Source organism: Stenotrophomonas sp. YJH_SMC_48-3 (genome assembly GCF_059369375.1).
Genome location: NZ_JCAFSQ010000003.1, coordinates 115,344 through 172,378, shown reverse-complemented (window position 1 = coordinate 172,378; position 57,035 = coordinate 115,344). Strand labels below are relative to the sequence as shown.

At 67.0% G+C, this 57,035-nt stretch carries 49 protein-coding genes and 1 pseudogene; 22 read left to right on the top strand and 28 right to left on the bottom strand.

Annotated features, from left to right (window positions below):
• Positions 1-185: 185 nt before the first annotated feature.
• Together AC5P65_RS05845 and AC5P65_RS05840 are read right to left on the bottom strand one after the other, a co-directional pair.
• The gene (locus AC5P65_RS05845; protein WP_010482865.1) at positions 186-452 is read right to left on the bottom strand and encodes a DksA/TraR family C4-type zinc finger protein; all 267 of its coding nucleotides are present in this window, start codon (positions 450-452) and stop codon (positions 186-188) included.
• A gap of 169 nt (positions 453-621) precedes the next feature.
• Positions 622-1,179, bottom strand: coding sequence for a DUF2058 domain-containing protein (locus AC5P65_RS05840; RefSeq protein WP_111098033.1), 558 nt, complete (start codon positions 1,177-1,179; stop codon positions 622-624).
• Between the two features lie 63 nt (positions 1,180-1,242).
• Between AC5P65_RS05840 and AC5P65_RS05835 the strand changes: the two are divergent.
• The 3 genes and pseudogenes from AC5P65_RS05835 to AC5P65_RS05825 all read left to right on the top strand — a co-directional run bounded on the left by AC5P65_RS05835 (position 1,243) and on the right by AC5P65_RS05825 (position 4,151).
• Positions 1,243-1,743 (top strand): annotated as a pseudogene (locus tag AC5P65_RS05835) (M48 metallopeptidase family protein).
• Between the two features lie 47 nt (positions 1,744-1,790).
• Positions 1,791-2,489 (top strand): RNA pseudouridine synthase, encoded by a 699-nt coding sequence (locus AC5P65_RS05830; RefSeq protein ID WP_019662144.1) that lies wholly within the window; start codon positions 1,791-1,793, stop codon positions 2,487-2,489.
• Between the two features lie 93 nt (positions 2,490-2,582).
• Positions 2,583-4,151 (top strand): phospholipase D family protein, encoded by a 1,569-nt coding sequence (locus AC5P65_RS05825; RefSeq protein ID WP_180832171.1) that lies wholly within the window; start codon positions 2,583-2,585, stop codon positions 4,149-4,151.
• Between the two features lie 3 nt (positions 4,152-4,154).
• Here AC5P65_RS05825 and AC5P65_RS05820 read toward each other — a convergent pair whose 3' ends face one another.
• Positions 4,155-5,231: an HDOD domain-containing protein gene (locus tag AC5P65_RS05820; RefSeq protein ID WP_111098035.1), complete on the bottom strand. Its 1,077-nt coding sequence runs from the start codon at positions 5,229-5,231 to the stop codon at positions 4,155-4,157.
• A gap of 277 nt (positions 5,232-5,508) precedes the next feature.
• On the opposite strand from AC5P65_RS05820, the gene AC5P65_RS05815 reads away from it, so the two are divergent.
• Positions 5,509-6,606, top strand: a complete 1,098-nt coding sequence (locus AC5P65_RS05815; RefSeq protein ID WP_019662147.1) for a Glu/Leu/Phe/Val dehydrogenase dimerization domain-containing protein — start codon at positions 5,509-5,511, stop codon at positions 6,604-6,606.
• A gap of 46 nt (positions 6,607-6,652) precedes the next feature.
• Here the strand turns inward: AC5P65_RS05815 and AC5P65_RS05810 are convergent, their stop codons facing one another.
• Positions 6,653-9,493: an autotransporter serine protease gene (locus tag AC5P65_RS05810; RefSeq protein ID WP_111098036.1), complete on the bottom strand. Its 2,841-nt coding sequence runs from the start codon at positions 9,491-9,493 to the stop codon at positions 6,653-6,655.
• 183 nt (positions 9,494-9,676) lie between these two features.
• Here AC5P65_RS05810 and AC5P65_RS05805 point away from each other — a divergent pair, with 183 nt between their 5' ends.
• The 3 genes from AC5P65_RS05805 to AC5P65_RS05795 all read left to right on the top strand — a co-directional run bounded on the left by AC5P65_RS05805 (position 9,677) and on the right by AC5P65_RS05795 (position 11,885).
• Complete coding sequence (locus tag AC5P65_RS05805; protein ID WP_019662149.1) at positions 9,677-10,852, top strand: thiolase family protein; 1,176 nt, start codon at positions 9,677-9,679, stop codon at positions 10,850-10,852.
• Between the two features lie 124 nt (positions 10,853-10,976).
• Complete coding sequence (locus AC5P65_RS05800; protein ID WP_019662150.1) at positions 10,977-11,318, top strand: hypothetical protein; 342 nt, start codon at positions 10,977-10,979, stop codon at positions 11,316-11,318.
• 156 nt (positions 11,319-11,474) lie between these two features.
• Positions 11,475-11,885, top strand: a complete 411-nt coding sequence (locus tag AC5P65_RS05795) for a hypothetical protein (RefSeq protein ID WP_019662151.1) — start codon at positions 11,475-11,477, stop codon at positions 11,883-11,885.
• Positions 11,886-12,166: 281 nt separating this feature from the next.
• On the opposite strand, the gene AC5P65_RS05790 is transcribed toward AC5P65_RS05795, so the two are convergent.
• The gene (locus AC5P65_RS05790; RefSeq protein ID WP_180832170.1) at positions 12,167-13,804 is read right to left on the bottom strand and encodes an acyl-CoA dehydrogenase family protein; all 1,638 of its coding nucleotides are present in this window, start codon (positions 13,802-13,804) and stop codon (positions 12,167-12,169) included.
• Between the two features lie 113 nt (positions 13,805-13,917).
• On the opposite strand from AC5P65_RS05790, the gene AC5P65_RS05785 reads away from it, so the two are divergent.
• From AC5P65_RS05785 to pdeM, 4 genes are read left to right on the top strand one after another with little or no spacing between them, the layout of a single operon-like run.
• Positions 13,918-14,916: a ligase-associated DNA damage response exonuclease gene (locus AC5P65_RS05785; protein ID WP_111098037.1), complete on the top strand. Its 999-nt coding sequence runs from the start codon at positions 13,918-13,920 to the stop codon at positions 14,914-14,916.
• On the top strand, positions 14,913-16,520 hold the full coding sequence (locus AC5P65_RS05780; protein ID WP_111103081.1) for an ATP-dependent DNA ligase: 1,608 nt from the start codon (positions 14,913-14,915) through the stop codon (positions 16,518-16,520). The genes AC5P65_RS05785 and AC5P65_RS05780 overlap by 4 nt, the downstream gene beginning before the upstream one ends.
• On the top strand, positions 16,517-18,976 hold the full coding sequence (locus AC5P65_RS05775; protein WP_111098038.1) for a ligase-associated DNA damage response DEXH box helicase: 2,460 nt from the start codon (positions 16,517-16,519) through the stop codon (positions 18,974-18,976). The genes AC5P65_RS05780 and AC5P65_RS05775 overlap by 4 nt, the downstream gene beginning before the upstream one ends.
• The gene (pdeM, locus tag AC5P65_RS05770) at positions 18,966-19,607 is read left to right on the top strand and encodes a ligase-associated DNA damage response endonuclease PdeM (RefSeq protein ID WP_111098039.1); all 642 of its coding nucleotides are present in this window, start codon (positions 18,966-18,968) and stop codon (positions 19,605-19,607) included. Before AC5P65_RS05775 ends, pdeM begins: the two co-directional genes overlap by 11 nt.
• A 1-nt stretch (position 19,608) precedes the next feature.
• Here pdeM and AC5P65_RS05765 read toward each other — a convergent pair whose 3' ends face one another.
• The 9 genes from AC5P65_RS05765 to rlmD all read right to left on the bottom strand — a co-directional run bounded on the left by AC5P65_RS05765 (position 19,609) and on the right by rlmD (position 26,894).
• Positions 19,609-19,878 (bottom strand): hypothetical protein, encoded by a 270-nt coding sequence (locus AC5P65_RS05765; protein ID WP_019662157.1) that lies wholly within the window; start codon positions 19,876-19,878, stop codon positions 19,609-19,611.
• Between the two features lie 180 nt (positions 19,879-20,058).
• Positions 20,059-21,327, bottom strand: coding sequence for an FAD-dependent oxidoreductase (locus tag AC5P65_RS05760; protein ID WP_111098040.1), 1,269 nt, complete (start codon positions 21,325-21,327; stop codon positions 20,059-20,061).
• 102 nt (positions 21,328-21,429) lie between these two features.
• Positions 21,430-21,636, bottom strand: coding sequence for a cold-shock protein (locus tag AC5P65_RS05755; RefSeq protein ID WP_005410590.1), 207 nt, complete (start codon positions 21,634-21,636; stop codon positions 21,430-21,432).
• An 88-nt stretch (positions 21,637-21,724) separates the two neighbouring features.
• Entirely contained in the window at positions 21,725-22,471 is a 747-nt protein-coding gene (locus AC5P65_RS05750) for an S-methyl-5'-thioinosine phosphorylase (protein WP_111098041.1), read from the bottom strand.
• 82 nt (positions 22,472-22,553) lie between these two features.
• Complete coding sequence (locus tag AC5P65_RS05745; protein WP_005410592.1) at positions 22,554-23,108, bottom strand: hypoxanthine-guanine phosphoribosyltransferase; 555 nt, start codon at positions 23,106-23,108, stop codon at positions 22,554-22,556.
• On the bottom strand, positions 23,108-24,115 hold the full coding sequence (gene nagZ, locus AC5P65_RS05740; RefSeq protein WP_019662160.1) for a beta-N-acetylhexosaminidase: 1,008 nt from the start codon (positions 24,113-24,115) through the stop codon (positions 23,108-23,110). The genes AC5P65_RS05745 and nagZ overlap by 1 nt, the downstream gene beginning before the upstream one ends.
• 115 nt (positions 24,116-24,230) lie before the next feature.
• Complete coding sequence (locus AC5P65_RS05735) at positions 24,231-24,926, bottom strand: DsbA family oxidoreductase (protein WP_111098042.1); 696 nt, start codon at positions 24,924-24,926, stop codon at positions 24,231-24,233.
• Positions 24,927-25,039: 113 nt separating this feature from the next.
• Positions 25,040-25,525, bottom strand: a complete 486-nt coding sequence (locus AC5P65_RS05730) for a CYTH domain-containing protein (RefSeq protein ID WP_031270571.1) — start codon at positions 25,523-25,525, stop codon at positions 25,040-25,042.
• 34 nt (positions 25,526-25,559) lie between these two features.
• Positions 25,560-26,894, bottom strand: a complete 1,335-nt coding sequence (gene rlmD, locus AC5P65_RS05725) for a 23S rRNA (uracil(1939)-C(5))-methyltransferase RlmD (protein ID WP_031270572.1) — start codon at positions 26,892-26,894, stop codon at positions 25,560-25,562.
• A 127-nt stretch (positions 26,895-27,021) separates the two neighbouring features.
• Between rlmD and AC5P65_RS05720 the strand changes: the two genes are divergently transcribed.
• A complete protein-coding gene (locus tag AC5P65_RS05720; RefSeq protein ID WP_031270573.1) occupies positions 27,022-27,750 on the top strand; it encodes a response regulator in 729 nt (242 codons plus the stop codon).
• A gap of 516 nt (positions 27,751-28,266) precedes the next feature.
• Here the strand turns inward: AC5P65_RS05720 and recO are convergent.
• From recO to rpoE, 9 genes are all read right to left on the bottom strand, one after another.
• Entirely contained in the window at positions 28,267-28,986 is a 720-nt protein-coding gene (gene recO / locus AC5P65_RS05715) for a DNA repair protein RecO (RefSeq protein WP_111098935.1), read from the bottom strand.
• A gap of 18 nt (positions 28,987-29,004) precedes the next feature.
• Positions 29,005-29,901, bottom strand: a complete 897-nt coding sequence (gene era / locus AC5P65_RS05710) for a GTPase Era (RefSeq protein ID WP_019662166.1) — start codon at positions 29,899-29,901, stop codon at positions 29,005-29,007.
• Complete coding sequence (rnc, locus tag AC5P65_RS05705; RefSeq protein ID WP_019662167.1) at positions 29,898-30,578, bottom strand: ribonuclease III; 681 nt, start codon at positions 30,576-30,578, stop codon at positions 29,898-29,900. The genes era and rnc overlap by 4 nt, the downstream gene beginning before the upstream one ends.
• Positions 30,568-30,951 (bottom strand): DUF4845 domain-containing protein, encoded by a 384-nt coding sequence (locus AC5P65_RS05700; RefSeq protein WP_010482821.1) that lies wholly within the window; start codon positions 30,949-30,951, stop codon positions 30,568-30,570. The genes rnc and AC5P65_RS05700 overlap by 11 nt, the downstream gene beginning before the upstream one ends.
• 37 nt (positions 30,952-30,988) lie before the next feature.
• Positions 30,989-31,783 carry a signal peptidase I gene (gene lepB / locus AC5P65_RS05695; protein ID WP_019662168.1) on the bottom strand — a complete coding sequence of 265 codons (795 nt, stop codon included), beginning with the start codon at positions 31,781-31,783 and terminating at the stop codon, positions 30,989-30,991.
• A 54-nt stretch (positions 31,784-31,837) separates the two neighbouring features.
• Positions 31,838-33,631, bottom strand: a complete 1,794-nt coding sequence (gene lepA / locus AC5P65_RS05690) for a translation elongation factor 4 (protein WP_019662169.1) — start codon at positions 33,629-33,631, stop codon at positions 31,838-31,840.
• A 180-nt stretch (positions 33,632-33,811) separates the two neighbouring features.
• Complete coding sequence (locus AC5P65_RS05685; RefSeq protein WP_019662170.1) at positions 33,812-35,344, bottom strand: DegQ family serine endoprotease; 1,533 nt, start codon at positions 35,342-35,344, stop codon at positions 33,812-33,814.
• Between the two features lie 74 nt (positions 35,345-35,418).
• Positions 35,419-36,300, bottom strand: coding sequence for a sigma-E factor negative regulatory protein (locus tag AC5P65_RS05680; RefSeq protein ID WP_111098937.1), 882 nt, complete (start codon positions 36,298-36,300; stop codon positions 35,419-35,421).
• Complete coding sequence (gene rpoE, locus AC5P65_RS05675) at positions 36,297-36,917, bottom strand: RNA polymerase sigma factor RpoE (protein WP_019662172.1); 621 nt, start codon at positions 36,915-36,917, stop codon at positions 36,297-36,299. Before rpoE ends, AC5P65_RS05680 begins: the two co-directional genes overlap by 4 nt.
• 235 nt (positions 36,918-37,152) lie before the next feature.
• On the opposite strand from rpoE, the gene AC5P65_RS05670 reads away from it, so the two are divergent.
• The 4 genes from AC5P65_RS05670 (at position 37,153) to AC5P65_RS05655 (ending at position 42,244) form a co-directional block, all read left to right on the top strand.
• Entirely contained in the window at positions 37,153-39,216 is a 2,064-nt protein-coding gene (locus AC5P65_RS05670; protein WP_019662173.1) for a 3-hydroxyacyl-CoA dehydrogenase NAD-binding domain-containing protein, read from the top strand.
• Positions 39,217-39,882: 666 nt separating this feature from the next.
• Positions 39,883-40,746 carry a pirin family protein gene (locus AC5P65_RS05665; RefSeq protein WP_005418267.1) on the top strand — a complete coding sequence of 288 codons (864 nt, stop codon included), beginning with the start codon at positions 39,883-39,885 and terminating at the stop codon, positions 40,744-40,746.
• A 121-nt stretch (positions 40,747-40,867) separates the two neighbouring features.
• Positions 40,868-41,587 carry an aquaporin Z gene (gene aqpZ / locus AC5P65_RS05660; protein ID WP_032954396.1) on the top strand — a complete coding sequence of 240 codons (720 nt, stop codon included), beginning with the start codon at positions 40,868-40,870 and terminating at the stop codon, positions 41,585-41,587.
• Between the two features lie 198 nt (positions 41,588-41,785).
• Positions 41,786-42,244, top strand: coding sequence for a hypothetical protein (locus tag AC5P65_RS05655; protein WP_032954397.1), 459 nt, complete (start codon positions 41,786-41,788; stop codon positions 42,242-42,244).
• A 128-nt stretch (positions 42,245-42,372) separates the two neighbouring features.
• Here AC5P65_RS05655 and AC5P65_RS05650 read toward each other — a convergent pair whose 3' ends face one another.
• Positions 42,373-43,224, bottom strand: coding sequence for a pirin family protein (locus AC5P65_RS05650; protein WP_111098938.1), 852 nt, complete (start codon positions 43,222-43,224; stop codon positions 42,373-42,375).
• Positions 43,225-43,439: 215 nt separating this feature from the next.
• Here AC5P65_RS05650 and AC5P65_RS05645 point away from each other — a divergent pair, with 215 nt between their 5' ends.
• Together AC5P65_RS05645 and AC5P65_RS05640 are read left to right on the top strand one after the other, a co-directional pair.
• Positions 43,440-45,521: a carbon starvation CstA family protein gene (locus tag AC5P65_RS05645; protein ID WP_019662178.1), complete on the top strand. Its 2,082-nt coding sequence runs from the start codon at positions 43,440-43,442 to the stop codon at positions 45,519-45,521.
• The gene (locus tag AC5P65_RS05640; RefSeq protein ID WP_005410613.1) at positions 45,521-45,745 is read left to right on the top strand and encodes a YbdD/YjiX family protein; all 225 of its coding nucleotides are present in this window, start codon (positions 45,521-45,523) and stop codon (positions 45,743-45,745) included. The genes AC5P65_RS05645 and AC5P65_RS05640 overlap by 1 nt, the downstream gene beginning before the upstream one ends.
• A 419-nt stretch (positions 45,746-46,164) precedes the next feature.
• Here the strand turns inward: AC5P65_RS05640 and AC5P65_RS05635 are convergent, their stop codons facing one another.
• From AC5P65_RS05635 to AC5P65_RS05625, 3 genes are all read right to left on the bottom strand, one after another.
• On the bottom strand, positions 46,165-47,415 hold the full coding sequence (locus AC5P65_RS05635; protein WP_019662179.1) for a DUF819 family protein: 1,251 nt from the start codon (positions 47,413-47,415) through the stop codon (positions 46,165-46,167).
• 119 nt (positions 47,416-47,534) lie between these two features.
• The gene (locus AC5P65_RS05630; protein WP_021203178.1) at positions 47,535-48,821 is read right to left on the bottom strand and encodes a sensor histidine kinase; all 1,287 of its coding nucleotides are present in this window, start codon (positions 48,819-48,821) and stop codon (positions 47,535-47,537) included.
• Positions 48,808-49,521, bottom strand: coding sequence for a response regulator transcription factor (locus tag AC5P65_RS05625; RefSeq protein WP_019662181.1), 714 nt, complete (start codon positions 49,519-49,521; stop codon positions 48,808-48,810). The genes AC5P65_RS05630 and AC5P65_RS05625 overlap by 14 nt, the downstream gene beginning before the upstream one ends.
• 104 nt (positions 49,522-49,625) lie before the next feature.
• Between AC5P65_RS05625 and AC5P65_RS05620 the strand changes: the two genes are divergently transcribed.
• The 4 genes from AC5P65_RS05620 (at position 49,626) to AC5P65_RS05605 (ending at position 56,426) form a co-directional block, all read left to right on the top strand.
• Positions 49,626-51,356 (top strand): ArnT family glycosyltransferase, encoded by a 1,731-nt coding sequence (locus AC5P65_RS05620; protein WP_194445345.1) that lies wholly within the window; start codon positions 49,626-49,628, stop codon positions 51,354-51,356.
• Between the two features lie 111 nt (positions 51,357-51,467).
• Complete coding sequence (locus tag AC5P65_RS05615) at positions 51,468-52,235, top strand: phosphatase PAP2 family protein (RefSeq protein ID WP_021203176.1); 768 nt, start codon at positions 51,468-51,470, stop codon at positions 52,233-52,235.
• Positions 52,232-53,881, top strand: coding sequence for a phosphoethanolamine transferase (locus AC5P65_RS05610; RefSeq protein WP_021203175.1), 1,650 nt, complete (start codon positions 52,232-52,234; stop codon positions 53,879-53,881). The genes AC5P65_RS05615 and AC5P65_RS05610 overlap by 4 nt, the downstream gene beginning before the upstream one ends.
• Positions 53,882-54,461: 580 nt before the next feature.
• Complete coding sequence (locus tag AC5P65_RS05605; RefSeq protein ID WP_180832168.1) at positions 54,462-56,426, top strand: M2 family metallopeptidase; 1,965 nt, start codon at positions 54,462-54,464, stop codon at positions 56,424-56,426.
• 197 nt (positions 56,427-56,623) lie between these two features.
• Here the strand turns inward: AC5P65_RS05605 and AC5P65_RS05600 are convergent, their stop codons facing one another.
• Entirely contained in the window at positions 56,624-57,016 is a 393-nt protein-coding gene (locus AC5P65_RS05600) for a hypothetical protein (RefSeq protein WP_008265644.1), read from the bottom strand.
• Positions 57,017-57,035: the final 19 nt, after the last annotated feature.

Sequence of the window (57,035 nt, the reverse complement as noted above, 5' to 3'; positions counted from 1 at the left end):
GGGCGGTGTCGGAGTGCGGGGTGTCAGCCGCATGGATGCGGCTGCCAAGCCTACAAGGACGTACTTGCGGCGTCCCCGCACTCCGACACCGCCCCGCCACCTCACGGAATGCCAGCTTTTGCTGTTGCTGCTGCCTTGGCTTGAAGGCTTCGGCGGGTGCAGGGTGCAGCCCTGCCCAACAACCTTTACCTCAACTGGCTGTCCTTGCTGCCACGCCGGTTGTAGCCGGCATGCGCCTGTTCTTCGTCGTCATGCGCCTGCTGGCACGCCACGCACAGCCGGACACCGGGCACGGCCTGGCGCCGCGCCAACGGGATCGGCGCGTCGCATTCCTCACAGTGTTCCAGACCGGGTCCCTCGCGCAGCTGGCGCCGCGCGCGGGCGATCGCATCGTCGACGGTGGCGTCGATCTGGTCCTGGACCGCGCCGTCTCCCGCCCAACCGGTGGCCATGGCCGTCCTCCGCAGGTGTGTCGCCTGATATGGGGACGATACACCCCGGTAAAAGGAATGCCTTCCTGTAGCGACGAGCCATGCTCGGCGGGGCTTCAGCAAGCTGAGTGGAACGCGCACGGGTTCGATCAATCCGATTGCGACTTAATCCCCTCCGTCCCCTTTTTGTTTACCAGATCAGGTCGTCCGGTACCTGGAACTGCGCATAGTAGGCGTCGTCCTCGGCGTTGCCGGTCGAGATCTCGGCGGTCGAGCCCGGCTGGCCGTGGTCGACGATGATCGCTTCGGGCGCGCGTTCACGCACCTTTTCGGCGGCAGCACGCGGCAACACGGCGTAACCGTCACCATGGGCAACGATGACCAGAACGCCCACCGACAGCGCCTTGCGCAGCTTGGGGTCGATCAGCAGAGTGCGGATCGCCGTGCCATCGCTGAAGCGGTACTCGTCGTCGCCCTTGTGGGGCACGGCATGGGCCGTGATGATCTGCTTCGCCTGCGCCTTCTGTTCAGCTTGACGGGCCTGGGCATTGCGCTCGGCGGCCAGTGCGCGGTCGCGCTCGACCTTCTCGGCGCGGGCACGCTCAGCCTCGCGCTGGACCTCGGCCGACGTCGATTCGGCCTTGCCCTGCCGGGCCTTGGCCTGCGCGCTCGCGGCAGCGCTGGCCTGCGACTTCTTGGCCAGGCCGGCCTTGAGCAATTGTTCCTGCAGCGCGTTGGGCTTTGCCATGGTCGATGTGTACCGCGTGTAATCTTGGATGTCCCCATTCTACCGACGCCCCGCCACCCCTGCATGGCAGTCCTGAAGTACCTCACCGGCTATCCCGAACCCCTGGTCGCCCAGGTCAGCGACCTGCTGGCACAGGGCAAGCTCGGCCCATGGCTGCAGCAGCGCTACCCCGACCCGCACACCGTGCGCAGCGACCGCCAGCTGTACGACTACACGCAGGAGCTGAAGGACCGCTACCTGCGCAAGTCGGTGCCGCTCAACAAGGTCTGCTACGACAACACGCTGGAAGTGATCAAGCACGCGCTGGGTACCCATACCGCCATCTCGCGCGTTCACGGCGGCCGCCTCAAGGCCAGCCGCGAGATCCGCATCGCCACCGTGTTCCGCTAGGCACCGGCAGCGTTCCTGCGCATGATCGTGGTGCATGAGCTGGCCCACCTGAAGGAAGCCGACCACAACAAGGCCTTCTATCAGCTGTGCCAGCACATGGAGCCGGATTACCTGCAGCTGGAATTCGATACCCGCCTGTACCTGACCGAGCTGGCCAACCGCGGCCAGCGCTGACCGGCCGCAGCAGCTACACTGCGCGCCCACTGCCCGACCTGCCTGCCATGGAACCGATCCGTCTCGACAAACGCCTGTCCGCCCTGCTCGGCATCCCGCGCGGCGAAGCGCGGCGCTACATCGAAGGCGGCTGGGTCACGGTCAATGGCGAGGTGGTGGAACAGCCGCAGCGTCCGGTCGATGACAGCGCGGTGATCGTGGTGGCCGAGCAGGCCAGCGATGAAAAGGCCGAGCGGGTCAGCATGCTGCTGCACAAACCGGCTGGCGTTGCCGCCGAAACCCTGTGCGCGCTGGTCAGCAGTGACAGCCGCAGCGAGCTGGACGCCAGCGACATCCGTCCGCTGCAGCGCCACTTCCACGGACTGCAGCTGGCGGCCGCCCTTCCGGCCAGCGACAGCGGCCTGGTGGTGGTCAGCCAGGACCCGGCCACGCTGGCCCATCTTCAGCGCAACCTGGGACGCACCGAGCAGGAATACCTGATCGAGGTCGCCGAAGGCGGCCCCGAGCGTGGCCCATGGCTGCTGGCGCGCCTGCAGCAGGAATCCGGCGGTGCCAAGGTCAGCTGGCAGAGCGAGCAGCGCCTGCGCTTCGCGGGCAAGGGCCTGACCGCCAAGGGCCTGCGCGTGGCGGTCACCGCGGCCGGCCTGCAGGTGACGGCCGTGCGTCGGCTGCGTATTGGCCGCGTGGCACTGGGACCGCTGCCTGCAGGGCAGTGGCGTTACCTGGGCAGCGACGAGCGGTTCTGACAGGGAAGTCCCTGTGATCCACGCATGGCGTGGATCTTCTGCGATGCACCGTCTGCCTTTGATCCACGCGTAGCGTGGATCTACCATCGGCGCATGAGCCTGCCCAAGCCCCTGTGGCGACGTCTACTTCGCGTTGCTGCAATCATCCTCGCCACACTGGTGCTGCTGGTCCTGTCCGGGCTGCTGCTGGCCGACCATCTCACCCCGCAGGCACGGGGCACGCCCTCGCACGTGCTGCCGCTGCAGCCGGCACAGACGCGGATCGACCGGCAGATCGTTCCGTTGCAGGAGGCCCATCCCGGCCAGTCCGGCGTGGCCTTCCTCAGCGATGGCATGGATGCCTTCGCCGCGCGCGCGATGATCACCACCCACGCCGGGCGCAGCCTGGACCTGCAGTACTACATCTGGCACGACGACCTGATCGGCCACCTGATGGCCAAGGCGTTGTACGACGCCGCCGAACGCGGCGTGCGCGTGCGCATCCTGCTCGACGACATGAACGCCAAGGACAAGGACGCCCTGATGATGGCGCTGGACCGGCACCCCAACATTGAAATCCGCCTCTACAACCCGTTCCGCAACCGGACCGGCCTGCTGCGCATGGTGGAGATGGTGCAACGGTTCTTCAGCGTGAACCACCGCATGCACAACAAGAGCTGGATTGCCGACGGCCGCGTCGCGATCGTCGGCGGCCGCAACATCGGCGAGGAATACTTCAGCGCGCGCACCGATGTGAACTTCCAGGACCTGGACCTGCTGGTCGCCGGCCCTGCCGTGGAGCAGGCCAGCCGGATCTTCGACGACTACTGGAACAGCGAGGCCGCCATTCCGGTATCGGCGCTTGCCTTCCATACCGATGCCCAGCTGCGCCTGCTGATACGCGAATCGGACCATGAGGCCCAGCGTGACGTGGCCCAGCCCTACCTTGCGCGCGTGGCCGAATCGCGCAGGCGGCAGCGCCCGAGTCCCGAGCCATTGCGCTGGAGCCGTGCAGTGCGCATCGTCTCGGACCCGCCGATGAAGCACCGCGACGATGATCGCGGCGCGTGGCTGGTTTCGACGCTGACCAGCGAGCTGCAGGCCGCCCGGCACAAGGCCCTGTTGATCTCGCCCTACTTCGTGCCCGGCAACGAGGGCCTGGATGGCTTTTCGGCCATGGCCCGGCGGGGCGTGCAGGTCGGCGTGGTCACCAACTCACTGGCTGCCAATGACGTCGCCGCGGTGCACGGCGGCTACATGGGCTACCGCGTGCCGTTGCTCGAAGCCGGCGTCCACCTGTATGAGCTGAAGGCACACGGGCAGTCCGGCGATGCGGGCGTGTTCGGCAGCAGCGGCGCCAGCCTGCACACCAAGGCATTCCTGGTCGATGACCGCCGCGGCTTCGTCGGCTCATTCAACCTCGATCCGCGCTCGGCCTACCTGAACACTGAAATGGGTGTGCTGTTCGACGATCCGTTGCTGGGTGCACAGCTGCGCGGCGAGTACCTGCGCCTGGCGGATCCCAGGCACAGCTGGTGGCTGGCGCTGGACGACCGTCGCCGGTTGCGCTGGCTGGAGCGCGAACCACCACCGCACTGGGCGGAGGAAGAGCCAGGGGCAACGGCGCGCAAACGCTGGTTGTCGCGGGTGATCAGCTGGCTACCGCTGGAATCGCAGCTGTAACGCTCAGCGCCCCGGATCGGTGGCTTCCTGCCCGGCATCATCCAGCGTTTCCACGCTGCGCCCATGCAGTCGCCGCCAGATCCAGCGCAATGCATGCGGCGGTGCCGAAGGCAGCTGTTCCAGCAGGGCCAGCATGCGGCTCTGGCTGGCATGCCCATGGCGGCACAGCAGGCTGGCCGCCGCAGCGGCGCTGGCCAGGCGCAGGCTGTCGGCCAGCGGGCCCTCGGCCTCCGGCAACAGCGCCTGATGCACCGGCTCGGGCAGCTCCCACGCAGCCGCCACCCGTTGTGCCAGCGGTAACGACCACTGCTGAAGCAGCTGCAGTGCCAGCGCCGGCTCCACGGTTTCACCACGTGCCTGGGCTTCCTGCAGCAGCTGGCGCATCACCAGCGCCGCGCCCAGGCCCTGCACCAGGCCCAGCCACTGCGCGGCGAAAGCATCACCGAAGGTAACCGTGCGTGCGTGGTCTGCAGCCGCGCGCGAGGCCAGCAGTGCGTGCTCCCAGATGATCGTGCTGAACTGCGGGAACGCATCGCACTGCATCTGCATCACCGGCTGTACCAGTACCGCGCTGATGATCTGCCGAACGCCGTCGGTACCGACCAGGGTCACTGCCCGCTGCAGGCTTTCCACGGGCCGCTCGTGCACCTTGTAGGCGGGGCTGTTGGCGATGCGCAGCAGGTTGCCGGTCAGCACCGGGTCCTGGCCGATGATCGCGGCCATCACCCGCGCGGAGGCGGCATCGTCGTTGACGGTCTGGATCAGCTGCGGCAGCAGCTGCGGACGGCGCGGCAACTGCCGGGTAGCCCAGTCGCGGTCCTGCAGCGCGCGTGCCACCGCTTCCCCCAACGCCGGATCCTGTACAGGCGCCGGCTCACCGGCCAGTCGTGGGTACAACGCCAACGCGTGCAGGCCGCGCTGCAGATGTGCGGCGATCTCCGCAGACGGCAGGGCCTCACCCTGCAGGCTCGCAGCCGCTGCCGCCACTGCCTGTCGCGATACCGCCGCCAAGCGGGACGGCGCAGCCCCGGTCGAGCGCGCCAGCCAGCCGCGCAGTGATCGCCACCAGGCCGCTGTCATCGCCGCCTGCCCTGTCGTTGTGGTGCCCTTGCCGTCACTGACCGCCTGCCTCTTCACGCGAATCCGGCCACCCGCCGTCGTCGCAGCATCGGCCGCACTTTCATCTTCTTTAACCGGAAGGCATGCGATGTCGACGGCACCGGCCGGGGGAATGGACTAGAATGGCGCCGCGCGACCCGTCCCCCTGCACCGACGACGTCGCTTTTTTTGTTTTGGGACCCTACCGTTCACTGGCCGTTCGCTGCAGTTCGCCGCTGATCGCGCCATCGGAGACGCCATGCTATTCGAAACCCTCGCCACCACCGGCCACGAACAGGTGGTGTTCTGCCACAACCACGACGCCGGCCTGAAGGCGATCATCGCCATCCACAACACCACCCTTGGCCCGGCCCTGGGCGGCGTGCGCATGCGTCCTTACGCCAGCACCGACGAGGCGCTGGCCGATGCGCTGCGCCTGAGCCGGACGATGACCTACAAGAATGCACTGGCCGGCCTCAACGTCGGTGGCGGCAAGGCGGTGATCATCGGCGACCCCAAAGCGGACAAGACCGAGGTGCTGTTCCGTGCCTTCGGTCGCTATGTCGATTCGCTGGGCGGACGCTACATCACCGCCGAGGACGTCGGCACCGATGTCAACGACATGGAGAACATCTACCTGGAGAGCCAGTTCGTGACCGGCGTGCACCAGGTCCATGGCGGCTCCGGTGATCCGGCCCCGTTCACCGCCTACGGCGCGCTTCAGGCGTTGATGGCGTCGATGCGCTTCAAGTTCGGCCATGAGGAAGTGGGCAAGACCAGCATCGCGGTGCAGGGCCTGGGTCACATCGGGATGGAACTGGTGAAGCTGCTGCGTGACCGCGGTGCCAAGCTGTATGTCACCGACCTGGACAGCGCGCTGGTTGACCGCGCGGTCAGCGACTTCGGCGCTGAAGCGGTCAAGCCGGACGAGATCCATGAAGTGAATGCCGATGTGTTCGCACCGTGTGCGCTGGAAGGCGCGATCAACGCCGACACCCTGCCGCGGATCAAGGCAAAGATCATCTGCGGCACCGCCAACAACCAGTTGTCGAGCCTGGAAATCGGCGACGAACTGCATGCGCGCGGCATCCTGTATGCGCCGGACTATGCGGTCAATGCTGGTGGCGTGATGAACGTGTCGCTGGAGATCGACGGCTACAACCGCGAACGCGCGATGCGCCTGATCCGCAGCATCTATCACAACCTCACCCGCATCTTCGAACTGTCGCAGCGCGAGAACATCGCGCCGCAGCGAGCGGCCGACCGCATCGCCGAAAGCCGCATCCTGTCGATCGGCAAATTGAAGATGCCGCTGGGCCGCAGCACCCCGCGCCTGGGCAACCTGCGCGGCGGCTGAGCGCGTCGATGTCGCGCCGGGGCTGGCGTCCCGGCGCGACTGTCACTCAGAACCCGGTGCTGTAGCGCAACGCCGCCTGGCGCGCGCCCTCGCCCCCGACGCGCTGGTCGAAGCCCAGGCTCAGGCGGCCACTGCGACCCCACCACGATTCCAGCGCCATGCCGATCAGCGCACTGCCGCGCGGCGCATTCCAGCCCGCCAGTGGTGCCCAGGCATCGACGCCGACGAAACTGGCCTGCCACGCCGCATCGGCACCCTCGAGCCGCTGCTGCCACTCGGCATGCCCGCGCAGGGTCCAGCGCCCCCAGCCATGCTCGCCGCGGATGCCGGCCAGCATCTGGCTGCGCTGCACGCGGTTGGCATCGCCACGCAGGCCGAAGCCGAACCCGCCCAGTTCGTTGAACGCATCGGTATCCACGCGCGTGGTGCTGGCGCCCAGATACGGTGTCAACGAGGCACCCGCGCGGCCGAAGCGATAGCCGCCTTCGACACTGGCACTGCTGAAGCGCCCGCCATAGCGGGCCGAAACACCGTAACTACCCGCGCCCAGCAGCAGTTGGCGATCCAGCGCCCGGGTGAACTGCCCGCTGCCGATCTGGGCCAGCGCATAGCCCCGGCCCAGATTCCAGCCCGCGTAAAGCTGTGCCTGCGCCTGGCGATCACGCCCGCGATCGCCGCCGAAGCTGCTGCCACCGTTGCTGCGGGTCTCGCCGAAGGCCACACCCATCAGCCCGGTGCTGCCCAGCGGCAGGTCCTGGCCGGCCATCCAACCGCGGCTGTCGGCGGCGTTGCCGGCAAAGCTGCCCTGCCCGGCCTGGCCGAGCGCACTCTGCCAGGCCCCGCGCAGGCGCGGCGCCGCCTGCACGCGATCAAAGCGCTCTGCGATGGCACGGCGTGACATGTCGATGCTGTCGAAGGTGACCGCTTCGGCCCGCGCGTGCGCCTGCCCGGACAGGCTCTGCAGACTAGCCTCGAGGCCGTTGCTGCCACCGCCGGTCCACTGCAGCGCCCCGGCGGCCGTACCGAAGGCCGATCCCTGCAGTCCTGCATTCTTGTCGAGCGCGGCAAATGCACCCTCCAGCCGCTGTGCTGCCGCCTGGGCGGAAGCCCCCAGGCCGCTGGCTGCCCCGGTGACACTGACCTGGGTCAGGTTCAACCAGGCGTTGTTGCTGTCGTAGCCATAGCTGCTCTGCAACAGCGACAGTCCCTGCAGGCCGCTGGAGGTGGCCGGCGTACTGAAGGCACCACTGAGTCCGCCGTCCGCATGGATCAGGTCCTGCCGGGTGCCGCTCTGTGGCACGTAGCCGGAGACGAAGCCATGCACGCGCACGCCACCGTCGAGGGTGGCCTTGCCGGTGACCTGCAGCGCATTGGCGCCGAGTGCGATCATCAACTGTGCGCCCGCCTGCTGGGCGTAGTCGCCCTCGATGGTGCCGGTGGTGTTGCCGGTGGTGAGGAATACGCTGCTGCCGTTGACCACGTTGCCGATCACGCGCGGCGCGCCGCCATTGAACTGCAGGCCGGTCGAATCCGGATCGGACTGGCCGAGGATGGTCACGTTGGAACGGATCACGCCACCGTCCTGCAGTGCCAGGATGCCGCGTTCGATGCGGGTGGAACCGGTATAGCTGTTGTTGCCGGCCAGCACCAGAGTGCCCCCGCCCTGCTTGACCAGGCCGCCGCTGCCGACGATGTTGTTGCGCCACGCCGAACCGCTGGAGGCCACATCCACGTTGGCAACCACATCCCCCCAGTCGAAGCGACCCGGACCGTTGATCGCACGACCGATGTCGAGCAGGCCGTAGCCGAACACCGGATCCACGCCCGGGGCGCCGATGTCCTTGGCAGTGCCCAGCAGGGTCTGCCGCACCAGGTCGTTGCTGAAATACGGATAGCGCTGCCAGACCAGCGCAGCGGCGCCGGACACCAGCGGCGCCGCGAATGACGTGCCGTAGTTCCAGTAGTAGCTGCCCCCGTTTGCATCGGGATAGACCGCGCTGCCCGGCGCTGCCAGGCAGTAGCGCGCGGCCTGGCCGCAGCCATTGGCGTAGCTGGCCAACGTGCCCGGTGCATAGGGATCCACCGCGGTCGCCACCAGCCAGCCGCGCTCCAGATCTGCCGCCGGCAGCGAGCCGGCAACGCCCAGCTGGCTGGGCAGCGCGGCCAGGCTGCTCGGTTCACTGCGGCCGTCATTGCCCGCTGCGAACACCACCAGCCCGCCGTGGTTGACCACGAAGGGGCGATACTCGGCGGCCACCTGCGCGGTGGTCGGCAGGTCGGTCCAGTACAGGCCGCCCCACGAGTTGTTCATCACCTTTACGTTGTAGCTGATCAGGTCCTGGTGCACCTGGGCCACGCCCAGCGGTCCGCTGAAGGAATTGCCCTTGCCGCTGCCATCGTCGGCGGGCGGCTTGTCGGCGATGATCCGCGCCGAAACGATCTGCGCACCAGGGGCGATGCCGCCTGGCCAGGACCCAACCGGCGCGCCGGCAGCCAGGCTGGCTACCGCCGTGCCGTGGCCCACCACGTCGTCCACCTGCAGGTTGTTGCGCGACGGATCGATGTAGTTGAGGTTGGCCACCACCCGCCCGTTCAGTGCCACCGCGTCGCGCTGCACGCCCGAATCGACGATACCGATGCGCACGTTCTGGCCGCTCAGGCCGGCGGCCTGTGCGGCACGCGCATTGGTGACCGACAGATGCGCGTCGAAGGCCGGCTCCTGCGGTTTTGCCGGCGGCGGCGGCGTCGGTGGCGGGGTCGTGGGTGGCGGCGGTGGTGGCGGTGTGTCAATGCGCACGTTGCCGCCCCCGCCACCTCCGCCACAGGCTGTCAGCGCCAGTGCCAGCGCGGTCGCCAGGGCAGATTTCACCGTCGTCGTGCGTTCCATCGATTCCTTCCCATGAACATTGGCCCGTCGTTGTCCCGGCAGGCATGCGGCGCCGTCCAGCGGCGGCCCTCCCCGACCCTCTATACTTGGGCCGACCCCCACGCAGTCTGCCGGGAAACCGGGGCGCTTCCAACGGCCCACGGTCTCCTTTCCGAACATTGCTTACGCATCAACGAGATTGCCATGTCCAACATCGTCATCGCCGCCGCCAAGCGCACCGCCATCGGCTCCTTCCTCGGCCAGTTCAACGGCGTGCCGACCCCGACCCTGGGCGCGGCCGCCATCGCCGCCGCACTGGAGCAGTCGGGCATCCCGGCCAGCGACGTTTCCGAAGTCCTCATGGGCTGCGTGCTGCCGGCCAACCTCGGCCAGGCGCCCGCCCGCCAGGCGGCGATCGCTGCCGGCATTCCGCTGTCGACCGGTGCCACCACGCTGAACAAGGTCTGCGGCTCCGGCATGAAGACCATCATGCTCGGTCATGACCTGATCAAGGCCGGTTCGGCCAGCATCGTTGTCGCCGGCGGCATGGAATCGATGTCCAACGCGCCGCACATGCTGCCCAACTCGCGCACCGGCAACCGCTTCGGCAACTTCCAGGCGGTCGATCACATGGCCCACGACGGCCTGGTCAACGCTTATGACGGCAAGGCGATGGGTGAATTCGCCGAATGCGCCGTGGACAAGTACCAGTTCAGCCGCGAAGAGCAGGACGCCTACGCCATCGAATCGGTCAAGCGCGCGCAGGCAGCCCAGGCCAACGGCGCGTTCGCCGATGAAATCGTCGCGGTGAAGGTCGCCACCCGCAAGGGCGAGGTCGAGATCACCACCGACGAGCAGCCCGGCCGTTCGGACATCGCCAAGATCCCGACCCTGCGCCCGGCCTTCAAGAAGGACGGCAGTGTGACCGCCGCCAGCTCTTCCAGCATTTCCGACGGCGCTGCCGCAGTGGTCCTGCTGACCGAGGAAGATGCGGCTGCGCGCGGCATCAAGCCGTTGGCCCGAATCGTCGGCCACGCCACCCATTCGCAGGAACCGGAGTGGTTCACCACTGCCCCGATCGGCGCGCTGCGCAAGCTGCTGGACAAGACCGGCTGGTCGCTGGATCAGGTCGATCTGTTCGAAATCAATGAAGCCTTCGCTGTGGTGGCGATGGCGCCGATGCGCGAACTGGGCATTCCGCACGACAAGCTCAACGTGAATGGCGGCGCCTGTGCACTGGGCCATCCGATCGGTGCCTCCGGCGCACGCCTGGTGGTGACCCTGGTCAATGCCCTGCGCACGCGCGGTGGCAAGCGCGGCATTGCCACCCTGTGCATCGGCGGTGGCGAAGCAACCGCGATCGCCATCGAATTGATTTAACTAGATTTAACGATGATTTCGCAAAAATGAATGCGGGATCGCTTGACACCCAATCTTGGCTTGTCATCATGTTGTCGGCGCGCAGCATGCGCGTTGCCTAATTCTAACGACGAGGATTTACACAATGAGCATCAACAAGCTGCTGGTCGCGATGTCCCTGGCTCTGGCCCTGGCCGCCTGCTCGAAGCAGGAAGCTGCCCAGGACGCCGCTGCTTCGGCCAACGAAGCCGCCACCGAAGCCCAGGCTGCTGCCGACCAGGCCGCCGCTGCTGGCGCCCAGACCGCCGACGCTGCCCAGCAGGCCGCTGACACCGCCGCCACCGCTGCCGACGCTGCGACCGACGCTGCTGCCAACACCGCCGCTGCTGCCACCGACGCCGCTGCTGGCGAAGCCAAGGACGCCGCCAAGGCTGCCGAAGCTACCGCTGAGCAGGCCAAGGACGCTGCTGAAGAAGCCAAGAAGTAATCACTTCTTTCTTCACGCTGTTCCGGAAAAGCCGCTGGTTCGCCAGCGGCTTTTTCTTTGCGCCCGTGGATCGCGACTGAGCGCGCTCCGCGACCCCGTCTTCACAACGGCATGAATAGGCTGGCGTCCCCATCCATTGCAGTACCGGAGACCGCCATGAAGATTCGTCCGATCACCACCACCCTGCTGGCCGGCTCCCTGCTGCTGGCCCTGGCCGCCTGCAAGGGCCCGGAGGCCGAACAGGCCAAGCAGGACGCGCAGCAGGCCGCCGACAGCGCTGGCGTCGCTGCCCGCGATGCCGTCGACCGGGCCGCTGCCGCAACCCGCGACGCCGCCGACAAGACCGCTGCTGCTTCCGAGCAGGCCGCCGCCGATACCCAGCAGGCGCTGGACAAGGCCGCCGACGCCACCGCCAATGCCGCTGACCAGGCCAAGGTCGCCGCCACCGACGCGGCCGCGCACGCCAGCGACGCCACTGCCGACGCCGCGCAGAAGGTCGCCGACAAGGCGCGCGATGTCGCCAATGACGCCAAGGCCAACGCCGCCAAGGAAGAAGCCAAGCACTGAGCCTTGCCGGCAGCCGAGCACCGGCTCGGCGCTACAGGAAAAGCCGCGGCATGGCCGCGGCTTTACTGCTTTTCGCTCTCCGCTCTTTCTGTTGATTCCGTGGTGGACGGCACGGAAACCGTCCAAGGCCGCGCGGGTAGGTTGCGCAGGGGCGTAAGCGCCATGGATGGCGCGCCCGAGCCTACAAGGACGTATTCACGGCGCCCCCTGCGCGACCTACCCGCGCGGCCCATCCATCAGTATCAGCGCCCACCACGAGGGGCACCGCCGTTGGCCATTGCCTACGGCAGCGCGCGCGCCAGCATCGCGGTCAGCTCCAGGCCCGCCGGCAGCGTCCCGAATGCCAGCCCGTGCTCTCCTTCCAGCCGGCTGCGCACGAACGCCTCGGCGATCGGGCTGCGCGCACGCAGCAGCAGCGCTGCCTGCAACAACAGCGCAGTGCGCTCGCAGAACAGCCGCGCCTGTGATTCCTCCGGTGCCGGTGCCGCTGCCCAGCGCTGCAATGCCGCTGCGTAGCGCGCATCACGGTCGGCCACCGCCGCCAGCTCGCCGCGCAATGCCGCCATCGCGTCCGGTTCACGGGCCAATGCACGCAGCACATCCAGACACTGGATGTTGCCGCTGCCTTCCCAGATCGAATTCAACGGTGCCTGCCGGTACAGGCGCGGCAGCATCGACTCCTCCACATAGCCCGCGCCGCCCAGGCATTCCTGCGCTTCATTGACGAAGGCCGGCGCACGCTTGCACAGCCAGTACTTGCCCAGTGCCGTCCCCAACCGTGCCATCGCGGCTTCATTGGCATCCACACCGGCACGATCCACCGCGCGTGCGATGCGGATCGCCAACACCGTGGCCGCTTCCGACTCCATTGCCAGATCAGCCAGCACGTTGGTCATCAACGGGTGCTCGACCAGCAGCTTGCCAAAGGTGCGGCGATGCCGTGCGTGATGCAGCGCCTGCGCCAGCGCCATGCGCATCTCCGCTGCGGCGCCCAGCATGCAGTCCAGGCGGGTCATCATCACCATGCCGATGATGGTGGCCACGCCGCGGCCCTCTTCACCCACCCGCCACGCCTGCGCGCCGCAGAACTCGACCTCGCTGGAGGCATTGGCCCAATCCCCAAGCTTGTCCTTCAACCGCATCAGGCGGAACGCATTGCGGTCACCGTCTGCCAGGCGGCGCGGCAACAGCAGGCAGGTCAGTCCTCCCGGCGCCTGCGCCAGCACCAGGAAGCCGTCGCACATCGGCGCGGAAAAGAACCACTTGTGGCCGACCAGGCGATAGCGCTCGCCATCGATCGGTTCGGCGCGGGTACTGTTGGCACGTACATCCGAGCCGCCCTGCTTCTCGGTCATGCCCATGCCCAGGGTGATGCCGGCCTTGTCCGCCACCGGCACGTCGCGCGGGTCATAGACCGGCGCTGCGGCCTTGCGTGCCCACTCGGCCAGGTGCGGCTGCGTGCGCAGCACCGCTACTGCTGCATGGGTCATCGTCAATGGGCAACTGGTGCCCGCCTCGGCCTGGTGATGCAGGTAGCTCAACACCGCACGTGCCACGTGCGCGCCGGGCTGCGGCTCATGCCAGGACAAGCCTGCGACCCCGTGCGATTTGGCCGTGTCCATCAACTGGTGATAGGCCGGATGGAACTCCACCGTGTCGATGCGATGGCCCTGCGCATCATGCGTGCGCAGGCGTGGCCGATCGCGGTTGGCATCGAAGCCGACCCGGTACAGCTCATCACCCGCCAGCGCGCCATACACCGCCAATCGTGGCGCGAAGCTGCCAGCGCCTTCGCGCTGAACGGCTTCCATCAGCGCCGCGTCGTCGGTCCACAACTGCCGCCCCGCGAACGGCGGCGGCTGGTTCAGTACCACATGGGTTTCGTAGGGCGCGTTGCTGCTGAAGCTCGGTCCACTCATCCGGTCCATCCTGGCGGCAAGAAGTGTGCGGCCCGATTGTGCCGCATGACCTGCCAAGCCCGTGTTCAGGCCGGTTCTCACCCCGTGCACGAGCCGCAGGCCACAGTGATGGCATGGCAAGCAATGACGATCTGGTGGTGTTGCGACCGGAGGGGCTGTACTGCGCTGCGGGCGACTTCCACATCGATCCCTGGCGGCCGGTGCCGCGCGCGGTCATCACCCATGGCCACGGTGACCATGCTCGCCCGGGCATGGGCGAATACCACTGCAGCGACGGCAGCCTGCCGATCCTGCGTTGGCGCCTGGGCGACGTGCCGGTGCAGGCGCATGCCGAGGGCACCCCGTTCCGCCTGGGCCGGGTGCAGGTATCACTGCATCCAGCCGGCCACGTGCTGGGGTCCTCGCAGGTGCGCATCGACGACGGGCGGCAGGTCTGGGTGGCCTCCGGCGACTACAAGCGCCAGCCAGACCCGACCTGCGCGCCGTTCGAAGTGGTGCCCTGCGATACGTTCATCACCGAGGCAACCTTCGCCCTGCCGATCTACCGCTGGCCGGACACGCCGGCAGTCGCTGCGGAGATCGTGGCGTGGCGCCGCGAATGCGAACAGCGCGGCGAGGCGGCGATCCTGCTGTGCTATGCACTGGGCAAGGCACAACGGGTGCTGGCCGAGCTGCGGCCGCTGGATGATCGCCCGGCCTGGCTGCATGGCGCCATCGCCAATGGCGTAGCGGTGTACCGGCAGGCCGGCGTACCGATGCTGGAGACGCTCACCGTGGCCGAACAGGGCCGTCAACCCGATGCCGCCGGCCAGTTGATCCTCGCCCCGCCCTCGGCTGCGGGCACGCCCTGGATGCGCCGCTTCGGGCGCCACCAGCTGGGCTTCGCCTCGGGCTGGATGCAATTGCGCGGTAACCGGCGCCGACGCAACGTCGATCGTGGCTTCGTCATTTCCGATCACGCCGATTGGCCAGCACTGCTGACGACGATCGAACAGACCGGCGCGCAGCGGGTGATCGCCACCCATGGCAATACCGATGCGCTGATTCCCTACCTGCGTGAGCGCGGCGTGGCTGCCGAAGCCTTCCGTACCGGTTTCGGGAGCGAGGAATGAAAGCCTTCGCAGCGCTCTACCAACGCCTGGACCGCAGCACTGCCACGCTGGACAAGCGAGCGGCACTGGTCGATTACTTCGGCCAGGCAGGCGCGCACGATGCGGCGTGGGCGCTGTACCTCCTCAGTGGTGGCAAGGTGGGCGGCGCACGCCGGAAGATCGCCGCCAGTGGCGAACTGCGCGCCTGGATCGCCGAGGAATCAGGGTTGCCACCGTGGCTGGTGGACGACAGCTATGCGCAGGTCGGTGACCTGGCCGAAACGCTGACCCTGCTGCTGGACGACCCACCAAACCCCTCGCCTGACCGCCCCCTGGCCGAATGGATCGAACAGCACCTGCTGGCGGTGGCCAACCAACCCGAGGCGGTGCGCCGTGCGGCGGTCGTCGCCGGCTGGCGGCAGCTGTGCAGCAGCGAACGCCTGGTGTTCAACAAGCTGCTGACCGGAGCCCTGCGCGTTGGCGTCTCGCAACGGCTGGTGCAGCAGGCGCTGGCCGAGTGGTCCGGCCTGGATATTGCCCGCATCGCCCAGCGCATGCTGGGCGAGTGGGTGCCCTCGCCCGGGCTGCTGGCCCAGCTGCTGTCGCCGGATGAGCTGCCGCTCGACCGGCAGCAGCCCTACCCCTTTTTCCTCGCCTCGCCACTGGAGGGCAGCCCTGCCGAACGACTCGGTGCGATCGACGACTGGCTGCTGGAATGGAAGTGGGATGGCATCCGCGTGCAGCTGCTGCGCCGGCGCGGCGAGGTCGCCTTGTGGTCACGTGGCGAAGAGCGGCTGGATGGTCGCTTCCCCGAAATCGAACAGGCGGCGATGGCGCTTCCCGATGGCTGCGTGCTGGATGGCGAGCTGCTGGCCTGGGACGAAGCCGCGGACCTGCCACGTGCCTTCACCGCGCTGCAGACCCGCATCCAGCGCCGCAAACCCGGCGCGGCCACCCTGCGCAACACGCCGGTGCGCGTGCTCGCCTACGACCTGCTGGAACTCGATGGCGCGGACCTGCGCGAACTTCCATTGCAGCAACGGCGCGCGCGGCTCACCGAGGTCGTCGGTGCACTGGGCGATGCGCGCATCCAGCTGTCGCCCGACGTTGCCGCCGGCGACTGGCCGAAGGCCGCGGCGATGCGCGATGTGGCGCGCGAACGCGGTGTGGAGGGGTTGATGCTGAAGCGGCGCACGTCCTCCTACCAAGCGGGGCGACGACGCGGCGACTGGTGGAAATGGAAGGTCGATCCACTCACGATAGACGCGGTGCTGCTGTACGCACAGGCCGGGCACGGCCGACGCAGCACGCTGTACACCGACTACACCTTTGGCGTGTGGGACGGCGACACGCTGGTGCCGGTGGCCAAGGCGTATTCCGGCCTGGACGACAAGGAGATCCTCGCGCTCGACCGCTGGATCCGCGCCAACACCCGCGAGCGCTTCGGGCCGGTGCGCAGCGTACGCGCCGAACAGGTGTTCGAGCTGGGCTTTGAAGCAGTCAACCGCAGCAGCCGGCACAAGTCCGGCATCGCCGTGCGCTTCCCGCGCATCCTGCGCTGGCGCCACGACAAGCCCGCCAGCGAGGCCGATCAGCTGGCCAGCCTGAAGGCGCTGGCGCGATGACCCGCAGCCAGGCGCTGCGCCGGCTGGAAGACTGGTTTGCGTCCAGAGGCTGGCGCTCACTGCCGTTCCAGCGCGCAATGTGGCGCCACTACCTGGCGGGCGAATCCGGGTTGCTGCATACGCCCACGGGCAGCGGCAAGACACTGGCGATGTTCGGCGGGCCCCTGCTGCAGGCCATGATCGATCCGCCGCCCTTGCCCCGTCGGGCCAGCGCGGTGCGCCCACTGCAGGTGCTGTGGGTGACGCCCTTGCGCGCGTTGGCCAGTGATACCGCACGCGCACTGCAGGACGTGGTCGATGGGCTGGGGCTGGGATGGCGTGTCGGCCTGCGTAGTGGCGACGCCAGCAACCGCGAACGACGACAGGCGCGCGAGGGCCGCGTCGACGTACTGGTGACCACGCCCGAATCGCTGGCGCTGTTGTTGAGCTATCCCGACACGCTGCCGCGCATGCGCCAGCTGCGCTGCGTGGTGGTGGATGAATGGCACGAACTGCTGGGCAACAAGCGCGGCGTCCTGCTGCAGTTGAACCTGGCGGTGTTGCGCGATGCCAGGCCGGCATTGCAGCTGTGGGGTCTGTCGGCCACGCTGGGCAATCTGCAGGAGGCGCGCGACGTGCTGCTGCCCGGTCAACCGGAAGCACCGATCGTGCAGGGCGTACGGCCGCGCACACTCAGCGTGCGCAGCCTGCTGCCAGGCCCCGGCGAACGCTTCCCATGGGCGGGGCATCTGGGCCTGGCACAGCTGCCACGCGTGCTGGAGGCGCTGATGCAGGCACGCAGCAGCCTGCTGTTCACCAACACCCGTGCACAGGCAGAACTGTGGCATCAGGCGCTGGCCGCGGTGTGGCCGGAGGAACTGGACACGCTTGCGCTGCACCACGGCTCGCTGGATCCGGCCCTGCGCCAGCAGGTGGAAGACGGACTGCGCGCGGGCGCGCTGCGCTGCGTGGTTGCCACTTCCAGCCTTGACCTCGGCGTGGACTTCCCCGAAGTAGAACAGGTCCTGCAGCTGGGCAGCCCGAAGGGCGTGGCGCGCCTGCGCCAGCGCGCCGGACGCGCACGCCACCGCCCGGGTGCCAGCGGCGCCATCCTGTGCGTGCCCAGCCATGCGCTGGAACTGGCCGAGTACGCTGCGGTGCGCCGTGCATTGGCTGAAGGCGTGGTCGAAGCGCGCAGGCCGCCGACGCTGTCGCTGGATGTGCTGGCCCAGCACGCGGTCAGCCGTGCGCTGGCGGGCGGCTTCGACAGCACTGCGCTGCTGGAACAGGTCCGGCGTACCCATGCCTTCGCGTCGCTCGGCAACGACCAATGGCAGGCCGTGCTCACGTTCATCGTGCAGGGCGGGCAGGCCTTGGCCCAGTACCCCGATTTCCACAAGGTCGTGCGTGATGCCGATGGGTGGTACCGCATGCATGACCGCCGCCAGGCGCTGCGTCATCGGCTTTCGATCGGCACCATCAGCAGCGATGGCAGCGTGCGCGTGCAGTTCCTGCGCGGCGGCAGCCTGGGCGCCGTGGAGGAGCAGTTCGCCAGCCGGCTGCGACGTGGCGATCGTTTCCAGTTCGCCGGGCGCCTGCTGGAGCTGGTGCAGCTGCGCGACATGACCGCCTTCGTGCGGTTGGCACGAGGGCGCGGAGACGGCGTCGTGCCACGCTGGCAGGGAGGCCAGTTGCCGCTGTCGATGCCACTCGGTCGCGAGCTGGAGTGGGTACTGTCCGGCGCCGACAACAGTGCCGAATCACGCTGGCTGTCGCCCTTGCTGGCACTGCAGCAACAGTTGTCGGCGCTTCCCGGCCCGGACCACCTGCTGGTGGAACAGGTGCGGCGTCGCGAAGGCCAGTTCCTGTTCGTCTATCCCTTTGCCGGCCGCCACGTGCATGAGGCGCTGGCCGCCCTGCTGGCCTTGCGCTGTACCCGCCTGCAGCGCAACAGCATCGGCTACGCGGTGAACGACCATGGCCTGGTGCTGGCACCGGCCCAGGCGATCGATCTGGACGCAGCGCAATGGCGAGCATTGTTCACCCCCGATCAGCTGCTGGATGATCTGCGTGCCGCAGTGAACCTGGGCGAGCTGGCGCGGCGCCAGTTCCGCGGCATCGCACGTGTGGCCGGCCTGCTGGTGCCCAGCCTGCCCGGTGGCATGCCGCGATCGCTGCGGCAGTTGCAGGCGTCGGCGGGCCTGCTCTTCGATGTACTGCGCGAGCACGATCCGGGCCATCTGCTGCTGGCGTTGGCCGAACGCGAAGTGCTGCACGACAGCCTTGACCTGCCGGGCTTGCGGCAGGTACTGGCAAGGATCGGCACGCAGGCGCTGTCGGTGCAATGCCCGGCGTCGCTGACGCCCCTGGGCTTCCCGCTGTGGGCCGAACGCCTGCGTGGGCAGTTCAGCAACGAGGACTGGCGTACCCGCGTGCAACGCGCGGCCAAGCAGCTGGAGCGCCGCCATGGCCGATGAACTGCTGCTGCTGCGCGCGGGCGAATCGCTTGTGCTGCTTGGCGAGCGCGCGCTGTACTGGCCCACACGGCAGGCGCTGTTGATCGCCGACCTGCACTTGGGCAAGGCCGACGTATTCCGCCGTGCCGGCATCGCGCTCCCCAGTGGTGGCACCGGGGAAGACCTCAATCGCCTGCAGGCGCTGCTGGACAGGTATGCATGCCGCGAGCTGTGGATCCTGGGCGACATCCTGCATGGACCGGCGCATCGCGCCGCGTGGTACCAGCAATGGTTGGCGTGGCGCGAACGCAACGCGGCGCTGGACGTGCATGTCCTGCGCGGAAATCACGACCGCCACCTGCCGCACGCCCAGCTACTGGTACAGATCCACGATGAAGCACACCTGCATCCGTTCATGCTTCGCCATGAGCCAGTGGCCGATGCAGGACGGCATGTGATCGCTGGGCATCTGCATCCGCAGGTCGCCCTGCCGCCGTTGCGTCGGCGCTTCCCCGTATTCTGGCTGCGTGACGGGATGACGGTCCTGCCGGCCTTCTCTGCGTTCACTTCGGGAATCGTGCCTGTTCCCGCTCCCGGCGAGCAGAGGGTGGCCTGCGTCGAGGGCAGCCTGGTCGAACTGCCCGTGACGTGAATCAGGCGGGGCGGATCTCCAGCTGCGGCATCAACTGGAACTCGGGCGTATCCCCTTCACGCCGCCGCGGCAAGGCCTGGATCCTCGCCAGCATTTCCTGCGCGCAGGCGCGGATGCGTGCATGGTGTTCCGGCGACGCGTGGCTGATCAGGCTGCCCACATGGAATTCAAACACGTCCTCCAGTACGTCGGGCTGGTCCTCGTGCAGCATCTGCAGCAGACCACGCAGCTTGCAGATTTCCGATTCCAGCTCCTCGACCGCGAACAACATGGCGTCCTCCTCTTCAACAACAGGCGGCGCGTCCGGGCCGCAACAGGCCGCAACGGCAGCGCCGCCCGGGCCACGCGCGATGTCGATCACGGAAAGGAAAACGGGCGACGCGCAATCGCGTGCAACCCACTTCTCGCATATCTGTAGTGACGCAGCCGTTAATTCACGTGACGACGCGCCTCACGCACTGGCCGTGATCGCGTTGCTGGGAGGCATTGCCATCGACGTGCCCAGTTCGTTGACGAATGCCGGGTCCAGTTGGAGCGAGCCAAGCCAGCCATGCTGCGTGCCACTGAGTATGCGCAGCATATGCCCACGGCCACCGGGCAGGCGCCCCATCGGGCCAAGCAGCACATCACGCGCTTTCGCCCAAGCGTCGCGGTCGGACTGGAACAGTGGCGTCAGCCAGCGGCTCCAGCGCTGGTACACGGCCACATGTGCGCGCCGCTGCGCTTGGTAGGCCTGCAATGCCGCCGCACTGCCGCCATGGCTGCGCACGGCATCGCGCAGTGCCAGCGCATCGAGCAACGCCATGTTCACACCCTGCCCCAGCTGTGGGCTCATCGCATGCGCCGCATCACCGGCCAGCACCATGCGGCCTTGGTGCCAACGTGTCATCACCGCATCACGGTAAACGGCGCGCGCCATCTGGCCGGCATCGCGCAGATGGGCGAAGCGCGCACTGGCCTGCGGCCACAGCGCATGCAGTTCATCCAGCCAGGGCGCCATACCTTCGGCCTGCCACCGATCGAAATCGGCGCGTGGCAGGCTCCAGAAGAAGCTCAGGCGCGGCATGTCATCACCGGGGCGGGTACCGACCGGCAGCAGCCCGATCATCTTGCGCGCGGCCACGTAGCGCTGGCGCAGCTCGCTCATGTGCGGCCAGTCCTCGGCCGGCAGCAGGCACCACAGCGCGCCCCACGGGTAAACCCTGTCCAGCGCGATGCCCCGCTCGACGCCGCCGCGCAGCGTTGAAGCTGCACCATCGGCAGCCACCACAAGGTCGAACGGTCCGTGCTGGCGCCCCTCGCTGTCGCGCAAACGCCCCTGTGCGGCGTCGACGGAAACGATGGTGGTGCCGACATGCAGCTGGCCGGCGCCATCGCGGGCCTGGTCCAGCAGCGAAAACAGCGCCCCGCGCTGCATGCCCAGCCCATGCAGGCGTGCATCCAGCCCGGCATAGGCCATGTCCATCACCGCGCGCTCGCACGGCGTGTCGCCATACAGGCGATGCACCGGCGCGGCATGTGCACGCACGGAATCAAGCAGGCCCATCTGCCACAGTACCTGCAGGCCGCTGGGCTGCAGCAGGAAGCCGGCGCCAACCGGTCCCGGCGTGGGCACGCGTTCGAAGATCTCCACCTCGTGGCCGTCACGGGTGAGCAGGATGGACACTGCCTGTCCAGCGGTGCCGTAGCCGATCACGGCGATGCGCAGTCGTTCCTTCATGGGCGCATTGTGCCCGAGGTGGGTGGATCGCGAACGGGCCGCGAGCATGCCGCGCAAAAAAAACCCCGCCGGAGCGGGGTTTTCAACGCACTGTCGAGTGGATCACTCGGCCGGCGTGATGTTCGAAGCCTGGGCACCCTTCGGGCCCTGGGTCACGTCATAGGTGACACGCTGGCCTTCCTGCAGGCTGCGGAAGCCCTTGGAGTTGATGGCGGAGAAGTGCGCGAACACGTCGGCGCTGCCATCCTCCGGCGAGATGAAGCCAAATCCCTTGGCGTCGTTGAACCACTTGACGGTACCGTTCGGCATGGTGATGCGAGACCTTATGCAATGAATGGGTGGTGTACGCTGAACCCGCGCACAAGCTGAGTATGCAAAGCTTGCTCGGCGAAGACAATCACCCCCGTGCCAATTCACCTACCAGTTCCGGAAGTCCGTTGCTGGCGGCCTGCACGTTGGCAAGTACTTCAGCCATCGTGATCTCTTCACCATCGCCACAGCCGGCAGCCCAGTTGGCGATGATCGCCAGGCAGGCGTAATCCAGCCCCAGCTCCCGTGCCAGTGCGGCTTCCGGCATCCCGGTCATGCCCACCAGATCGCAGCCGTCGCGGCGCATGCGGGCGATCTCGGCGATGGTTTCCAGGCGCGGGCCCTGCGTTGCGCCGTAGCAGCCGCCGTCATGGACCGTGACACCGGTCACTGTCGCAGCGGCCAGGATCTTGCTGCGCAGCATCGGCGTATAGGGGTGGCCGAAATCGACGTGGACCACGTCGGTGCCTTCTTCTTCACAGATCGTGCTGATGCGGCCCCAGGTGTAGTCGATGATCTGATCCGGGCAGGCCAGCACGCGCGGACCAAAGTGTTCGGTGATGCCTCCCACCGTGTTCAACGCCAGCACGCGCTGCGCGCCCAGTTGCTGCAGTGCGGCCAGGTTGGCGCGGTAGTTGATCTTGTGCGGCGGCAGCGAATGGCCCTCGCCATGCCGCGCCAGGAACGCCACGCGGTGTCCAAGCAGCGTACCGACGCGTACCGGGCCGGACGGGCGGCCGAAGCGGGTGTCGACCTCGTGGGTCTGCACGTCGTCAAGCTTGGCCAGGTTGTAGACACCGGTACCGCCGATCACGGCCAGGGCGATCTGTTGCATTCAAAGCACTCCATGAAAAGACCAACGCCGGCACCCGAGGATGCCGGCGGCAGAAGAAGACGCACCGCGGGCGGCTGCGCCGTTATTCCTTCATCGCGTAGATGGCCGGCACGCAGCGCAGGGTTTCATTGACGTCCATGCCGAAGCCGAACACGTAGCGGTCCGGCAGTTCGATGCCGGCGTAGTCGGCGGTCACGTCCGGCAGCGCGCGGTCGTGCTTCTTCACCGTCATCGCGGCGATGCGCACGTCGGTCGCGCCCTGTTCCAGGCACCAGGTGCGCACGCCCTGCAGGGTGTAGCCCTCGTCCAGGATGTCGTCGACCAGCAGCACGCGGCGGCCGAACAGCGAGGTCGCCGGCTTGTGCTTCCAGACCAGGTCGCCGCCGGTGGTTTCGCCGCGGTAACGGGTGGCGTGCAGGTAATCGAACTGCACGTCCTGGCCGCGCGCGCCCAGCTCCAGCGCCAGCTGGCCGGCGAACGGCAGCGCGCCGTGCATGATTGACAGGAACAGCGGCACCTCGCCCTTGTAATCGCGCGCGATGGCGTCGGCGATACCAGCGATGGCCTTGTCGATGGTGGGGCGGTCGACCAGCAGGTCAGCCTGGGCCAGGGCCTGGGAAATGGTGAGGTTGGGCATCAGACGGTTCTTCCAAGGGTTTCAATCAGACGGGATTGGGTGTGGCCATGGCGGGCATCGGCCAGCAGGCCATCCCAGCCAAGCGCGCCGCGGCCGAGCAGGCCCAGCAGCGCAGCAGTATTGAGGGAGCGCCCCTGCACCGCGTGCAGGGCTTCATCAACCAGCTCCGGGTGGCAGACCAGCACCACGTCGCAGCCGGCGTCCAGGTGTGCGTGCACGCGCGCGGGCACGCCACCGGCACTGTGCGAGGCGGCCATGCCGATGTCATCGGAGAACACCACGCCGCGGAAGCCGAGCTCGCCACGCAGGATGTCCTGGATCCAGCGCGGCGAATAGCCAGCCGGTTCAGGCGCAATCTGCGGGTAGATCACGTGCGCCATCATCACCGCGTCGGCACCGGCGGCGATGCCGGCCTGGAATGGCACCAGGTCCTGCGCGCGCAGCTCGTCCAGCGCGCGCGGGTCGATCGCGGTATCCACGTGGGTGTCTTCCAGCACGGTGCCGTGGCCGGGGAAATGCTTGAGCGTGGCGGCCATGCCGACCGCATGCATGCCACGCACATAGGCTGCGGTGAACGCCGCAACCACCTGCGGGTCTTCGCTGAAGGCGCGGTTGCCGATGGCGCGGTTGCCGCGGCCAAGATCGACCACCGGCGCGAAGCTGAGGTCCAGCCCGCTGGCGCGGACTTCACTGGCCATCAGCCAGGCGTGCTGCTCGGCCAGCGACAGGGCCTGCTGCGGGTCGGTGGCGTACAGGGCACCGATGTCCTGCAGTGGCGGCAGATCACTGTAACCTTCGCGGAAGCGCTGTACGCGGCCGCCTTCCTGGTCCACGCAGATCAGCTGCGGGCGCGGCGCAGCGGCGCGGATCGCCGCGCTCAGATCGGTTACCTGCTGGCGCGAGGCGAAGTTGCGCTTGAACAGCACCACCCCGGCCACGGCATCGTGCTGCAGCCAGTCACGTTCCTGGGTGGTCAGTTCGGTGCCGGCAACGCCGATCAGCAGCATGGTTGATCTCCACAACGCGCGCCCGCATGGCGCAGTGCCGCATTGTCGCAGAACCGGCCGACAGGCGCAGTGGTCAAGGGGAAAAGGGAAATGCGGGGGCTCTGCCCCGGTCTGCTCAGACCCTGCAGCCGTCCGGGCCGCAGGCCTCGTCGTCGCCAGCCGGGGCGGCCGGGGGCCCCTGTTCGGCCGCGATCTGGCGCAGCGCGTTGGCAAAGCCTTCTGGCGGCTGCGCCCCGGAGATCGCCCACTTCCCGTCGATGACAAAGGTCGGCACGGAGGAAATGCCCAGCGCATGGGCTTGGCCGAGCTTGGCCTCGACCTCGGCCAAGCCACGGTCCGAGGCCAGCATCTGCGCGATTTCGCCACCGTCCAGGCCGCCAGCCACGCCGGCCTTCACCAGTACAGCGTTGTCGGCCAGGTTCTGGCCATGTTCGAAGTGGGCGCGGAACAGCGCCTCGCTGACCGCATCCTGCACGCCGTGCTCGCCGGCCAGCCACAGCACTCGGTGCGCCGGCAGCGTGGTCACCCGCACCTGGCCCTGGTTGAAATCCATCGGCAGCCCCTCCGCGCGTGCGGTGGTCTGGGTCTGGCCGAGGATCTGCTCGGTGCGCTCGACGCCCCCGAACTTGCGCGCATAGGCCTCGCGCAGCGGCAGCGGGGTGTCGTCCGCATCCGGGTCCAGCTGGAACGGCTGCCAGTGGATATCAAGATCAGGCGCGTGCTCGCCCAGCAACTGCACGCCCTGCTGGAAACGATGCTTGCCGATCCAGCACCAGGGGCAGACCACGTCGGAATAGATGTCGATTCTCATCCCCACCACATGGGGCCCCCCTTCCTCGATAAAAGGGGACGGAGGGGATTAAGTCGCTTTCTGCACAGGCGGGGTAAAGACGACTTAATCCCCTCCGTCCCCCTTTTTGGGGTTCACCACTCTGAATACGGGCGGCTGGCCAGGGCAACGTTGTAGTAACGGGCGTCATCGGTCACTTCGGCACCGACCCAGTCCGGCAGGTCGATGGCTTGGTCGGCGCTTTCCAGCTCGACTTCAGCCACCACCAGGCCGGCGTTGTCACCGAGGAACTCATCCACTTCCCAGGTCAGGCCGGCGTGTTCGACCAGATGGCGGCGCTTGTCGATCAGGCCGCCGACGCACAGCGCCAGCAGTGCGCGCGCGTCCTCCACCGGGATCGGGTAGTCGAACTCCTGGCGGGTATGGCCGAGGGTGCGCGACTTCAGGTTCAGCGCGGCGTGGTCGCCTTCGATGCGCACGCGCACCGAGGCGTTCTGGGTGCCGCGGTCGAGCGCGCCCATGTCGTTGATGTAGCCCTGCGCCATCGGGATCACCCGATGCGCGGCGGTGCGCCAGCCATCGCTGCTGACCAGGAATTTGCGTTCGATTTCGATGCCCATGGCGCAATTATGCGCCACGGGTGATGACACCTGCTCAGCGCTTCTCGAATACTGCGATGCTTTCCACGTGCGCGGTGTGCGGGAACATGTCCATGGCACCGGCGCTGACCAGGGTGAAGCCCTGTTCGTTGACCAGATAGCCGGCATCGCGTGCCAGCGAGCCCGGGTGGCAGCTCACGTAGACAATGCGCTTGAACTGCTTCAGCGGCAGCTGCTGCAGCACTTCGATCGCGCCCGAGCGCGGCGGATCCAGCAGCAGCTTGTCGAAGCCCTGGCGCATCCACGCCGTGCTGCGCTGGTCCTGGGTCAGGTCGGCGCTGAAGAACTGGGCGTTGGCCAGGCCATTGCGCTCAGCATTCTCACGGGCGCGCGCGACGAGGCCGGCATCGCCTTCCACGCCAACGACCTCGCGCACGCGGCGGGCCAGCGGCAGAGTGAAATTGCCCAGGCCGCAGAACAGGTCCAGCACGCGCTCGTCCTCACCCGGCTCCAGCAGATCCAGGGCATGGGCGATCATCTTTTCGTTGAGCTTGGCGTTGACCTGGATGAAGTCCAGCGGGCGGAATGCCAGTTCCACATCCCAGGGCGCCAGCCGGAACGACAGGGGCACACCCTGCCCGTCCAGCGGCTGCACGGTGTCCACGCCACCGGACTGCAGGTAGATCACGAAGCCATGCTGCTGGCCGAAGGCAGCCCAGGCCGCACGGTCCGCATCGCTGAGTGGCTGCAGGTGGCGCACGGTCAGGACCACGGCCTGGTCGCCGGCGATGAACTCAATCTGCGGGATATCGCGCTTGCCATCGAGCGATTCGATGAAGGTGGACAGCGCCTCGACCTTGGTGCCGATCTCCGGGATCACGGTCAGGCACTGGCTGAGGTCGGCGACGAAACGCGGGTCCTGTTCACGGAAGCCGACCAGGGTCTTGTCCTTCTTCTCGACCCGGCGCACGGAGAAGCGGCCCTTGCGACGGTAACCCCAGCTGTCGCCGACCAGCGGCGCAAGCACGGTGCCCGGCTTCACATGGCCGATCCGCTCCAGGTTGTCCATCAGCACGCGCTGCTTGGCGACGATCTGCTGGTCTTCGTCCAGGTGCTGCAGCACGCAGCCGGCGCAGGTGCCGAAATGCGGGCACTTCGGGGTCACGCGCTGCGGCGAGGCCTGCAGAACTTCCAGAGTGCGCGCTTCGTCGAAATGGCGGCTGCGGGCCGTCTGTTCGGCCGTCACCACCTCACCCGGCAGGGCACCGCTGACGAAGGTGACCTTGCCGCCCTCGCCTTCACGGCGGGCGACGCCGCGACCATCATGGCTGAGGTCGAGGATTTCGGTCTGGAACGGGGTACGGTCGATGCGGGAGCGGGATCGGGCCACGTGGCAACAGGCTGCGGGCAAAAATGGGGGCGTATTGTCGCAGATCCTGACCGGCAGGGTCCGGACCCGCTTGCGCCCGCCGCCGCCGTGCTTGATGATTGCAGCAGCTGACATGGAGGCAGCCCTGATGCAGATGACCCCGCGGGCCAGCCGGCCCCGCTTCCTGCTTGTCGAGGACGACATCATCAGCCGCGGTTTTTTCAAGGCGGCGTTGGAAACGTTACCGGCGGATGTGGACACCGCAGATTCGCTGGCCAGCGCTTTGGCCAGCGCCGAACCCGGCGCGCACGACCTGTGGCTGATCGACGTCAACCTGCCGGACGGCAATGGCGCGCAGCTGCTGCGCGAACTGCGCCGTTCACATCCCGACACCCCGGCGTTGGCACATACCGCTGACGGTGACACGTCCATCCATGCCCGCCTGCGCGAAGCTGGCTTCAGCGACACCCTGGTCAAGCCGCTGGGCCGCGACCAGTTGCTGAAGGCGGTGCGCCGCGCACTGGTGAACAGCCCGGCGGGGATCTCCGTTGCCCCGGCCCCGGCAGCGGTCGAGCTGCAGGTGCAGGACTGGGACGAGACAGCGGCACTGGCCGCGCTCAATGGCCAGCGCAACCACTTGATCGCCCTGCGCGAACTGTTCCTGGCCGAGCTGCCGGGGGTGCGTGACGCGGTCGAGCAGGCGGTGGACCAGCATGATGAGCGTCAGCTGCGCAGCCAGTTGCACCGGTTGCAGGCGAGCTGTGGGTTCGTGGGCGCGGCACGCTTGGCCCGGGCGGTGCGCCAGCTGCATCATGCGCCGGAGTCCGGGCAGGCCCAGGATGGGTTCCGCGCGGCGGTGGCGGCCCTGCTGCATTGAGGGTTGGTCGGCAGGGCTGCGCCCTGCACCTGCAGAGGCTTCAAGCCAAGGCAACAGCAACAGCAACAGCTGGCATTCCGTGGGGTGGCGGGGCGGTGTCGGAGTGCGGGGACGCCGTAAACCCGTCCATGGGGGCTTGGCAGCCGCATCCATGCGGCTGACACCCCGCACTCCGACACCGCCCCACCTCTGACAGTTTGCCGCGATCGGGTAGATCCACGCCATGCGTGGATGAATTTCTGTCAGATATCGAAATTCAAACTGGGGTCAGATCCGTTTTCCGAAGGAAAACGGATCTGACCCCATTGCCATTCCGACAGCTCGCGGAAAACTGTCGAAGGCGGGGTGGGTCCGGTTGCGGGAGTGTCCGCGGCATGGATGCCGCGGCCAAGCCCCCATGGACGGGTTTACGGCGTCTCCCGCAACCGGACCCACCCCGCCTACCCACGAGTAGCCAGCTTTTGCCGTCGCCGTTGATTCGGCAGGTGCAGGGCTGCAAGCCCTGCCGAACACCCCCTACCTGCGGGGTGCGAGCTGCTCGAGCATTTCCCAGGACTTCAGGCCGCGCGGCCCGAGGTGATGGGCCAGCACCCGCCGCATCGGCAGGCGCAGGCTGGCCAGGTCGGCGGCATGGGGTTCTTCGTCGGCCGCCAACGCCAGCAGCGCCGAGCCAGTGGCCGCCGCCCGGCGTTCCCCACCGCGCTCGCTCAGCAGGCGCTGCGCGCCTTCCTGCGGGTCCAGTTCGTAGCGCGCGGCCGGGTCGATCGGCTGGCCGTCGCTCGCGCTGTCCAGATCGAAACCCAGGCCCAGCGCGGACAGCAGCTCGCGTTCGAAGCGACGCAGGGTCCAGGCCAGGCCGGCGCCCACGGCCAGCCGCGCACGTGCCTCGCCGTAGGCCAGGTACAACCCGGGCAGCGGGTCCTGGCGCGGGGCCAGGCGCAGGGTCAGTTCACTCAGGTAGAAGCCGGCCAACATCGCCTGGCCGACCAGGCGTGGCGCGGCATCCAGCGCCTCGGCACCGCGCAGCTGGGCCAGTTCACCGCGCTGCTGGGCACTGAAGCGGATCCATTGCAATGGCTGCAGGGCAGCGCGCAGCACCTGGCCCTTGGCGGTTGACACACCACGCGCGAGCAGGCCGATACGGCCATGCTGCGCGCTCAGCACTTCGACCAGCAGGCTGGTCTCGCGGTAGGCCCGTGCATGCAGCACGAAGCCGGTGTCGTCCTCGATCAGCATCGAAGCGACCGCAACGACTTACTCGTAACCGAAGGCCTTCAGTGCGGCCTCGTCGTCGGACCAGCCTTCACGCACGCGCACCCAGGTCTCCAGGAACACCTTGGCCCCGAACAAACGTTCCATCTGCAGGCGGGACTTGGCGCCGATCTCCTTCAGCCGGGTGCCACCCTTGCCGATCACGATCGCCTTCTGGCCTTCACGTTCGACCCAGATAACCGCACCGATGCGCAGCAGGTTGCCATCTTCGGTGAAACGCTCGATTTCCACCGTGGTGGCATACGGCAGTTCCTCGCCGAGCTGGCGCATCAGCTGCTCGCGCACCAGTTCACCGGCCAGGAAACGCTGGCTGCGGTCGGTGATCTCGTCCTCGCCGAACATTGGCGGGGCTTCCGGCAGCAGCTTCAGCACATCGCGCACCAGCGCTTCCAGGCCGTTGCGCTTCTGCGCGGAGATCGGATGCACGGCGGCGAAGTCGCGACCTTCGGTCACCTGCTGCAGGAACGGCAGCAGCGCGCCCTTCTCCTTCAGGCGATCGATCTTGTTGACCACCAGCACCACCGGAATGCCAGCGTCGCGCAGCACATTGAAAGCCAGGCTGTCCTCTTCATCCCAGCGGCCGGCTTCGATCACCAGCAGGCCGGCGTCGACGCCTTCCAGCGAGCCGCGCGCAGCGCGGTTCATCACCCGGTTCATCGCCCGCTTCTGCACCTTGTGCAGGCCGGGGGTGTCGACCAGCACCAGCTGTCCTTCCGGATAGGTGGCGATGCCCAGCAGGCGATGGCGCGTGGTCTGCGGGCGGTTGGAAACGATGCTGACCTTGGCGCCGACCAGGGCATTGGTCAGGGTCGATTTGCCCACGTTCGGGCGGCCGATGACGGCCACGCTGCCGCAATGATGGGAAGTTTGTTCGCTCACTTGGAATCCAGTTGTTCTAGGACGGCCGCAGCCGCCTGTTGTTCGGCAAGCCGCCGCGAGGCGCCTTCGCCCTCGGTGCTGGCGGCCGGGTCGGCTACGTTGCAGCGTACCCGGAAGTGCTTGGCGTGGTCGTCACCGGATTCTGACACCAGCTCGTACTGCGGCAACGCCTTCTGTCGGGCCTGCAGCCATTCCTGCAGGCGGGTCTTGGGATCCTTCTCAGGCCGGCCCGAGGCCGGCAGCGCCTCGATCGAAGCACTGAACCAGGGCAGCACCACTGCCCGGCAGGCCTCGAAGCCGGCATCCAGGTAGATCGCAGCCACCACGGCTTCCACCGCATCGGCCAGGATCGAGTCGCGGCGATGACCACCGGACTTCATTTCGCCCGGGCCCAAGGTCAGCCGCTCGCCCAGTTCCAGGCTGCGCCCGATCACCGCAAGTGCGCCTTCACGCACCAGCTCTGCGCGGGCACGGGTCATCGCCCCTTCGTCGGCCTTGGGCCAGCGCCGGTACAACGCCTCGGCCGCCATCATGTTGACGATGCTGTCGCCAAGGAACTCCAGCCGCTCATTGTGCGGCGCACCGGCACTGCGATGCGTCAGCGCCTGCTTGAGCAGCGCCGGGTCGCTGAAGGCATGACCGATCAGGTCGCCACGTTGGATGAATTTACTGGGCACCGCTTCGTGTCAGGTCCTGGGAAGAATCGAATTTGCCAACCACATCGAGGTTGCCGATCAGCTGACGGCGCACTTCGTAGTTGACCTTGAGGGTCCAGCCATTGTCGCGACGGTCGAACTTCACGTTGGCCGGCTTCACGTTGTCCGAGTAGTTGATGTACAGGCGCTTGAAGAACAGGTCCTGGATGCGCGCCGGCTCCATGCTGCCCACGCCCGGCTCGTTGGCCAGGCTCTTCATCGCCGAGCGCACAGCGTAGTACTCCTGATACATCGGGAACAGCTTCATGCCGATGTAGAGGAAGAAGCCCACCACGATCAGGACCGTCAGGAACGAGGTCAAGGTCATGCCACGCTGCGTGTTCATCGTCTTCATTGCGTTCTCCCCAGATACGCGTTGGATGTGAAGGTACTCAGTTGATGCTCGAGCCGATCCGCGACGGCTCGAAGCCATCCTTGCACAACCAGCCCTGGCAGTTCAGCCAGATCAGGAACGCCTTGCCGCGCAGGTTTTCTTCCGGCAGCAGGCCCCAGAACCGGCCATCATCGCTGTTGTCGCGGTTGTCGCCCATCACCAGGTACTTGCCGGCCGGCACGGTCCACTGGCCCTGGCCGCGCGGATAGTCGGTCTCCAGCACCGTGTGGGTGCGGCCCGGCAGGTGCTCGAGCAGCAGGTTGGCGCCCTCGCCCTGGCCCTTGTGGCCGGCGTAGATACCCTTGTTGTCATACTTCAGCGGCTCGCCGTTGAGGATCACGCCGTCGCCTTCGAAGACCACGGTGTCACCCGGCACGCCGATCACGCGCTTGATGAAGTTCTCGCCCTTGGCCGGATCGTTCTCGCCATGGCCGGGGAAGTGGAACACCACCACGTCACCACGCGACGGCTCGCCAAACGGCACGATCTTGGTGTTGCTGATCGGCAGGCGCAGGCCATAGGAGAACTTGTTGACCAGGATGAAATCGCCGATCAGCAGGTTCGGCATCATCGAACTGGATGGAATCTTGTACGGCTCCGCAATGAAGCTGCGCACGACCAGCACGATCGCCAGCACCGGGAAGAACGCACGCGAGTAATCCACCAGCACCGGCTCGGAATCGAGCAGGCCCGCGCGCTGGGCGCGACGCTTGGCGAGGTACAGCTTGTCCGCAAGCAGGATCAGGCCCGAGGCCAGGGTCAGCACGACCAGGAGGATCTCAAACAGTTTCATTCAGGGTCCTTTGCAACGTCACCAGACGACCGGCCCCGCAGGGCCGGTGCGGGCTTACTTGTTGTCCATCTGCAGCACGGCCAGGAACGCTTCCTGCGGGATCTCCACGCGGCCGACCTGCTTCATGCGCTTCTTGCCTTCCTTCTGCTTTTCCAGAAGCTTCTTCTTGCGCGAAACGTCGCCACCATAGCACTTGGCCAGCACGTTCTTGCGCATGGCCTTGACCGTGGTGCGGGCGATGATCTGCGAGCCAACGGCGGCCTGGATGGCCACGTCGAACATCTGGCGCGGGATCAGGTCCTTCATCTTTTCGCACAGCTCGCGGCCGCGGCGGTCGGCATGGCTGCGGTGCACGATCAGCGACAGGGCATCGACCTTGTCACCGTTGATCAGCACGTCCACGCGCACGAACGGGCCCGCGTCGAAGCGCACGAAGTGGTAGTCCAGCGAGGCATAGCCACGGCTGACCGACTTCAGCTTGTCGAAGAAGTCCAGCACCACCTCGGCCATCGGCAATTCATAGCTGATCTGCACCTGGCTGCCCAGGTAATTGATGCCGATCTGGCTGCCGCGCTTTTCTTCGCACAGCTTGATGATGTTGCCGATGTACTCCTCGGGAGTGAGCACGTTGGCACGGATGATCGGCTCGCGGATCTCCTCGACCTGGTTCACCGGCGGCAGCTTGGCCGGATTGTCCATGTTGATGATCGAGCCATCGGTCTTCAGGACCTCGTACACCACCGTCGGCGCGGTGCTGATCAGGTCCAGGTTGTATTCGCGCTCCAGGCGCTCCTGCACGATCTCCATGTGCAGCATGCCCAGGAAGCCGCAGCGGAAGCCGAAGCCCATCGCCTCGGAGCTTTCCGGCTCGAAACGCAGCGCGGCGTCGTTCAGGCGCAGCTTGTCCAGCGCTTCGCGCAGGTCCGGGTAGTCCTCGGCGTCGACCGGGAACAGGCCGGCGAACACGCGCGGCTGCATTTCCTGGAAGCCCGGCAGCGGCTTCGGGGCCGGGTCGCCGGCCAGGGTCAGCGTGTCGCCGACCGGCGCACCGTGCACGTCCTTGATGCTGGCGGTGACCCAACCCACTTCACCGGCCTTCAGCGCCGGCAGCACCTTGCGCTTCGGGGTGAACACGCCAACGTTGTCGACCTGGTGGTTGCGGCCGGTGGACATCACCTGCAGCTTGTCACCGGCCTTGATCTCGCCCTGCATCACGCGCACCAGCGACACCACGCCCAGGTAATTGTCGAACCACGAATCGATGATCAGCGCCTGCAGCTTGTCGGTGTCGCGCGGCGCCGGCGGCGGGATGCGGTGCACGATCGCTTCCAGCACATCCTGCACGTTCAAGCCGGTCTTGGCGCTGACCGGCACCGCGTCGGAGGCGTCGATGCCGATCACGGCCTCGATCTCGGCCTTGGCGCGCTCGATGTCGGCGGTGGGCAGGTCGATCTTGTTGATCACCGGCACCACTTCCAGGCCCTGCTCCACCGCGGTGTAGCAGTTGGCCACCGACTGCGCTTCCACGCCCTGGGCGGCATCGACCACCAGCAGCGCGCCTTCGCAGGCGGCCAGCGAGCGGCTGACTTCATAGGAGAAGTCGACGTGGCCGGGGGTGTCGATGAAGTTCAGGTGGTAGGTCTGCCCGTCCTTGGCCAGGTACGGCAGCGACACCGACTGCGCCTTGATCGTGATGCCACGCTCGCGCTCGATCGGGTTGGAGTCGAGCACCTGCGCTTCCATCTCGCGGGCCTGCAGGCCACCACAGAGCTGGATGATGCGGTCGGCCAGCGTGGACTTGCCGTGGTCGACATGGGCGATGATGGAGAAGTTGCGGATGTTCCGCATCGAATCAGAAGACATAGGTGGCGGCGGCGCGCGGCGTCGTCAGGGTAACGGTCGATTATCGCATGCCCGGCGCCCGCCCGCGAAAACGGCCTCATCGAGCCGGGCCCGGAATGCCCGAAGCCCCGCCGGGGCGGGGCTTCGGGGGAACCACGTGGCCGCCGGGGCGGCCCTGCACCGGCCTTATTGGCCAGCCTTGACCGCTACGAACGCGCTGTTGCCGCTGCCGGTGCGCACCAGCAGCATCACTACGTCGCCCTTCTTGTAGCTGGACAGCGCACGGTTCAGCGCGTCCACGCTGCCGACCTGGGTGCTGGCTACCTGCAGGATCACCATGCCCGGAGACAGGCCCGCATCGCGGGCGCCCTGGCCCTTGACCCCGGTGATGCGCACGCCCTCGCCCGATTCCAGGCCCAGCTGCTTGCGCTGCGGCGCGGTCAGGTCACTGACGTCCAGCCCCAGCAGGGCGTTGGCGCCGGCCTGTGGAGCCGCATCGCTGTTGCCGGCAGCCGGGCCACGCGAACTGGCCTGCGCATCTTCGGTCAGTGCGGTCAGGGTGGCGCTGAGGTCGCGCGGCTTGCCATCGCGGATCACGCCCAGGGTGACCCGGCTGCCCGGTGCCATCGCGCCGATCAGCGGGGGCAGGTCGGACCAGCTGTTGACCGGCGCGCCGTTCACCGAACGGATCACATCGCCGATCTTCACCCCGGCCCGGGCTGCAGCCGAGTCCGGCACGATCTGGTTGACCAGGGCGCCGCGGCTGTCCGGCAGGCCCATCGCCTGCGCTTTCAGGCCGTCGATTTCCTGCACCACCGCGCCGAGCTGGCCACGGGTGACTTTGCCGGTCTTCTTGATCTGCTCGACCGCGCTCATCGCCAGGTCGATCGGGATCGCGAAGCTGATGCCCATGTAGCCGCCCGAAGCAGAGAAGATCTGCGAGTTGATGCCGACCACTTCGCCACGCGTGTTCAGCAGCGGGCCACCGGAGTTGCCCTGGTTGATCGCCACGTCGGTCTGGATGAAGGGCACGTAGCGCTGGTCCGGCCCGCCGGTGCTGCGGCCAAGGGCGCTGACCACGCCGGCAGTGACCGAGTGATCGAGGCCGAACGGCGAGCCGATCGCGACCACCCATTGGCCCGGCTTGAGGGAGTTGGAGTCGCCAACACGCACGGTCGGCAGGTTCTTGCCGTCGATCTTCAACAACGCGACGTCGTACTGCTGGTCGCTGCCCACCACTTTCGCGGTGAACTCACGGCGGTCGCCCAGCTTGACCTTCACCTCGCTGGCATCGGCCACCACGTGGTAGTTGGTCAGTACATAGCCATCGGGCGAGATGATGAAGCCCGAGCCCATGCCACGGCCCTTGATGCTGGGGCCGCCATCCGGCCCACCCGGACCCTGCCCGGGCATCGGGAAGTCCGGGCCGAAGAAGCGGCGGAAGAACTCCGGCATGTCATCGTCGCCCATCGGGCCGCGGGCGACCTGGCGGTTGTTGCGGACGATGGTGGTGTCGACGTTGACCACGCCCGGGCCGACCTGTTCGACCAGATTGGTGAAGTCGGGCAGGCCGCTGACCAGCGGCTGCGCCGGTGCCCGCGCTGCTGCAGCTGGCGCAGGCTGGGTCTGCGCGGCAGGCGCGGGGGCCTGTGCGCAGGCCACCAGGGGAAGGGTCAGGGCCAGCAGACCCATGGCCTGCGTGCGGAGTCGGGGAGTCATCGGACGGCAACCTCCGGATCGGATGGAAAGAGGAATACGGACCCCGCCGGCGGCGGGGCGTGAAAGCGCCCGGCTCAGTCGCGCGGGCGCGGCGGCACCGACAGGTCGTCCTGCAGGCGCGGCTCGAACGGATAGAACGCCGCGCCGCCGGCATGGGCCGGGAAGCTGGCATTGAGTGCGCCACCGGCAGCGGGCGCCAGGCTGGAGCGCGGCCACGGCCGGGCCTGCAGTCCGCCCACCTCGCCGAACGGCAGGTTGCGGCTGGCGTTGGCCGGCACGGTCGGGGTCAACGGCGCCGGCGCTGCGGCGACGGCCCGTTGCGGGGCCTCGTCGCGCTGGGCGGCACGCGCAGCCTGCTGGGTACGCGTGGCGCTGGCACGGCGGGCGTCCTGACGACGGCTGGAAGCGGCCATCGCCACAGCCGGCGCAGCAGCCACGGCCATCGCGGCCGTATCCACCGAAGCCTCGGTCACCGGGGCCGGCGCGGTGGGCGCCGGCGCCAGCTCCGCCTGGCTGGCGATCACCTGCGGCGCCAGCGGTTCACCCGGCGTGGCCTCCTTCAGCTTCTCGCCGCCGATGAACAGCGCGACGGCGGCCACCGACGCGGCCAGGGCGGCGCCGCCGCCCCAGGCCCGCCAGCCACTGCGGCGTACCTGGCGACGCGGCTCGACCTGCGGCGCCGGTTCGGCCGCGATCGCGGCGGCCACGGCCGCGCTGAAGCCTGCCGGCGCCAGCGCCGACGCCTGCCCGCGCATCACGTCGCCCAGCAGCTGCCAGCGTTCCTGGCATCCGGCCAGCTCGGGGTCGTGCTCCATCCGGCGCAGCAGGAAGCGCGCTTCGTCGGCGCCCAGCTCACCATCGACCAGGGCCGACAGCTGCTCGCGATGGCGCTGGTCCAGGCGCTGTCCGGCGGGCGATTGGTGGTTCTGCGATTCGTTGAACGGTTTACTGGTCATACGCGGCTCTTCTCACGGGTGGCGCTGCCGATGTCCAGCAGCGGCCGGAGTTCGGTGTCGATCGCCTCGCGCGCCCGGAAGATCCGTGAACGCACCGTGCCGATCGGGCACCCCATCTTCTGCGCGATATCCTCGTAGCTCAGGCCTTCCACCTCGCGCAGGGTGATTGCCGACCGGAGTTCTTCCGGCAGCGCGTTGACGGCCTTCATTACCGTCTGTTCCAGCTCCTGGCGCATCAACTCGCGTTCGGGCGTGTCGGTGTCGCGCAGGCGGGTACCGGTGTCGAACTGTTCGGCGTCGCCGATGTCGATGTCATCGGTCGGCGGCCGTCGATTGTGTGAAGCCAGGTAGTTTTTGGCGGTATTCACGGCGATTCGATGCAACCAGGTTGAGAACTGGGCGTCGCCACGGAAACTCCCGATCGCGCGGTAGGCGCGGATGAAAGTGTCCTGGGCGACGTCCTGACATTCGCTCCAGTCGGCGATGTAGCGACCGACCAGGGCCACCACCCGATGCTGGTACTTGCGCACCAGGACATCGAAGGCGGCACTCTCGCCGTGCTGCACGCGCCGGACCAGTTCCAGATCCAGCTCCTGTGGTGTATCAACCTCGGCCATGAGGGGCCGCACTCCTGTCAGCCCAACCGACGTCGGGCAATGAGACTGCCAATCCCGGGAAAAGTTCAGTCGCCGATCACCTGGCGCCGCACCAGCTTTTAACCACCGTTCCGTTAGCGTCCCGGTCCACGGCCATGGATCCGGGGGCGCCACTCCCCTGCTATTGGGATTTGACGCGGGGGAAACAACCTCTGGATCATAGCCGCTTCTCCATACACAACCGGATGGAACGTCCATGCTCTCAGGCTTCGATGGTCTCCGCTTCAGCCACTGGCACCCCGAGATCCGCGACGACGGCGTGGTGGTTCTCTCCCTGGATCGTCAGGACAGCAGCGTCAACGCCATGTCGCAGGACGTGCTGCTGGAGCTGGGCGACCTGCTTGAGCGCATCGCGCTGGATCCGCCCAAGGGCGTGGTGATCCAGTCGCTGAAGAAGGCCGGCTTCATTGCCGGTGCCGACCTGAAGGAGTTCCAGGAGTTCGACCGTCGCGGCACTGTCAACGACGCGATCCGGCGTGGCCAGGCCACCTACCAGAAGCTGGCCGAACTGCCCTGCCCGACCGTGGCGGCGATCCATGGCCACTGCCTGGGAGGCGGCACCGAACTGGCGCTGGCCTGCCGCTACCGCGTGGCCTCCAACGACAGCAGCACCCGCATCGGCCTGCCGGAAACCCAGCTGGGCATCTTCCCGGGCTGGGGCGGCAGCGCCCGCCTGCCGCAACTGGTGGGTGCACCGGCGGCGATGGACATGATGCTGACCGGACGCACCCTGTCGGCCTCGGCCGCGCGGGGGATCGGCCTGGTCGACAAGGTGGTGGCGCCGGCGGTGGTGCTCGACACCGCCGTCGCGCTGGCGCTGTCCGGCACCAGCCGCCCGTTCAAGCAGCGCGCGATGGCCTGGGCCACCAACACCTGGCTGGCACGCCGGCTGCTGGCGCCGCAGATGGTCAAGCAGGTCGCACGCAAGGCGAAGAAGGACCAGTACCCGGCGCCGTACGCGCTGATCAGCACCTGGCAACGCAGTGGCGGCAAGCCGATCCAGGCGCGTTTGGACGCCGAGCGGCGCGCGGTGGTGAAGCTGGCCAGTACACCGACCGCGCGCAACCTGATCCGCATCTTCTTCCTCACCGAGCGACTGAAGGGCCTGGGCGGTGGTGATTCCGGCATCCGTCACGTGCACGTGGTCGGCGCCGGAGTGATGGGCGGCGACATCGCCGCGTGGGCCGCCTACAAGGGCTTCGACGTGACCCTGCAGGACCGTGAGCAGCGCTTCATCGACCCGGCCATGGAGCGCGCGCAGTCGCTGTTCGCCAAGAAGGTGCGTGACGAGAGCAAGCGCCCTGCCGTGGCCGCGCGCCTGCGTGCCGATCTGGAAGGCAACGGCGTGGCCGAAGCCGATCTGGTGATCGAGGCCATCATCGAGAACCCCGAGGCCAAGCGTGCGCTGTACCAGACGCTGGAACCGAAGATGAAGCAGGACGCGCTGCTGACCACCAACACTTCGTCGATCCCGCTGGTGGAACTGCGCGATCACATCCAGCGCCCGGCGCAGTTCGCCGGCCTGCACTATTTCAACCCGGTCGCGCAGATGCCGTTGGTGGAGATCATCCATCACGACGGCATGGCGCCGGAAACCGAACGCCGCCTGGCCGCGTTCTGCAAGGCACTGGGCAAGTTCCCGGTGCCGGTGGCCGGCAGCCCGGGCTTCCTGGTCAACCGCGTGCTGTTCCCTTACATGCTGGAAGCGGCCACCGCGTATGCCGAAGGCATTCCGGGCCCGGTGATCGACAAGGCCGCCGTGAAGTTCGGCATGCCGATGGGACCGATCGAACTGATCGACACCGTGGGGCTGGACGTGGCTGCGGGCGTGGGCCGCGAACTGGCGCCGTTCCTCGGCCTGCAGATTCCGGCGGCCCTGCAGACGGTGGAACAGGACAAGCGCGGCAAGAAGGATGGCCAGGGCATCTACACCTGGGAGAACGGCAAGCCGAAGAAGCCGGACGTGGCCAGCGATTACCAGGCCCCGGCCGATCTGGAGGACCGCCTGATCCTGCCGCTGTTGAACGAGGCGGTGGCGTGCCTGCACGAAGGTGTAGTGGCCGATGCGGACCTGTTGGATGCGGGCGTGATCTTCGGTACCGGTTTCGCGCCGTTCCGTGGCGGCCCGATCCAGCACATCCGTGCGGTGGGTGCCGATGCGATCGTCGAGCGGTTGAAGGCGCTGCAGCAGCGGCATGGCGACCGCTTCGCCCCGCGCCCGGGCTGGGACAACCCCGCCCTGCGCGAACCGGTGGTCTGAGTTTATCGGCCGGGCCTGCGGCCCGGTACCCGCAGAGGCAACCGCCGAAGCAAAAGCCAAACCCAGAGCCAGAGCCAGAGCCAGAGCAACAGCCGGCTCTGGCTTTTCTGTTTGTTGGGCGGGGCGGTGTCGGGTTGCGGGGACGCCGTAAACCCGTCCTTGGGGGCTTGGCCGCGGCATCCATGCCGCGGACACCCCGCAACCCGACTCCGCCCCACCCCTGACAGTTTCCCGGTGACGGTGGGTGAACTGCGATGGCTGTAGGTGTCGACCTTGTTCAGCACGGATCATTACGAACTGGCGGGTGTCGACCTTGGTCGACACCAAGAGCGAAGCGACCGGCGTTTGATTTTGATTTTCTATTTTCTTCTCCGTGGCTGGACGCACACGGAAACTGTCAGAGGTCGGGCGGGTGGGTTGCGCAGGACCGTTGGCGCCATGGATGGCGCCATCGAGCCCCCATGGACGGGTTTACGGCGTGTCCTGCGCCACCCACCCGCCCGGCCAAGCGCGGTTTCTGCTTTTGCTTCTGCCTTCAGCGACCAAGCAACCAGCCACGAGGGGCTGCGCCGTTGGCTGGAACACCCTGTTACCCATACGAGGCATGTCCCCGTCACAGCCGCATGCGATGCTGACCACCTGATCCCTGCCAGCGAGAACGCCCGCATGACCACCATCATCGCCCCGCGCGTGCACGACATCGGCGGCCTCGAAGTCCGCCGCGCCGTCCCCACCCTGCAGGCGCGCAGCATCGGCTCGTTCGTGTTCGTCGACCAGATGGGCCCGGCACTGATGCACCCCGGCACCGCCATCGACGTGCGCCCGCATCCGCACATCGGCCTGGCCACGGTTACCTATCTGTGGTCGGGCGCCATCGGCCACCGCGACACCCTGGGCTCGGATCAGGTCATTCGTCCCGGTGACGTCAACTGGATGACCGCCGGCCGCGGCATCGCCCATTCCGAACGCACGCCACAATCGGACCGCGACCATGACAACCCGATCCACGGCATGCAGACCTGGGTCGCGTTGCCGAAGTCGCATGAGGAAATCGAGCCGGCGTTCTATCACCATGCCGCTGCCACCCTGCCCGAGCAGCGCCGCAAGGGTGCCTGGCTTCGGGTGATCGCTGGCCGCGCCTATGGCGAGGAATCGCCGGTGAAAGTGTTCGCCGATACGCTCAATGTGGCGATCGATCTGGACCCGGACGCGGAAATCGACATCGACGACGGTCACCGCGAGCGCGCGTTGTACATCCTTGAGGGCGACGCGCAGTTGGATGGCGTGGACATTCCCGCACAGCACCTGGTCATCCCCGAAGCCGGCGCACGCGGCCGCCTGCGCGCAAAGACACCGGTGAAGGCGATGCTGTTCGGTGGCGAGCCGCTGGATGGCCCGCGCCACCTGTGGTGGAACTTCGTGTCCAGCTCGAAAGAGCGTATCGAGCAGGCGAAGCACGATTGGGAAGCCGGTCGCTTCGGCACCATCCCCGGCGACGACAAGGAGTTCATCCCGCTGCCGCAGTACTGAGCATCGCGTGTTGCACACATCCGAGGGTGTATTCCTGCACCCGGCGTTGACGCTACAGTCACCCGCTGATCATTGAAATGTGACATAAATCACACTTTCGACCGTCAAAGGAGTGCAACACATGAGCATGGGTAAACGCTTGTCCGCCGAGTTCCTCGGCACGTTCTGGCTGGTTCTGGGTGGCTGTGGCAGTGCAGTGCTGGCCGCCAAGTTCGGTGGTGACGGCAATCCGCTGGGTATCGGCTTCCTCGGCGTGGCGCTCGCCTTCGGCCTGACCGTGGTGACCGGCGCCTATGCGTTCGGCCATATCTCCGGTGCGCACTTCAATCCGGCGGTCAGCGTCGGCCTGTGGGCCGGTGGTCGTTTCCCGACCAAGGACCTGGTGCCGTACATCATCGCCCAGGTTGCGGGCGGCCTGCTGGCCGGCTTCATCCTGCTGCAGATCGCCTCCGGCGCCAGCGGCTTCGCCATCGATGGCAGCCAGGCCGGAGCGTTCGCCAGCAATGGCTATGGCGCGCTGTCGCCCGGTGGTTACAGCGTGGCTGCGGCCTTCCTGTGCGAAGTGGTCCTGACCGCGGTGTTCCTGATCGTGATCATGGGCTCCACCCACGGCAAGGCACCGGCCGGGTTCGCCCCGCTGGCGATCGGCCTGTCGCTGACCCTGATCCACCTGATCAGCATCCCGGTCACCAACACCTCGGTGAACCCGGCCCGCTCCACGGCCGTTGCCTTCTTCGCCGGCAGCGGTGCGGTCAGCCAGTTGTGGCTGTTCTGGGTCGCCCCGTTGCTGGGTGGCGCGATTGGCGGCCTGATCTACAAGTGGATCGGCAACGACCGCTGATCCCCGGCAGCAACCATTGCGGCCGACCCTCGGCCGCAATGGTTGCGCTTGCAACCGCGAATTGTGCGATTGCTCACGTTCCGTTAAGGTTGAGTTGACCGTCCGTGCACATGCCGGATGGGGGGGCGTCCGGGGATGGGATGCCATGGTCGCCGGCTCTGCTGGCGAAGCCAACCAATTCATCACCTTGGGGGATGCATGAAGTTCGTGCCTGTCATGTTGTCGAGCCTGCTTTTCGCTGCGGCCCACGCCGCCGCGCAGGCGCCGTCCGAATGTCCTTCGCTGCCGGCCAGCAGCGGTCTGCAGTGGCAGCAGCAGGTGCAGGCCGATTTCCTGGTCTGCCGCGCCAGCACCCCTGATGGCCGCGAAGTGCTGAGCCTGATGCTCAGCGCGCGTGACCCGTCCATTCCGCTGAACCGCTCGCTGCGGCAGGAAAAAGGCAGCTTCGGCGGTGAATCGCTGTACTGGTACCAGCCCGACCTGGGCGGCCAGCAACCGCCGGGGTATGCCGAACGGCGCATCAGCGTGGTCAAGCTCGACAAGGGGCGTTACGCGCAGATTTCGCTGTATCCGGACAGCGCGCAGGAGCTGGGGTCACTGCAACAGCTGGCGCAGGGCATGAGCCTGACCCCGTCGGCCGTGGCCGCCGGGCGCTGAGGATGACGGGGATGACTGCCTGGCAGCATCCCCGCAGCGCGACCCCATCCAACGGTTGTGCCGGTCGCTGGCCGGCACCCCGATCCGCCTCCATGCGAGGCAGTTGCCGGCCAGCGGCCGGTACTACGTCAGAACTTGCCTTCCTGGAAATCGACGAAGGCCTGCATCAGTTCCTGCCGCGTGTTCATCACGAACGGCCCGTGGCGCATCACCGGTTCGCGCAGCGGACGGCCGGCCACCAGGATCAGGCGCGCGCCTTCATTGCCGGCCGAGATGTGCAACTGCTCGCCACCGCCCAGCACCGCCAGTTCCTGGCGGGCGACGTCGCGCGCGGCGTCCTGCTCACCCACGGTCACGCCACCTTCGAATACGTACGCAAAGGCGTTGTGCCCTTCCGGCAGCGCATAGGTCCAGGCACGGTCGGGCGCCAGCGTGATGTCGAGGTAGAGCGGATCGGTGGCCGGTTGCACGATCGGACCCCGGGTGCCGTCCACGCTGCCGGCAATCACCTTCACTGTCACACCCGGCTCCGGCTGCACCACCGGAATCCGCTCGGGCGCGAATTCCTGGTACTTCGGGTCAGTCATCTTCTCCTTTGCCGGCAGGTTCACCCACAGCTGGAAGCCGCGCATCTGCCCGCTTTCCTGCTCGGGCATCTCCGAATGCACCAGGCCACGCCCAGCGGTCATCCACTGCACGCTGCCCGGGGTCAGCAGGCCTTCGTTGCCGTGGTTGTCGCGATGCCGCATGCGCCCGTCGAGCATGTAGGTGACGGTCTCGAAACCGCGGTGCGGATGTTCCGGGAAGCCGGCGATGTAATCCTCGGCGCGGTCGGTTCCGAATTCATCGAGCAGCAGGAACGGATCCAGATCGGGCAGCGTGGGGCCGCCGATGACGCGGGTCAGGCGCACGCCAGCACCGTCGGAGGTGGGCAGGCCACGGATGGTGCGCAGCACGCGGGCCGGTTCGGGAAGGCTCATGGCGACTCCTGTTGGATGGATGCCAGTGAAGATGGACGCCATACGGCCGTACGCCAATGGATGGCGCCGCAACCGATTGTTCCATCCCTGATGTTCGCTGCACGTCAGCACAACGAACGTACGACCAAAGTACTACCGCCGATTCGTCCTGCGCCAATTGACCCTGTCGAAGGCAAGCGGGACTCTTTGACTGTCTTTCCGGGAGAGAGCACCTCATGAAAGGGTTTTCAAAACTGGGCTGGGCGGTACTCGCCCTGCTCGGCGCATTCTGTCTGGGCACCGTGGCACTGCGCCGCGGCGAGCACATCAATGCGCTGTGGATCGTCGTCGCTGCGGTTTCGCTGTACCTGGTCGCCTACCGCTTCTACAGCCTGTTCATCGCCAACAAGGTGATGCAGCTGGATCCGACCCGGGCCACCCCGGCGGTGATCAACAACGATGGCCTGGACTACGTGCCGACCAACAAGCACGTGCTGTTCGGCCACCACTTCGCCGCCATTGCCGGCGCCGGCCCGCTGGTCGGCCCGGTGCTGGCCGCGCAGATGGGCTACCTGCCCGGCCTGCTGTGGCTGGTGGTGGGCGTGGTGCTGGCCGGCGCAGTGCAGGACTTCATGGTGCTGTTCCTGTCCAGCCGTCGCAACGGCCGCTCGCTGGGTGACCTGGTGCGCGAGGAGATGGGCCAGGTACCCGGCACCATCGCCCTGTTCGGTGCGTTCCTGATCATGATCATCATCCTGGCGGTGCTGGCGATGGTGGTGGTCAAGGCGCTGGCCGAAAGCCCGTGGGGCATGTTCACGGTGATCGCGACGATGCCCATCGCGATCCTGATGGGGGTCTACATGCGCTATATCCGCCCTGGCAGGATCGGCGAGATCTCGGTGGTCGGCCTGATCCTGCTGCTGGCCGCAATCTGGTACGGCGGCAAGGTCGCCGCCGACCCGGTGTGGGGCCCGGCGTTCACCTTCACCGGCACCCAGATCACCTGGATGCTGATCGGCTACGGCTTCGTCGCCTCGGTGCTGCCGGTGTGGCTGCTGCTGGCCCCGCGCGACTACCTGTCGACCTTCCTCAAGATCGGTACCATCATCGCGCTGGCCGTCGGCATCCTGATCGTGATGCCGGAACTGAAGATGCCGGCGCTGACCCAGTTCGCCGCCAGCGGTGATGGCCCAGTGTGGAAGGGCGGCATGTTCCCGTTCCTGTTCATCACCATCGCCTGCGGTGCGGTGTCGGGCTTCCATGCGCTGATTTCGTCCGGCACCACGCCGAAGCTGCTGGCCAATGAAGCGCACATGCGCTACATCGGCTACGGCGGCATGCTGATGGAATCGTTCGTGGCGGTGATGGCGCTGGTGGCGGCCTCGATCATCGACCCGGGCATCTACTTCGCGATGAACAGCCCGGCCGCCGTGATCGGTGCCGATGCGGCCTCGGCGGCGCACTACATCACCAACACCTGGGGCTTCACCATCACGCCCGAACAACTGACCGCGACCGCGGCGGCGATCGGTGAACCGACCATCCTGCATCGCGCCGGTGGTGCGCCAACGCTGGCGGTGGGCATCGCGCAGATCCTGCACGAAGCGATTCCCAGTGGCAGCGACGCGATGATGGCGTTCTGGTACCACTTCGCGATCCTGTTCGAAGCACTGTTCATCCTGACCGCAGTGGACGCCGGCACCCGCGCCGGACGCTTCATGCTGCAGGACCTGCTGGGCAATTTCGTGCCGGCCCTGAAGAAGACCGAATCGTGGACCGCCAACATCATCGGCACTGCGGGTTGCGTGGCACTGTGGGGCTACCTGCTCTATACCGGCGTGGTCGATCCGTTCGGCGGCATCCAGACGCTGTGGCCGCTGTTCGGCATCTCCAACCAGATGCTGGCTGGCATCGCGCTGATGCTGGGCACGGTGGTGCTGTTCAAGATGAAGCGTGACCGCTATGCGTGGGTCACCGCGGTACCGGCGGTGTGGCTGCTGATCTGCACCACCTATGCCGGCTTCATCAAGATCTTCGACAGCAACCCGGCACAGGGGTTCCTGGCCCAGGCACACAAGTTCCAGGCTGCCATTGCCAGCGACACCATCACCGCACCGGCCAAATCGGTGGCGCAGATGAAGCAGATCGTGGTCAACGCCTACGTCAACACCGGCCTGACCGCGCTGTTCCTGCTGGTGGTGGGCGCTGTGCTGGTGTATTCGATCAAGACCATCCTGGCGGCACGCCGCAATCCGCAGCGCAGCGACCGCGAGACCCCTTACGTGGCACTGAAGCCGCACGAAATGGTGGATTTGTGATGAGCACGCAACTGGTTCCCGCCGGCCAGTACCAGGCGCACCGCCGCATCTGGCGGCGCCTGGTGCAGACCGCACGTCTGTGCTGTGGCATTCCCGATTACGACAACTATGTCCGGCACATGCTGGAAAAGCACCCGGACCAGGAGCCAATGGACTACAAGACGTTCTTCCGCGAACGCCAGGAAGCGCGCTACGGTGGGCGCAATGGTGGCCGCTGCTGTTGAGGGTTGGGTGCCGGGCTTGCAGCCCGGCGCCCGCAGAGGCAACTGCAACTGCAACGGCGAAAGCGTCGGCTCTGGTTTTCCGTGAATTTGGCGGGGTGGTGTCGGATGGCGGGGACGCCGTAAACCCGTCCTTGGGGCTTGGCCGCAGCATCCATGCCGCGGACACCCCGCCATCCGACACCACCCCACCTTCGACAGATTTCCGTTGACGGCAAGAAGCATCAGGGGGCAGATCCGTTTCCGCGGGGAAACGGATCTGTCCTTTCTTTGTTCATGGATACCATGAAGTGCATCCACGCATGACGTGGATCTATCCGGTGGCAGGCAAAAAGAAAGCCGAGCGTGGGCTCGGCTCTGCACGGGGAAAGCGTGTCCACGGCAATTGCCGTGAACACGCAACATGATCGTCAGCTCAGGACTCAGGCGCCGGCCATCCACTTCAGGATCAGGCCGGTGACATACGCCAGCCCGGTGCCGGTGGCATAGCCCACCGTACCCAGCAGCACGCCCACCGGCGCCAGCGTCGGGTGGAACGCTGCTGCCACCACGGGAGCCGAAGCGGCTGCGCCGATGTTGCCCTGCGAACCAATGGCGAAGAAGAACAGCGGCGCGCGCAGCAGCTTGGCCACCACCCACAGCACCAGCACGTGGGTGGCCATCCAGATCGCGCCGAGCAGGAACAGCCACGGCCTGTCCAGCAGCGACAGCAGGTTCATCTGCATGCCGATGCAGGCAATCAGGAAGTAAAGGAACACCGTGCCCAGCCGCGAAGCGCCTGCCGCTTCCAGCCGGCGCGCACGGGTGAAGCTCAGGCCCAGGCCCATCGCCGTGGACAGCAGGATCACCCACACGAACTGGCTGTCCAGGCTGAACTGGCTGGCCCAGCTGATATTGGCCTTGAACCAGCCCGACAGCGGCGCGGCGATGGCGTGGGCCAGGCCGACGCCACCCAGAGCCACGCCGACGATCACCATCAGGTCGGTCATGCTGGGAATGCGCGCGTTCTGTGCCTCGTAGGCGCTGATCCGTGCCTTCATCTCGTCGATGGCGCGGGTATCGGCCCCGTTGCGGGTGTCGATCTGCTGCGCGCGGTTGGCCAGGAACAGCAGGATCGCCATCCACAGGCTGGCACAGGCCACGTCGACCACGGCGAACTGGCCGAAGGTGGTGGCGTCGGTGCCGAACACCTCGCGCATGGCCACCATGTTGGCGCCGCCACCGATCCAGCTGCCGGCCAGCGCGGCCATGCCGGCCCAGGTATCACCGGCCACGGTTTCCGGGTGGATCAGCTTCATCAGCTGGAACGAGACGATTGCGCCGAGCATGATGCCAGCGGTACCGGCACAGAACACGAGCAACAGCTTCGGGCCGAGCTTGATGACGCCCTTCAGATCGATCGACAGGGTCAGCAGGACCAGTGCAGCCGGCAGCAGCACGTCACGCGCGACCGGGTTGTACAGCGAGGTGTTGTGGCCATCGATGACACCGGCGGTGTTGTAGATGGCGGGAATGAAGTAGCACAGCAGCAGCGCCGGCACCCAGGCGAAGATCTTCTTCAACAAGGGGGTCGGACCACTGGCAGCCCAGAAGATCAGGGCCAGGGTGGCGGCGATCAGGCCCAGTCCAACGATATCGTTGCTGATCAGGGCGGTAGCGGGTTCGGTCGGCATGGGATCCTCTGTCGATCGAAAGAGCGGAAAAAAAAGCGCCGCATAAAGCGGCGCAGTTCCAGATTAACACTGTCTTCACGCCGGGTCATGCCGCAGCGCGGAGCAGGTCGGCCGCTTGATCAGGCGGGGCGCGAAGCGCCAAAGTCCAGGGTGACGCGTGTCCCGCGCAGCTCGCAGGGCTGCAACTGCAGTGTCCAGCCCAGGTGTTCACACAGCCGCGCGATCAGGTCCAGGCCGATGCCGCTGCCACGGTCGGCACGCCCGCCGCGGGCCATGCGTGCATGGATCGCCGCGATCTCCTCCGGGCTCATGCCGTGCCCGGGGTCCTGCAGGGTCAGCACCGCCGACGGACTCAGCTGCAGTTCGATATGGCCGCGACCGCTGTTCTCGATGGCATTGCGCAGCAGGTTGCCGATCGCCGCCTGCACCACCGCCATCGGCGCGACGATATCCACCGGCGCGGCCTGGATACCGATGCTCAGGTCCTTGTCGCCGAGGAGGTGGCGATGGTCGTCGACGATCTCCGGCAGCAGCTGGTCCAGCGCGATGCGCTCGGCACGCGCCGCCAGGCGCGCCGGATCGCGCGCCAGCACCAGCAGCAGCTCGATCAACTGCTCCACGCTCTGCGCCGTTCGCAACACCCGCTGCATCTGCTGGCGGGCGCGCTCGGGCAGGCCCGGTTGCTCCAGTGCCAGTTCGGCGGCACCGGTCATCACGGCGATCGGCGTACGCAGTTCGTGGCTGGCGGTGCTGATGAAGACCCGCTCACGCTCGACGAACTGCTCATTGCGGTCAAGGTAATCGTTCAGTGCATCGGCGATGGTATGCAGTTCGGAACTGCCGCGTGGATCGACCTCGATGCGCTGGCCCTGCACGCCCGGCCGCAACGCGGCGATGTGCTGTGCCAGCAGGCTCAGCGGGCGCACCATGCGTTCCATGCCGAACGACGCCATCAGTACGGTGACGAAGATCATGATCACCCCGGCCAGCATCACCCAGCGCGTGGCGAACTGTTCCAGGTCATGAAAATCGGAAATGTCCAGAACCAGCGCGACCCGGCCCATCGACTCGGTTTCGCGCACCATCACCGCCGTCTCACGGCCCTTGATCATTACGCCGTCATGCAGCCCCGGATGCAACGTACGCAGAGCGTCGGGCAGGTTGACCGCATCGAAGCGATACAGGCTGAGCGTGTCCGAATCCTGCCAGCGGTAATGCGGCTCATGCTCGACGTGCTCGACGATGCTGTCCAGTTCGGAGTTGAGCAGTGCGCGCCAGGCGGCGTGCTCGGCATGCTCGTGCACATAGTTGCCAACGCTGAACACCGCCAGTGAAAGCAGCGCCAGATAGCCCAGCAACCACCACACGACCCGACGGTACAACGGGCCCGGCTTACGCGCCTTCATCGTCATCCTTGCCGGCATCGCTGGTGGAACTCACCGCCAACCGGTAGCCCACCCGCGGCAGCGTGTGGATCAGTTTCTTGGCGAACGGGCCGTCGACGCTGCGACGCAACTCGTAGACGTGCGAGCGCAGCAGGTCACCATCCGGCGGCTCATCGCCCCACAGGGCGAACTCCAGCTGCTGTCGTGTCACCGCCCCCGGGCTGGCCCGCATCAGCACTTCCAGCAATTTGCGGCAGGCCGGGTACAGGTGCAGCAGCTGGCCCCCACGCTGGGCCTCCAGCGTTGCCAGATCCAGTACCAGGTCGCCCACCTGCAGGCGCTTGCGCGGGTTGCGGCCCTGCGCACGCAGCAACAGCGCCTCCAGCCGCACCTCCAGTTCTGGCAGCGCGAACGGCTTGGTCAGGTAGTCGTCGGCACCGGCGCGGAAGCCGGCAATCTTGTCCGGCAGCTCGTCACGCGCGGTCAGCATGATCACCGGCACTTCCGATGCTTGCTCGGCGCGCAGCCGGCGCAGCACCTCCGGGCCCTCCATGCGCGGCAGCATCCAGTCCAGGATCACGGCGTCGTAAGGGTGGCTGCCGGCCAGGTGCAGGCCGGTGATGCCATCCGGGGCCACGTCAAGCACATGCCCGCGCGACTCGAAATAGTCGAACAGGTTGGCTACCAGCTGGCGGTTGTCCTCGATCACCAACAGACGCATGCACGAAACACCCACGGAAGTTCGTACCATGGTAGCGCCGCGCATGTCGGAATGCGGTCGCCCCGGCCCCGCTCTGACGCTTTTCCCACCCCCGCCACCTCAGAATGGCCGTTTTGCTCCCGGAGCCTGCCGTGCCCGTAGCCCTGCCCCGCCGTTGGCGCCTGCCCCTGTTGTGGCTGTTGATCGTTGCTGCGCTGGCAGCGGGGATCGGCCTTCGGCAGCCGCAGCCGCCGGACGAGCCGCGCTTCGTGCTGGCGGCCCGGACCATGGTCGAAAGCGGGCAATGGCTGCTGCCGCACCGAGGCGTGGAGCTGTATGCGGAGAAGCCACCGGTCTTCATGTGGCTGCAGGCGGCGGCCTACGAGATCGTCGGCAGCTGGCAGTGGTCGTTCCTGCTGCCGTCGCTGCTGGGCGCCCTGCTCAGCCTGTGGCTGGTGTCGGATCTGGCACGCCGGCTGTGGTCACCGCGGCATTCCCTGTATGCCTTGGCGGCGCTGTTCTGCACCCTGCAGTTCGGGCTGATGGCCAAGCGCGCGCAGATCGACATGGTGCTGGTGGGCATGACCACGGTGGCCCTGTGGGGCCTGATGCGCCATCTCTGCGAGCGCCGCAACCTGCCCGCACTGTGGCTGGCGGGTTTCGCGGCCGGCCTGGGGACAGTGACCAAGGGTGTGGGTTTCCTGCCGCTGTTGATGGTGCTGCCATGGTTCGGCTGGTGGCTGTACCAGCGTTGCCGCGGCCTCAGGGGGGATGGTCCGCACCCGGCAACGCTGCTGTGGCTGATCCCGGCCTTCCTGCTGGGCGTGTCGGTGTGGCTTGCGCCGCTGGGCTGGGCCCTGCTGCACACGCCCAGCGCCGAACTGCAGGCCTACGCGCATGAGCTGTTGTTCAAGCAGACCGGTACCCGCTATGCCAACGCCTGGCACCACCGCCAACCGGTCTGGTACTACCTGCAGGTGATCCTGACCCTGTGGCTGCCCGGCAGCCTGTTGCTGCCGATGCTGTTCAGACCCTGGTGGCGCCGCCTCCGCCGAGGCGACCGCCGGCAGTGGCTGCTGCTCGGCTGGGCCATTCTGGTGCTGGTGTTCTTCAGCGCCAGCCCGGGCAAGCGTGAGGTGTATGTGCTGCCGATGCTGCCGGCAATGGCACTGGCGGCGGCGCCACTGCTGCCGGGCCTGCTGCGCCGGCTGTGCGTGCGCCGCTACCTGTTCGGCTACAGCGTGGTGCTGATGCTGGCCACCGGCGTGCTCGGCGTCATGCTGTTGACCGAGCACCCTTGGGCCCTTGCGCAGCTTGAGCGCCGGGCAATGCCCGATACGCTGCTGCCGGTGCTGGGCGATGGCCTGCTGACCTTCGCCATCGCCCTGGCCACGCTGATCGTGTGGCTGCGGGTGCGCCGCGCCGCAACGCTGGTGCTGCTGACCCACGGCATGCTGTGGATGCTCTACGGCCTGGTGTTGATTCCGGCGCTGGATCCCTACGCTTCGGCATCGGCGCTGATGCGCCGGGTCGGCGCACGGATCGGGCCGGACGCCGAACTGGCGCTGGTCGCCTGGCGCGAGCAGAACCTGCTGCAGGCCGACCGCGCGGTGCGCGAGTTCGGCTTCAAGCGGCCTTGGGCCGAGCAATGGCACGATGCCGGCCCCTGGCTCGCCGAAGCGCCGGACAAGCGCTGGCTGCTGGTGCTGGACGATGCAATGAGTCCCTGCGTGGACCCGGCCAAAGTGATCGACATCGGCATGGCCAACAGGAATCGTTGGCAACTGCTTCCCGGCTCCGCGTGGAACCCGGAATGCCACGCCGAACGGACAGGATCGACCGCAGACGAAGACTGAACGTTGACGTGCGCCGGGGAGTCATTAACCCGGCGCGAACGGGCGTCCGACCCTTCTCCGACATCAAGGTGACGAGCATGAGCGCGGATTCCCGAACCGCCCCTTCCCAGCATGCCCGTTCGTCCCATTGATGCGGTTGCGCCGCCTGCGACATCGCCACTGGCGTCAAGATTCGCCGTAACTCACTTCTGGCTGCCTGTCGCAATCGGTCTGCCCCTGTTTACGCTGCTGATGGGTTTCGGCGGCGATCAATGGGTCGCCGATCACCTGTTCCGTCTTGAAGGTGGCCACTGGGCGTTGCAGGACGCCTGGGTCACCCGCACAGTGGTGCACAAGGCCGGCAAATGGCTGAGCACGTCGGCGGCGCTGGTCGCGATCCTGTTGTGCGTGCACCACTGGCGCAAGGGAGGCGATCGCACCCTGCGATGGGCGCTGCTTTATGTCGTAATTGCCATGGCGCTGGGGACGGGCGTGATCTCCCTGCTGAAGGCCCTGGTGCCGATGGAATGTCCCTGGGACCTGCTGCGCTACGGTGGCCATCAGCCCTATATCGGCCTTTTCACGCAGCGCCCGGCCGGAATGCCCGCCCAGGCGTGCTTCCCTGCCGGCCACGCCAGCGCGGGCTATGCGTGGCTGTGCCTGTACTATTTCGCCCTGCTGTGGCGCCCGTCGTGGCGCTGGGCTGGGTTGTGGATCGGCCTCGGCACCGGCCTGGTGTTCGGCATCAGCCAGCAGCTGCGCGGCGCGCATTTCCTTTCGCATGATGTTGCCACCGCGTTGATATGTTGGCTGCTGTCACTCGGCCTGTACCTGATCGTCAAAGGCATCCTGATCCGCCATCCGCTGGACCGTCCCAACCGCCAGGAAGCAAACGCATGAGTGCATCGGTCCAACGCCCCGCCGGCCCTTCTGCGTTGGCGGGTCTTCGCCACTGGCGGCCACAGCTGTCCACCGAAGCGCTGATCGCGCTGACCAGCCTGTTCTTCGCGGTGGCCGGCAACGGCCTGTTCTGGCACAGCGCGATGGCCAGCCATCCGGGCAGCCTGCGCTACGCGCTGTCGCTGCTGCTGTTGCTGCTGGGTGCGCACGGCGTGCTGCTCGGCATCCTGGTCTGGCGCTGGAATGCCAAGGTGGTGATCAGCCTGCTGCTGCTGGTGACCGCGTTCGCCGCGCACTACATGGGCCGCTACCACATCTACCTGGATGCGGACATGCTGCGCAACGTGCTGGCGACCGACCCCAAGGAAAGCCGCGAGCTGATGACCGTGTCGCTGATATGGCCGGTACTGCTGCTGGCGGTGCTGCCGATGCTGGTGCTGTGGCGCGTGCAGCTGCGCCGCCGCAGCTGGGGCCGCAGCCTGCTGTGGCGGCTGGGCTTCCTTGCAGTAGCCGCAGTGACCGCCGTCGGCGGCGCGTTGATCTCGTTCCAGGATGTCTCGGCACTGATGCGCAACCAGCGCGAAGTGCGTTACCTCGCTACGCCCGCCAATGTGCTGCTGGGCATGCCGCGTGCACTGCGTGGCGACAACCCGGTGCAGCGCGCACCGAAGTTGCCGATCGGAACCGATGCCAAGGCCACCCCGCGCGCGCCGGCCAGCAAGCCGCGCCTGCTGGTGATCGTCATGGGCGAGACCGTGCGTGCGCAGAACTGGGGGCTCAACGGTGGCCGCAACACCACCCCGGAACTGGCGCAGGCCAGCGTGATCAATTTCCCGGACATGCACTCGTGCGGCACCAGCACCGAGGTTTCGCTGCCGTGCCTGTTCTCGCCATGGGGTCGTCACGACTACGACGAAAAGAAGATCCGTGCGCACCAGTCGCTGCTGCACGTCCTGGACCGCGCCGGCATCGTGCCGTTGTGGCGTGACAACCAGTCCGGCTGCAAGGGCGTGTGCGAAGGCCTGGACTTCCAGTCGCTGTCCGATGCCACCACGCCGGGCCTGTGCGCCGATGGCCGCTGCATGGATGAGATCCTGCTGCAGGACCTGGCCACCCAGGTGCGGGCCAGGCCCGGCGACCGGGTGGTGGTGCTGCACCAGCTGGGCAACCATGGCCCTGCGTACTTCGAGCGTTATCCGGCCGCCTTTGCCCGCTTCAAGCCAACCTGCGACACCCGTGACATCGGCCGCTGCTCGCGCGAAGAGATCACCAACAGCTACGACAATGCCGTGCTGTACACCGATCACTTCCTGAGCAAGACCATCGGCACGCTGCAGGGCATGCAGGACTACGACACGGCGATGATCTACCTGTCCGACCATGGCGAGTCGCTGGGCGAAAAAGGCCTGTTCCTTCACGGCGTGCCCTACGCCATCGCCCCGGCCGAGCAGACCCGGGTACCGATGACGATGTGGTTCTCGCCGGGCTTCGCGAGCAGCCGCGGGTTGGACCTGCAATGCGTGCGCAAGCGCTCGACGGCATATACCGACCATGACAACCTGTTCCCGTCGGTGCTGGGCCTGATGCAGGTGAAGACCTCGCTATACGAGCGCGACCGCGACGTTTTCGCCAACTGCGAGAGTTGAGGGTTTGTCGGCAGGGCTGCGCCCTGCCCCCGCCGAGGCCACTGCACAAGCAACGGCAACAGCAGAAGCAGGCGATTCGTGGCTTGGCGGGGCGGTGTCGGAATGCGGGGACGCCGCAAGTACGTCCATGTAGGCTTGGCAGCCGCATCCATGCGGCTGACACCCCGCACTCCGACACCGCTCCACCTCTGACAGATTGTCCCGATCTGGTAGATCCACGCCATGCGTGGATGAATTTCCATCGGAATCGAATAGTCGAATTGAATTCGAAAAGCATCCACGCATGGCGTGGATCAATGACAGGTCGCGGAAATCTGTCGAAGGCGGGGTGGGTCCGGTTGCGGGGGCGTGAGCGCCATGGATGGCGCGACCGAGCCTTCATGGACGGATTTACGGCGCCCCCCGCAACCGGACGCGCCCCGCCAAACCACGGATAGTCCGCTGTTGCTGTTGCTTCGGCCTTTGCCCTTGCTTGAAAGCCTCTGCGGGTGCCGGGCGCGGCCCGGCCGACTTCCGCCACTTGCGGTGGCAGCGACGGCCCACTAGCCTTCGGCCGTCGTTCACCACCCAAGGACCGCCCGTGAAACACCGTCATCTCCTGCTGGCCTCGGCAATCGCCGCCGCCACGCTGGCCCTGGCCGCCTGCAAGAAGGAAGCTGCCCCAGGCACCGATACCGCCAGCAGCAGCGCCCCGGCCGGCGAAACCGCCGACCAGTTCGTGGCCCGCATCAATGCCGAGTTCAAGGCCGCCTACCCGGAGATGACCTCGGCGCAATGGCTGTCCTCCACCTACATCAACAGTGATTCCGAACGCATCGCAGCCAAAGCCAACGAACGCTCGTTGACCCAGCTCAACAGCTGGATCGAACAGGCAGCCAAGTTCGACGGCAAGCCGATGAGCGAGGACAGCAAGCGCGCGATCCACCTGCTGAAGCTGATGTCCTCGATGCCGGCGCCGCGCGACCCGGCCAAACTGGCCGAGCTGACCCAGATCGCCACCCGCATGGAAGGCAGCTATGGCGCCGGCAAGTACTGCACCGATGCCAACGACCCGAACTCCTGCCGGCAGCTGGGCGAGCTGGAGCAGGTGCTGGCACGCAGCCGCGACTACGACAAGCAGCTCGACGCCTGGCAGGGCTGGCACAGCACCACCAAGAACATGCGCGGCGACTATCAGAAGTTCGTCGGCCTGGTGAACGAAGGCGCCAAGGGCATGGGCTTCACCGATGCCGGCCAGATGTGGCGCAGCGGCTATGACATGCCGCCGGAGCAGATCGGCCCGGAAACCGATCGCCTGTGGGAACAGGTCAAGCCGATGTACGAACAGCTGCACTGCTATGCGCGCGCCAAGCTGGACAAGACCTACGGCAAGGACAAGGCCGAAGTGGGCAATGGCCTGATCGCCGCGCACCTGCTGGGCAACATGTGGCAGCAGGACTGGTCCAACCTGTGGGACCAGCTGGAACCATACCCGGGTGCCGGCAGCCTGGACATCACCGCTGCACTGGAAAAGCAGTACCAGACCAACCTGAGCGCGGCGCTGGCCAAGGCCGGCAAGGACGCCAGTGTGGCGGCCCAGTACAAGGCGCAGCGCGAAGCCGAACTGCGCACCGCCAAGGAGATGACCGAGCGCGCGCAGGACTTCTACGTGTCGCTGGGCATGCCGTCACTGCCGCAGTCGTATTGGGAAAAAACCCAGTTCATCAAGCCTGACGACCGCGACGTGGTCTGCCACGCCAGCGCCTGGGACATGAACATGGAAGGCGACGTGCGCACAAAGATGTGCATCAAGCCGAACGAAGAGAATTTCACCACCATCTACCACGAGCTGGGCCACATCTATTACGACCTGGCCTACAACCCGCTGCCGCCGCTGTTCCAGGGCGGTGCCAACGACGGCTTCCATGAAGCGATCGGCGACACCATCGTGCTGGCGATGACGCCCAAGTACCTCAGCTCGATCGGCCTGGTCGACGCGCCGACCGAAAGCCGCGAGGCGGTCATCAACAACCAGATGCGCATGGCGCTGTCGGGCGTGTCGTTCCTGCCATTCGGGCTGATGATCGACCGCTGGCGCTGGGGCGTGTTCGATGGCTCGATCACCGCCGACAACTACAACAAGGCATGGTGGGACCTGAAGGCCAAGTACCAGGGCGTGGCCCCGGCCAGCAGCCGTGGCGAAGAATTCTTCGATCCGGGCGCGAAGTATCACGTGCCGGGCAACACCCCGTACACCCGTTACTTCCTGGCGCGCATCCTGCAGTTCCAGTTCTACAAGGGCCTGTGCGACGCCTCGGGGTACAAGGGCCCGCTGCATGAGTGCACCTTCTACGGCAACAAGGAAGCCGGTCAGAAGTACTGGGCGATGCTGAGCAAAGGTGCCAGCCAGCCGTGGCAGGCCACGCTGAAGGAGCTGACCGGCACCGACAAGCTCGATGCCGGCCCGATGATCGAGTACTTCACACCGGTCAACGAGTGGCTGAAGCAGCAGAACGAAGGCCAGATGTGCGGCTGGCAGGCCAACGCGGCCCCGGCGGCGAAATGAGAAAAGGGGCGGGTCCGCGAGGATCCGCCCCTGATGTAGCGCCGGGCCGCGCCCACGTGACCGGTGGGCGCCATTGCAGCGAACGCATCGCCATGCGCGCGGAGCCTTTCGCCAAGCAGTGAGAGTGATTCATGCCCGGCGGCTCTTCATCGCACCGCTGCGCTCGCCGGGCATGGCCCGGCGCTACCCACGGCGGATCAGCTGTTCTTCTTCGCTGCCATCGCCGCGGCCAGCTCGGCCTTGAACTCCTCGAAGGTCTGGCCCTTCTCCTTTGCTTCGGCCTGTGCGGCATCACGAAGTGCATCGGAGTACATCAGGCGCACCGGCGTGCCATTGCGTTCGTGCAGCTCACCGGCCTGCATGATCAGCGCCAGCACCTGCGCAGCGCTCTCGCTGTGGCCGGCGATGCGGCCATCCATGCCCAGCACCCATTCGCCATCGCGGCGAACGACACCGGCCAGCAGGGTGCGCTGCGCGTCGCGCAGTTCGGCATGCGGCTCCACCGGCGACGCCTGCGCGGCTGCCTTGTTGGCGGCCTGCTTTTCCTGGCGACGGCGCTGGTCGCGGCGGGTCTTGGAGCTGGTGGACATGGTGCGGTACCGCTGCGAA

Bases quoted from the DNA above. Each gene is read 5' to 3' on its own strand.
- AC5P65_RS05745 (WP_005410592.1), bottom strand. From the start codon at position 23,108: ATGCCCAACCTCACCATTTCCCAGGCCCTGGCCCAGGCTGACCTGCTG.
- lepA (WP_019662169.1), bottom strand. From the start codon at position 33,631: ATGCGGAACATCCGCAACTTCTCCATCATCGCCCATGTCGACCACGGC.
- AC5P65_RS05820 (WP_111098035.1), bottom strand. From the start codon at position 5,231: ATGACAGCGGCCTGGTGGCGATCACTGCGCGGCTGGCTGGCGCGCTCG.
- AC5P65_RS05730 (WP_031270571.1), bottom strand. From the start codon at position 25,525: ATGGGCATCGAAATCGAACGCAAATTCCTGGTCAGCAGCGATGGCTGG.
- AC5P65_RS05810 (WP_111098036.1), bottom strand. From the start codon at position 9,493: ATGGAACGCACGACGACGGTGAAATCTGCCCTGGCGACCGCGCTGGCA.
- AC5P65_RS05815 (WP_019662147.1), top strand. From the start codon at position 5,509: ATGCTATTCGAAACCCTCGCCACCACCGGCCACGAACAGGTGGTGTTC.
- pdeM (WP_111098039.1), top strand. From the start codon at position 18,966: ATGGCCGATGAACTGCTGCTGCTGCGCGCGGGCGAATCGCTTGTGCTG.
- rpoE (WP_019662172.1), bottom strand. From the start codon at position 36,917: ATGGCCGAGGTTGATACACCACAGGAGCTGGATCTGGAACTGGTCCGG.
- AC5P65_RS05785 (WP_111098037.1), top strand. From the start codon at position 13,918: ATGGCAAGCAATGACGATCTGGTGGTGTTGCGACCGGAGGGGCTGTAC.
- AC5P65_RS05825 (WP_180832171.1), top strand. From the start codon at position 2,583: ATGAGCCTGCCCAAGCCCCTGTGGCGACGTCTACTTCGCGTTGCTGCA.
- AC5P65_RS05670 (WP_019662173.1), top strand. From the start codon at position 37,153: ATGCTCTCAGGCTTCGATGGTCTCCGCTTCAGCCACTGGCACCCCGAG.
- AC5P65_RS05755 (WP_005410590.1), bottom strand. From the start codon at position 21,636: ATGCCGAACGGTACCGTCAAGTGGTTCAACGACGCCAAGGGATTTGGC.
- AC5P65_RS05620 (WP_194445345.1), top strand. From the start codon at position 49,626: ATGGCCGTTTTGCTCCCGGAGCCTGCCGTGCCCGTAGCCCTGCCCCGC.
- AC5P65_RS05840 (WP_111098033.1), bottom strand. From the start codon at position 1,179: ATGGCAAAGCCCAACGCGCTGCAGGAACAATTGCTCAAGGCCGGCCTG.
- aqpZ (WP_032954396.1), top strand. From the start codon at position 40,868: ATGAGCATGGGTAAACGCTTGTCCGCCGAGTTCCTCGGCACGTTCTGG.
- AC5P65_RS05640 (WP_005410613.1), top strand. From the start codon at position 45,521: ATGAGCACGCAACTGGTTCCCGCCGGCCAGTACCAGGCGCACCGCCGC.
- nagZ (WP_019662160.1), bottom strand. From the start codon at position 24,115: ATGCTGCTGATCGGCGTTGCCGGCACCGAACTGACCACCCAGGAACGT.
- AC5P65_RS05845 (WP_010482865.1), bottom strand. From the start codon at position 452: ATGGCCACCGGTTGGGCGGGAGACGGCGCGGTCCAGGACCAGATCGAC.
- AC5P65_RS05720 (WP_031270573.1), top strand. From the start codon at position 27,022: ATGCAGATGACCCCGCGGGCCAGCCGGCCCCGCTTCCTGCTTGTCGAG.
- AC5P65_RS05790 (WP_180832170.1), bottom strand. From the start codon at position 13,804: ATGAGTGGACCGAGCTTCAGCAGCAACGCGCCCTACGAAACCCATGTG.
- AC5P65_RS05805 (WP_019662149.1), top strand. From the start codon at position 9,677: ATGTCCAACATCGTCATCGCCGCCGCCAAGCGCACCGCCATCGGCTCC.
- AC5P65_RS05645 (WP_019662178.1), top strand. From the start codon at position 43,440: ATGAAAGGGTTTTCAAAACTGGGCTGGGCGGTACTCGCCCTGCTCGGC.
- AC5P65_RS05650 (WP_111098938.1), bottom strand. From the start codon at position 43,224: ATGAGCCTTCCCGAACCGGCCCGCGTGCTGCGCACCATCCGTGGCCTG.
- AC5P65_RS05615 (WP_021203176.1), top strand. From the start codon at position 51,468: ATGCCCGTTCGTCCCATTGATGCGGTTGCGCCGCCTGCGACATCGCCA.
- AC5P65_RS05610 (WP_021203175.1), top strand. From the start codon at position 52,232: ATGAGTGCATCGGTCCAACGCCCCGCCGGCCCTTCTGCGTTGGCGGGT.
- AC5P65_RS05800 (WP_019662150.1), top strand. From the start codon at position 10,977: ATGAGCATCAACAAGCTGCTGGTCGCGATGTCCCTGGCTCTGGCCCTG.
- AC5P65_RS05765 (WP_019662157.1), bottom strand. From the start codon at position 19,878: ATGTTGTTCGCGGTCGAGGAGCTGGAATCGGAAATCTGCAAGCTGCGT.
- AC5P65_RS05700 (WP_010482821.1), bottom strand. From the start codon at position 30,951: ATGAAGACGATGAACACGCAGCGTGGCATGACCTTGACCTCGTTCCTG.
- AC5P65_RS05630 (WP_021203178.1), bottom strand. From the start codon at position 48,821: ATGAAGGCGCGTAAGCCGGGCCCGTTGTACCGTCGGGTCGTGTGGTGG.
- AC5P65_RS05625 (WP_019662181.1), bottom strand. From the start codon at position 49,521: ATGCGTCTGTTGGTGATCGAGGACAACCGCCAGCTGGTAGCCAACCTG.
- AC5P65_RS05795 (WP_019662151.1), top strand. From the start codon at position 11,475: ATGAAGATTCGTCCGATCACCACCACCCTGCTGGCCGGCTCCCTGCTG.
- AC5P65_RS05750 (WP_111098041.1), bottom strand. From the start codon at position 22,471: ATGCAACAGATCGCCCTGGCCGTGATCGGCGGTACCGGTGTCTACAAC.
- lepB (WP_019662168.1), bottom strand. From the start codon at position 31,783: ATGAAACTGTTTGAGATCCTCCTGGTCGTGCTGACCCTGGCCTCGGGC.
- AC5P65_RS05665 (WP_005418267.1), top strand. From the start codon at position 39,883: ATGACCACCATCATCGCCCCGCGCGTGCACGACATCGGCGGCCTCGAA.
- AC5P65_RS05775 (WP_111098038.1), top strand. From the start codon at position 16,517: ATGACCCGCAGCCAGGCGCTGCGCCGGCTGGAAGACTGGTTTGCGTCC.
- AC5P65_RS05780 (WP_111103081.1), top strand. From the start codon at position 14,913: ATGAAAGCCTTCGCAGCGCTCTACCAACGCCTGGACCGCAGCACTGCC.
- AC5P65_RS05600 (WP_008265644.1), bottom strand. From the start codon at position 57,016: ATGTCCACCAGCTCCAAGACCCGCCGCGACCAGCGCCGTCGCCAGGAA.
- AC5P65_RS05680 (WP_111098937.1), bottom strand. From the start codon at position 36,300: ATGACCAGTAAACCGTTCAACGAATCGCAGAACCACCAATCGCCCGCC.
- recO (WP_111098935.1), bottom strand. From the start codon at position 28,986: ATGCTGATCGAGGACGACACCGGCTTCGTGCTGCATGCACGGGCCTAC.
- AC5P65_RS05655 (WP_032954397.1), top strand. From the start codon at position 41,786: ATGAAGTTCGTGCCTGTCATGTTGTCGAGCCTGCTTTTCGCTGCGGCC.
- AC5P65_RS05685 (WP_019662170.1), bottom strand. From the start codon at position 35,344: ATGACTCCCCGACTCCGCACGCAGGCCATGGGTCTGCTGGCCCTGACC.
- AC5P65_RS05635 (WP_019662179.1), bottom strand. From the start codon at position 47,415: ATGCCGACCGAACCCGCTACCGCCCTGATCAGCAACGATATCGTTGGA.
- AC5P65_RS05735 (WP_111098042.1), bottom strand. From the start codon at position 24,926: ATGAGAATCGACATCTATTCCGACGTGGTCTGCCCCTGGTGCTGGATC.
- AC5P65_RS05830 (WP_019662144.1), top strand. From the start codon at position 1,791: ATGGAACCGATCCGTCTCGACAAACGCCTGTCCGCCCTGCTCGGCATC.
- AC5P65_RS05760 (WP_111098040.1), bottom strand. From the start codon at position 21,327: ATGAAGGAACGACTGCGCATCGCCGTGATCGGCTACGGCACCGCTGGA.